The organism is Fluviibacterium sp. S390 (assembly GCF_049800695.1).
Lineage (GTDB): Bacteria > Pseudomonadota > Alphaproteobacteria > Rhodobacterales > Rhodobacteraceae > Meridianimarinicoccus.
The window spans coordinates 1-43,990 of sequence record NZ_JBNAFN010000029.1 but is presented as its reverse complement, the minus strand read 5'-3'; the positions used below and the strand labels follow the sequence as shown (position 1 = coordinate 43,990).

General features: G+C 60.7%; 44 protein-coding genes and 4 pseudogenes. 24 read left to right on the top strand and 24 right to left on the bottom strand.

The genetic code is table 11. From position 1 onward, the window contains the following. Positions 1-236 (bottom strand): transposase (locus ACP15K_RS18255; RefSeq protein WP_424990003.1); only part of this gene is annotated, 236 nt, incomplete at its 3' end. A gap of 163 nt (positions 237-399) precedes the next feature. Here ACP15K_RS18255 and ACP15K_RS18250 point away from each other — a divergent pair. Further along, positions 400-728 (top strand): annotated as a pseudogene (locus ACP15K_RS18250) (integrase core domain-containing protein); the annotation flags it as partial. Positions 729-791: 63 nt separating this feature from the next. Here ACP15K_RS18250 and xylB read toward each other — a convergent pair. Genes xylB through ACP15K_RS18205 form a run of 9 tightly spaced genes read right to left on the bottom strand, consistent with a single transcriptional unit; the run spans position 792 to position 10,128 of the window. Continuing rightward, positions 792-2,243, bottom strand: coding sequence for a xylulokinase (gene xylB, locus ACP15K_RS18245; protein WP_193140899.1), 1,452 nt, complete (start codon positions 2,241-2,243; stop codon positions 792-794). Beyond that, positions 2,244-3,716, bottom strand: coding sequence for a mannitol dehydrogenase family protein (locus ACP15K_RS18240; protein ID WP_424991205.1), 1,473 nt, complete (start codon positions 3,714-3,716; stop codon positions 2,244-2,246). Beyond that, positions 3,713-4,414: an HAD family hydrolase gene (locus ACP15K_RS18235; protein ID WP_424991204.1), complete on the bottom strand. Its 702-nt coding sequence runs from the start codon at positions 4,412-4,414 to the stop codon at positions 3,713-3,715. The genes ACP15K_RS18240 and ACP15K_RS18235 overlap by 4 nt, the downstream gene beginning before the upstream one ends. A gap of 41 nt (positions 4,415-4,455) precedes the next feature. Then, positions 4,456-5,517: an ABC transporter ATP-binding protein gene (locus tag ACP15K_RS18230; RefSeq protein WP_424991203.1), complete on the bottom strand. Its 1,062-nt coding sequence runs from the start codon at positions 5,515-5,517 to the stop codon at positions 4,456-4,458. An 11-nt stretch (positions 5,518-5,528) separates the two neighbouring features. Beyond that, positions 5,529-6,581 carry an NAD(P)-dependent alcohol dehydrogenase gene (locus tag ACP15K_RS18225; protein ID WP_193140895.1) on the bottom strand — a complete coding sequence of 351 codons (1,053 nt, stop codon included), beginning with the start codon at positions 6,579-6,581 and terminating at the stop codon, positions 5,529-5,531. Positions 6,582-6,584: 3 nt separating this feature from the next. Continuing rightward, positions 6,585-6,836 (bottom strand): DUF2160 family membrane protein, encoded by a 252-nt coding sequence (locus tag ACP15K_RS18220; RefSeq protein ID WP_193140894.1) that lies wholly within the window; start codon positions 6,834-6,836, stop codon positions 6,585-6,587. A 4-nt stretch (positions 6,837-6,840) separates the two neighbouring features. Further along, positions 6,841-7,677 (bottom strand): carbohydrate ABC transporter permease, encoded by an 837-nt coding sequence (locus ACP15K_RS18215; RefSeq protein WP_193140893.1) that lies wholly within the window; start codon positions 7,675-7,677, stop codon positions 6,841-6,843. A gap of 4 nt (positions 7,678-7,681) precedes the next feature. After that, a complete protein-coding gene (locus tag ACP15K_RS18210) occupies positions 7,682-8,671 on the bottom strand; it encodes a carbohydrate ABC transporter permease (protein WP_424991202.1) in 990 nt (329 codons plus the stop codon). Between the two features lie 17 nt (positions 8,672-8,688). Continuing rightward, on the bottom strand, positions 8,689-10,128 hold the full coding sequence (locus ACP15K_RS18205; RefSeq protein ID WP_319022441.1) for an extracellular solute-binding protein: 1,440 nt from the start codon (positions 10,126-10,128) through the stop codon (positions 8,689-8,691). 213 nt (positions 10,129-10,341) lie between these two features. Between ACP15K_RS18205 and ACP15K_RS18200 the strand changes: the two genes are divergently transcribed. From ACP15K_RS18200 to ACP15K_RS18165, 8 genes and pseudogenes are all read left to right on the top strand, one after another. Beyond that, positions 10,342-11,322: a sugar-binding transcriptional regulator gene (locus ACP15K_RS18200; RefSeq protein WP_193140891.1), complete on the top strand. Its 981-nt coding sequence runs from the start codon at positions 10,342-10,344 to the stop codon at positions 11,320-11,322. A gap of 78 nt (positions 11,323-11,400) precedes the next feature. Further along, the gene (locus tag ACP15K_RS18195) at positions 11,401-11,679 is read left to right on the top strand and encodes a hypothetical protein (RefSeq protein ID WP_424991201.1); all 279 of its coding nucleotides are present in this window, start codon (positions 11,401-11,403) and stop codon (positions 11,677-11,679) included. Continuing rightward, the gene (locus ACP15K_RS18190) at positions 11,676-12,656 is read left to right on the top strand and encodes a tagatose kinase (RefSeq protein WP_226925748.1); all 981 of its coding nucleotides are present in this window, start codon (positions 11,676-11,678) and stop codon (positions 12,654-12,656) included. Before ACP15K_RS18195 ends, ACP15K_RS18190 begins: the two co-directional genes overlap by 4 nt. Beyond that, positions 12,653-13,933, top strand: a complete 1,281-nt coding sequence (locus ACP15K_RS18185) for a D-tagatose-bisphosphate aldolase, class II, non-catalytic subunit (RefSeq protein ID WP_424991200.1) — start codon at positions 12,653-12,655, stop codon at positions 13,931-13,933. The genes ACP15K_RS18190 and ACP15K_RS18185 overlap by 4 nt, the downstream gene beginning before the upstream one ends. 3 nt (positions 13,934-13,936) lie before the next feature. Next, a complete protein-coding gene (locus tag ACP15K_RS18180; RefSeq protein WP_424991199.1) occupies positions 13,937-14,695 on the top strand; it encodes an SDR family NAD(P)-dependent oxidoreductase in 759 nt (252 codons plus the stop codon). Positions 14,696-14,706: 11 nt separating this feature from the next. After that, a complete protein-coding gene (locus ACP15K_RS18175; protein WP_193140887.1) occupies positions 14,707-15,438 on the top strand; it encodes an SDR family oxidoreductase in 732 nt (243 codons plus the stop codon). Between the two features lie 30 nt (positions 15,439-15,468). Continuing rightward, the gene (locus ACP15K_RS18170) at positions 15,469-16,197 is read left to right on the top strand and encodes an SDR family oxidoreductase (protein WP_424991198.1); all 729 of its coding nucleotides are present in this window, start codon (positions 15,469-15,471) and stop codon (positions 16,195-16,197) included. 162 nt (positions 16,198-16,359) lie between these two features. Beyond that, positions 16,360-16,485, top strand: a pseudogene (locus ACP15K_RS18165) (IS3 family transposase); the annotation flags it as partial. Between the two features lie 142 nt (positions 16,486-16,627). Here the strand turns inward: ACP15K_RS18165 and ACP15K_RS18160 are convergent. Beyond that, positions 16,628-17,383 carry a hypothetical protein gene (locus ACP15K_RS18160; RefSeq protein WP_424991197.1) on the bottom strand — a complete coding sequence of 252 codons (756 nt, stop codon included), beginning with the start codon at positions 17,381-17,383 and terminating at the stop codon, positions 16,628-16,630. On the opposite strand from ACP15K_RS18160, the gene ACP15K_RS18155 reads away from it, so the two are divergent. After that, complete coding sequence (locus ACP15K_RS18155) at positions 17,382-18,011, top strand: MarR family winged helix-turn-helix transcriptional regulator (protein ID WP_424991196.1); 630 nt, start codon at positions 17,382-17,384, stop codon at positions 18,009-18,011. The genes ACP15K_RS18160 and ACP15K_RS18155 overlap by 2 nt on opposite strands. Positions 18,012-18,106: 95 nt before the next feature. Here ACP15K_RS18155 and ACP15K_RS18150 read toward each other — a convergent pair whose 3' ends face one another. Then, the gene (locus ACP15K_RS18150; RefSeq protein WP_424991195.1) at positions 18,107-18,985 is read right to left on the bottom strand and encodes a LysR substrate-binding domain-containing protein; all 879 of its coding nucleotides are present in this window, start codon (positions 18,983-18,985) and stop codon (positions 18,107-18,109) included. Positions 18,986-19,083: 98 nt separating this feature from the next. Between ACP15K_RS18150 and ACP15K_RS18145 the strand changes: the two genes are divergently transcribed. Next, a complete protein-coding gene (locus ACP15K_RS18145; protein WP_424991194.1) occupies positions 19,084-19,788 on the top strand; it encodes an SDR family oxidoreductase in 705 nt (234 codons plus the stop codon). Further along, positions 19,778-20,029, top strand: coding sequence for a DUF6552 family protein (locus ACP15K_RS18140; RefSeq protein WP_193140882.1), 252 nt, complete (start codon positions 19,778-19,780; stop codon positions 20,027-20,029). Before ACP15K_RS18145 ends, ACP15K_RS18140 begins: the two co-directional genes overlap by 11 nt. Before the next feature lie 2 nt (positions 20,030-20,031). Here the strand turns inward: ACP15K_RS18140 and ACP15K_RS18135 are convergent, their stop codons facing one another. Next, entirely contained in the window at positions 20,032-20,271 is a 240-nt protein-coding gene (locus tag ACP15K_RS18135) for a hypothetical protein (RefSeq protein ID WP_424991193.1), read from the bottom strand. Between the two features lie 123 nt (positions 20,272-20,394). Between ACP15K_RS18135 and ACP15K_RS18130 the strand changes: the two genes are divergently transcribed. Both ACP15K_RS18130 and ACP15K_RS18125 read left to right on the top strand, forming a co-directional pair. Next, complete coding sequence (locus ACP15K_RS18130) at positions 20,395-21,204, top strand: carbon-nitrogen hydrolase family protein (protein ID WP_193140881.1); 810 nt, start codon at positions 20,395-20,397, stop codon at positions 21,202-21,204. After that, positions 21,197-22,843 (top strand): flavin monoamine oxidase family protein, encoded by a 1,647-nt coding sequence (locus tag ACP15K_RS18125; RefSeq protein WP_193140880.1) that lies wholly within the window; start codon positions 21,197-21,199, stop codon positions 22,841-22,843. The genes ACP15K_RS18130 and ACP15K_RS18125 overlap by 8 nt, the downstream gene beginning before the upstream one ends. Positions 22,844-23,208: 365 nt before the next feature. Here the strand turns inward: ACP15K_RS18125 and ACP15K_RS18120 are convergent, their stop codons facing one another. The 4 genes and pseudogenes from ACP15K_RS18120 to ACP15K_RS18105 form a co-directional block, all read right to left on the bottom strand. Then, positions 23,209-23,961, bottom strand: a complete 753-nt coding sequence (locus tag ACP15K_RS18120; RefSeq protein WP_193140879.1) for a GNAT family N-acetyltransferase — start codon at positions 23,959-23,961, stop codon at positions 23,209-23,211. Further along, positions 23,958-25,112, bottom strand: a complete 1,155-nt coding sequence (menC, locus tag ACP15K_RS18115) for an o-succinylbenzoate synthase (RefSeq protein WP_424991192.1) — start codon at positions 25,110-25,112, stop codon at positions 23,958-23,960. Before menC ends, ACP15K_RS18120 begins: the two co-directional genes overlap by 4 nt. A gap of 51 nt (positions 25,113-25,163) precedes the next feature. Continuing rightward, positions 25,164-25,888 (bottom strand): annotated as a pseudogene (locus ACP15K_RS18110) (ATP-binding cassette domain-containing protein). Continuing rightward, a complete protein-coding gene (locus ACP15K_RS18105; RefSeq protein ID WP_424991191.1) occupies positions 25,885-26,517 on the bottom strand; it encodes a hypothetical protein in 633 nt (210 codons plus the stop codon). Before ACP15K_RS18105 ends, ACP15K_RS18110 begins: the two are co-directional and overlap by 4 nt. Before the next feature lie 247 nt (positions 26,518-26,764). Here ACP15K_RS18105 and ACP15K_RS18100 point away from each other — a divergent pair, with 247 nt between their 5' ends. Further along, entirely contained in the window at positions 26,765-27,064 is a 300-nt protein-coding gene (locus tag ACP15K_RS18100) for a transposase (RefSeq protein ID WP_424991190.1), read from the top strand. Further along, entirely contained in the window at positions 27,061-27,432 is a 372-nt protein-coding gene (gene tnpB, locus ACP15K_RS18095; protein ID WP_424991189.1) for an IS66 family insertion sequence element accessory protein TnpB, read from the top strand. The genes ACP15K_RS18100 and tnpB overlap by 4 nt, the downstream gene beginning before the upstream one ends. A 21-nt stretch (positions 27,433-27,453) precedes the next feature. Here tnpB and ACP15K_RS18090 read toward each other — a convergent pair whose 3' ends face one another. The 4 genes from ACP15K_RS18090 to ACP15K_RS18075 form a co-directional block, all read right to left on the bottom strand. After that, complete coding sequence (locus ACP15K_RS18090; protein ID WP_424991188.1) at positions 27,454-29,376, bottom strand: beta-galactosidase; 1,923 nt, start codon at positions 29,374-29,376, stop codon at positions 27,454-27,456. Further along, on the bottom strand, positions 29,373-29,501 hold the full coding sequence (locus tag ACP15K_RS18085; RefSeq protein WP_264299178.1) for a hypothetical protein: 129 nt from the start codon (positions 29,499-29,501) through the stop codon (positions 29,373-29,375). The genes ACP15K_RS18090 and ACP15K_RS18085 overlap by 4 nt, the downstream gene beginning before the upstream one ends. Before the next feature lie 87 nt (positions 29,502-29,588). Continuing rightward, positions 29,589-30,650, bottom strand: coding sequence for an ABC transporter ATP-binding protein (locus ACP15K_RS18080; RefSeq protein ID WP_193140873.1), 1,062 nt, complete (start codon positions 30,648-30,650; stop codon positions 29,589-29,591). A 3-nt stretch (positions 30,651-30,653) separates the two neighbouring features. After that, positions 30,654-31,484, bottom strand: coding sequence for an IclR family transcriptional regulator (locus ACP15K_RS18075; RefSeq protein WP_193140872.1), 831 nt, complete (start codon positions 31,482-31,484; stop codon positions 30,654-30,656). 117 nt (positions 31,485-31,601) lie between these two features. Here ACP15K_RS18075 and ACP15K_RS18070 point away from each other — a divergent pair, with 117 nt between their 5' ends. The 7 genes and pseudogenes from ACP15K_RS18070 to ACP15K_RS18040 form a co-directional block, all read left to right on the top strand. Continuing rightward, positions 31,602-32,873: an ABC transporter substrate-binding protein gene (locus ACP15K_RS18070; RefSeq protein ID WP_193141213.1), complete on the top strand. Its 1,272-nt coding sequence runs from the start codon at positions 31,602-31,604 to the stop codon at positions 32,871-32,873. A gap of 94 nt (positions 32,874-32,967) precedes the next feature. Next, the gene (locus tag ACP15K_RS18065) at positions 32,968-33,903 is read left to right on the top strand and encodes a carbohydrate ABC transporter permease (protein ID WP_193140871.1); all 936 of its coding nucleotides are present in this window, start codon (positions 32,968-32,970) and stop codon (positions 33,901-33,903) included. Between the two features lies 1 nt (position 33,904). After that, positions 33,905-34,753 carry a carbohydrate ABC transporter permease gene (locus ACP15K_RS18060; protein WP_193140870.1) on the top strand — a complete coding sequence of 283 codons (849 nt, stop codon included), beginning with the start codon at positions 33,905-33,907 and terminating at the stop codon, positions 34,751-34,753. Further along, a complete protein-coding gene (locus ACP15K_RS18055; protein WP_424991187.1) occupies positions 34,750-36,834 on the top strand; it encodes an alpha-galactosidase in 2,085 nt (694 codons plus the stop codon). The genes ACP15K_RS18060 and ACP15K_RS18055 overlap by 4 nt, the downstream gene beginning before the upstream one ends. 220 nt (positions 36,835-37,054) lie before the next feature. Further along, positions 37,055-38,770 carry a DUF3300 domain-containing protein gene (locus ACP15K_RS18050; RefSeq protein ID WP_424991186.1) on the top strand — a complete coding sequence of 572 codons (1,716 nt, stop codon included), beginning with the start codon at positions 37,055-37,057 and terminating at the stop codon, positions 38,768-38,770. Between the two features lies 1 nt (position 38,771). Continuing rightward, positions 38,772-39,683: a DUF2950 domain-containing protein gene (locus ACP15K_RS18045; RefSeq protein WP_424991185.1), complete on the top strand. Its 912-nt coding sequence runs from the start codon at positions 38,772-38,774 to the stop codon at positions 39,681-39,683. 60 nt (positions 39,684-39,743) lie between these two features. Next, positions 39,744-39,896, top strand: a pseudogene (locus ACP15K_RS18040) (IS3 family transposase); the annotation flags it as partial. Positions 39,897-39,931: 35 nt separating this feature from the next. On the opposite strand, the gene ACP15K_RS18035 reads toward ACP15K_RS18040, so the two are convergent. Genes ACP15K_RS18035 through ACP15K_RS18025 form a run of 3 tightly spaced genes read right to left on the bottom strand, consistent with a single transcriptional unit; the run spans position 39,932 to position 42,302 of the window. Continuing rightward, positions 39,932-40,726, bottom strand: a complete 795-nt coding sequence (locus ACP15K_RS18035; RefSeq protein ID WP_424991184.1) for an adenylate/guanylate cyclase domain-containing protein — start codon at positions 40,724-40,726, stop codon at positions 39,932-39,934. Between the two features lie 17 nt (positions 40,727-40,743). Then, on the bottom strand, positions 40,744-41,676 hold the full coding sequence (locus ACP15K_RS18030) for a hypothetical protein (RefSeq protein WP_424991183.1): 933 nt from the start codon (positions 41,674-41,676) through the stop codon (positions 40,744-40,746). 14 nt (positions 41,677-41,690) lie between these two features. Beyond that, on the bottom strand, positions 41,691-42,302 hold the full coding sequence (locus ACP15K_RS18025; RefSeq protein WP_424991182.1) for a hypothetical protein: 612 nt from the start codon (positions 42,300-42,302) through the stop codon (positions 41,691-41,693). A 262-nt stretch (positions 42,303-42,564) separates the two neighbouring features. Here ACP15K_RS18025 and ACP15K_RS18020 point away from each other — a divergent pair. Next, positions 42,565-43,916, top strand: a protein-coding gene (locus ACP15K_RS18020) for an IS3 family transposase (RefSeq protein ID WP_424991181.1) whose coding sequence is annotated in 2 segments (ribosomal slippage) — positions 42,565-42,901 and positions 42,901-43,916 — 1,353 coding nt in all. Because the reading frame shifts where the segments join, the coding sequence is not laid out codon by codon here. The last annotated feature ends 74 nt before the right edge of the window (positions 43,917-43,990 follow it).

The following is a 43,990-nucleotide window of genomic DNA, read 5'->3' as shown; positions in this document are numbered from 1 at the left end:
CCAGCCATCATCCTCGCGAAAACACCTTTGTCACTCCACCGCTTCCAGCGGTTGTACAAGGTCTTGTGCGGACCGTATGCGGCGGGCGCATCCCGCCAACGTAAGCCATTGCGGTTGATGAAGATAATTCCGCTCAACACGCGCCGATCATCGACGCGGGGCTTGCCGTGAGACTTGGGAAAGAAAGGCGCAAGCCGCGCCATCTGCGCGTCGCTAAGCCAGAAGAGATCAGACATGTCACCGCTCGTTTTTCGAACGGTGAATCACGCTGATCGCCGGAAATCAATGGGTCCTGAGCCTACTCCACCGCTGCTTGAAAAGGTCTCAGCCTCAATGCCGGCACTGCCGCCCGTTCCGTTGACATCCAGCCCTGCAGACCCGAACACCATGAGAGTTTAAAAAGGCAGCGAGTTCATCTCTCGCGACCTCGATCTCTGGGCCAATGTGCACGACGTCACGCTGGACTTCTCACGGCCGGGAAAACCGACCGACAACGGGTTCATCGAAGCCTTCAACAGCAAGCTCCGGGCCGAATGCCTGAACGCGCGTCGCCATTGTTGCTCAACCAATGACGCATCAATGGCAACTTCATGAGCCTTGCGGATGCCCGCGACAAGCTGGAAGATTGGCGTAGGCACGACAACGAGGACAGACCCCACAGTGCGATCGGATATAACGTCCCGATCGCCATGCATTATCCCGATGGCGCCACCAGCCCGTCATCGTGAAAGAGTCGGAAAAGTCCAGCTTCCGGCGGTCCAAGCTTGGGGAGCAGTGCTGTCGCCACGGGCTTACTGAATCGCCTTGAGCCCCGGATAGGCCGCACGAAACCCCGCATATGCATCCTCGAACGCGGCGCTCCGGCTCCTGTCCGGGAGAATTTCGTCACGTATCTCGGGTGACGTGATGATACTTTCCGGCGCCTCGCCTGAAGCTGCAATCATGCCCAATCGCGCCGCCCCAAGTGCAGCTCCAAATTCACCTGAGGCCGGCAGTTGAAGCGGGACGTCAAGGACAGTGGAGATCATTCGAAGCCAATATCGTGACGCGCTACCCCCACCGATCGCGATGAGGCTTTCCAGCTTTGCGTCCGTCGCCTTCAGCGCGTCAAAACTGTCGCGCAATCCGAAGGCCACACCTTCGAGTACGGCACGGGTCAACTCCTCGCGCGTGGTGCATGTTGAAAGCCCGGTAAAGCCGCCCCGGATCTCTGCATCGTTGTGTGGCGTTCGCTCCCCTGACAGGTATGGCAGGAACCGCGTGGAAGACGGCGGCAAGAGGGAGTCCCCAAGCGCGCTTGTCAATTCCGAAGGTTTCTTGCCGACGATCCGGGCCAGCCAATTGAGACTGTCGGTTGCCGACAACATGACCCCCATCTGGTACCAACGTCCCGGCAACGCGTGGCAGAAGGTGTGTACCGCAGTTTCGGGAGCTGGCCGGTAACCGTCACGGGCGGCAAGCAAAACGCCCGAAGTGCCGAGCGAAGCGAAGCCCTGGCCTTCGTCCAATGCACCGATGCCACAGGCGGCGGCGGCATTGTCGCCCGCTCCTCCTGCGACCGTCACCGGTCCGCCGAGGCCCCATTTTTTGGCCAACCGGTCCCGAAGATCTCCGGCAGCCTCCGACCCTTCGACCAGACGCGGCATCTGATCGATGTGCATGTGACTGGCTTCGAGCAGACGTCCAGACCAGGTCCGCCCGCCAACATCCAGCCAGGACGTGCCCGCGCTATCGGACATGTCCGCAACGTAATCGCCGGTGAGGTAGTAGTTCAGATAAGCTGCGGGAAGCAGCACTTTCGCGACTTTTGAGAATACTTCTGGTTCGTTTTTACGGACCCATTCCAACTTGGGCGCGGTAAAGCCGGGAAAGACGATGTTTCCCGAAAGCGCGCGCACGCCTTCGCTGGCATCAAGGCGGGCGGCTTCTGCATGCGAGCGGCTATCGTTCCACAGGATGCAAGGCCTCAGGACATCGCCGGATGAATCCAGCAGGGTCGCGCCGTGCATATGTCCTGCCACGCCAATGCCACGCAGATCCGCGAAAGCGGGATATGTGCCGCGCATCTCGTCGATCGCGGCCTCCAGCGCCGCGATCCAGTCGGCCGGGTCCTGCTCGGACCAGCCGGGGTGTCGATGGACGGCTTCGTAGTGCCGCTCGGTCGCACCGATGGGTGTTCCATCACCGTCCACAAGCAACGCGCGCAGGCCGGAGGTTCCAAGATCAATGCCAAGAAAGGTCATTCAGGCGCCCTTCAGGTGAATTTTCAGCGCGGCTTCCATGCCGTCACGGTAGATAAGGTTCAGCCAGCGGGCAAATGACCCCGCGAAGCGCGGGTCATCGGCGAGGTCACCGTAGAGATTCCGTTGTGCCAACCAGGCTGCCGGTGATGATTTGGCTTCCTTCGCAGCGGCGTTCAACTGATCCCAGAACGGGTCGTTCGGCGATATCTCGGAACCATCGTCGCGTGTGCCTTCGCACATGCGGGCCCAGGCCGCCTCGACCAGTGCCAGACCGTCCAGCGGAGCGTCGGCGGCAAGCGCGTCGCGGACCGTAGGCAGGACCATGCCGGTGTGCCGTGAGGATCCGTCGAAAGCTATACGACGGATGGTATCGATGATCCGGGGATTGGAGAAGCGCGTTTCGACAAGGTCCACATAAGCCGCCGGCGTCATCCCCGGAACCGGCGTGACATGTGGCACGATCTCTTCCATTTCGACCTTTCGGAAAAGAGCCGCGACCTGCGGGTGCTGCATGGCCTGAGAGACGGTTTCGATTCCCAGAACCTCGGCCACGTTGGCGATTACCTGGTGTCCAGCGTTCAGGATGCGGATCTTCTGCGCCTCGTACCCATGCACATTGTCCGAAAACTGCGCGCCTGCCTTCGCCCAGTCCGGGCGCCCGGCACAAAAATCGTCCTCGATCACCCATTGCCGGAAGTTCTCATGCGTTACCGGGGCGGCGTCGTCGATCCCCATCTCGCGGACCAACGCGATTTCCTTGGACCCGGTGGCCGGAACGATGCAGTCGACCATTGAATTGGGAAACGCACAATTGCCGTCAATCCAGTGGGCCAGGTCCGGGTCGCTCAACCGTGCGAGCGATACCACTGTCTGGCGCAGGATGGCGCCGTTGCCTTGCAGATTATCGCAGCTTTGTACGGTAAAGGGACCGATCCCCTGGTCCCGGCGCAGTTTCAGCGCCGCGACAATGGCTCCGAAAGCCGTCCGTGGGGTGCCGGGGTTGGCCGCGTCGTGCCGGACGTCGTCATGCGTCTCATCGAAGCCCTTTGTAACAGGATCGATGTAATACCCGCCTTCGGTCACAGTGAGTGAGACGATGCGGATATTGGCCTCCGCCATCTGTTCGATCAACGGGCCGTTGCCGTCTTCGATCGGAACATAGCCGATCATCGACCCCACGACCTCGCCTGAGATCCCCGATGGATCCAGTTCGATCAGCGTGGTCAGACAGTCCTGCGCCGTCAGTTTGGCGCGCATTAGGTTGTCATACGGGCGCACACCCGCTCCGACAATTGCCCAGTCCTGCGCCAGACCGCTTTGCATCAGGCGGTGCAGATACCAGGATTGGTGCGCCCTGTGAAAATTGCCCAAGCCGATGTGGACAATTCCAGCCGTCAGTTTGCTCCGGTCGTAGCCGGGCTTTTCGATGGCTTTTGGCACGCTTCCAAGCGTTTCGTTCGAAAGGGCGATCATTTTGTCACGTCTTCCGTGTATGATTGGATGAACCGTTCGACTGCCGCGAGGTGTTCATAGACCTCGATTGCACCAGCCTCGCGCAGCAGGGCAGTATGCTGATCCCGTTTTCCATCAAGATGTTGCCCACCAACAAAGCCGATGGCCGGAATGCCCGCTGCACGCGCCCCACGGATGCCATGCGGAGAATCCTCCAGGACCAGACAGTCGGCGGCATTCAGGTCAAGCCGGTCCAGTGCCAGCAAGAACAGGTCTGGCGCGGGCTTTCCGTTCGCGACCTCTTCCGCGCTGCATGCCGTGTCCGTGAACCAGTGATCGAGACCCGCCAATTCAAGCGTGGCCACCATGCGCCGCAGTGACCCTCCGGTCGCAATCGCCATTGCGGTGCCTTGCTGTTGGAGGCCGGACAGCAGCGTTTCGGCGCCGGGGATTGTGAACAGTTTGCTCTCGTATGACGCAAGCAATCTGTTCTCAACCCGTTGGGCGAAATCCTCGGGGACGGGGCCTTCAAGCCGCTTTGCAACAAAGTCAGCGATGACAGGCATCGCGACTCCGAGGAACCGGTCGCCAATCTCGCGTGCGCTTGCGTCCCGAATCCCGAGCGCGCGCATTTCGATGGCGATTGCCTCGAGTGACAACGGTTCGCTGTCAACGAGGCAACCATCGAGATCAAATATGACAGCCCGTTTTCTGTGCATTGGACGTTCCCTCTTCCATGGAGTCTCAGGACGAAGGATATTCAAAGGCGTCGCTCGGTTTCCCGGTCGAACAGATGCACGTCATCCGGGTTGATGATGAAACCCAATTTCGATCCGGGGCGCGCGTTGATGCGGTCCTTGACCAGGGCGTCGATCAGGTCCTTGCCGGACCGCGCGAAAATCTGGGTCTCCGACCCGGTCGGTTCGACCACAACCACTTCCATCGGTACACCCTCATCTCCGATCTGAATGTGCTCGGGGCGAATGCCATAGGTCACGTCCTGCCCTTCGCGGGCGGCCGTCTCTGGCAGCGGCAGGGAAAGCCCGCTTTCGGATACGAAAACCCGGCGGTCGCCGTCGGACGCGATCTTGCCGTGCACGAAATTCATCGACGGCGAGCCGATGAAGCTGGCGACAAAGGTGTTGTCGGGATTGTCATAAAGATCCAGCGGCGAGCCGATCTGTTCCACACGTCCATCACGCATGACGACGATCTTGTCGGCCATGGTCATGGCTTCGATCTGGTCGTGGGTCACATAGACGATAGTGGTTCCAAGGCGCTGGTGCAGCTCTTTGATTTCGACGCGCATGGTGACGCGCAGCTTGGCATCAAGGTTCGACAGCGGTTCGTCGAACAGGAACACTTGCGGATCCCGCACGATGGCACGGCCCATGGCCACGCGCTGGCGCTGGCCCCCAGAAAGTTCCTTGGGATAGCGCTTGAGGTACTTGGTCAGATCGAGGATATCGGCCGCCTTGGTGACCTTTTCGTCGATCTCGGACTGCGGTCGCTTCGCCATCTTTAACGGGAAGCCGATATTGTCGTACACCGTCTTGTGCGGATAAAGGGCATAGCTCTGGAACACCATGGCGATGTCCCGCTCCTTGGGCGGAATGCCGTTTACCACGCGCTCGCCAATGGAGATCGTTCCATCGTTGATCTCTTCCAGGCCCGCAAGCATCCTGAGAAGCGTGGACTTGCCGCAACCCGAGGGACCGACCAGGACGACGAATTCGCCGTCTTCGATGTCGACGCTGACACCATGCATGACCTGCACGTTGCCGTAGCGTTTGAAGACGTCTTTTATTGTGACGTTGGCCATGTCGCGGTCCCCTATTGCGGAAGTACGATTTGCATCTTCACATCCGCCGGAGGGGCGGAGGCGGCGATCTCGAACGCGTTTACGCTGTCCGAAAACTCGAATGTTCTGGTGATGAGCGGTTTGACGTCGATGGCGCCCGAGCTGAGCATGCCGACGCAGCGCGGAAATACGTGGGCGTACCGGAAGATGTTCTCGACTCGCGCCTCGCGCACCATGGCTGCGCCTGCATCGTACTGGATAGGATCCGGCTGGCCGCCGATCATGACGACGCAGCCGCCAGGACACAGCGGTTCGAACACGGTCTTGGCGGCATGCGGCGATCCGGTGGCCTCGAAGACGAGGTCCACACCCCACCCGTCCGTGTCGCGTTTGACGACATCGACAACGCTTTCGGATTTGACGTTCACAGGGGTGATGGCCGCGCTGAGCGATCCCGCAATCTCGAGCTTCTTCTCAGACAGGTCGGTCACGTAGACCCGCGCGCAGCCCGCGGCCAAGGCCGCCAGTGCTGTCACCAACCCGATGGGCCCCGCTCCCATGACAACCGCATTGTCGCCAGGCTTTACCCGTGCCTTGGTGGCAGCATGGACCCCGACCGCCAGCGGCTCGACCATTGCGGCTTCGGCGAAGCTGACGTTGTCAGGCAGGAGGAAGGTGAAGGCCTCTGGGTGCACGCAGGTCGGACGCAGGATGCCGTGCACGGGCGGTGTTGCCCAGAAACGCACCGCCGGATCGATGTTGTACATGCCCAGTTGCGTCGCCCGGCTGTTGGGATCGGGAATCCCAGGTTCCATGCAGACACGGTCGCCCGTCTTCAGTGTCTGCACCTCCGCACCGACCTCGATCACGGTGCCCGAGGCCTCGTGTCCCAGGATCATCGGTTCGTTCACCACAAACGGCCCGATACGCCCGTGCGTGTAGTAGTGGACGTCCGATCCGCAAATGCCGACGGTGTGCAGCTTGATGCGGACATCGCGCGGCCCCAGCGTTTCTTCGACCCGGTCAATGGCGGGGAAGTCCCGCAGGTTGATTTCGTCTTTCTTCTCAAGAACAAGCGATTTCATGCCTCAACCTTTCCTGATGATGATGAATGCCACAACAAGCGCAATGGCGTTGGAGATCCAGATGGACAGCCCGGCTGGTTCCAGAAACCGGAACCAGAACAGCGACAGGGCGATCCAGATCACGACTGAAATGAACAGACGGTCGAACCAGTTCGTCTCGATTGGCAGGAAACCGGCGCTATTCTCGGGAATGGGGGGTGCGCTTTCCTCTTCATGGAGCGCCGAGGCGAGCGGTGCTTCGTGTTGGTCACTCATGGTCTTATCCTTTCACCGCGCCAAAGGTCAGACCCGCGACGATGTGCTTCTGCACAAGGCCGAAGACGATCAGGGCCGGGATCAGCGTGAAGACCGAGATCGTTGCCATGACCCCCCATTCGGTGCCGGTTGTCGTCACGTATTCGGACAGACCGGTGGTCAGTGTGCGCGCGTTGAAGTTGGTCAGGGTGGCGGCCAGCAGGTATTCGTTCCAGGCGAAGACCCAGGTCAGGATCAAGGTCACGGCAAGGCCGGGACGACAGAGCGGGAAGACAACCTCGGTGATGACCTTCCACGGGCTGGCACCGTCGACATAAGCCGCCTCATCCAGCTCTTTCGGAATCCCGTCTACAGTTGGACGAAGCGTCCAGATCGCGAATGGCAGGTTGAAGGTGCAGTAAACCAGGATCATGCCGATCCGCGTGTCCAGCAGGTTCCAGTCGCCGACCGCATAGACCTGGGTCATCAGCAGAAAGAGCGGCAGCAGGAACACCGCCGGAGGCGCCATGCGGTTGGTGATGGTCCAGAAGAAGATCGATTCCTTGCCGCTCATGTTGAACCGCGACAGCGCATAGCAGGCGAAGAACCCGAGCACAGTGCAGAGCACCGCATTTCCGGTCGAGATGATGACCGAGTTCAGCATGTAGCTGCGCAAAAGGCGGTCGCCCCAGACCTTGGCATAGTTGCCCCAGTAGGGATCCGACAGGATCAGTTCGGGCGTCGAGAAAAGTTGCACCGCGGGCTTCACCGATATGACGAACAGCCAGTAGATCGGGAACAGGGTCAGCAGGCTGATGAGACTCCAGAAAACAATTCCAATGATCGGGTTTTGCTTTTTCATGGCCTCAGTCCTTCTTGCTGCGGGGTGCAAGCATGGTCACGTAGAGCAACCAGCAGGCGACGATTGTGAGGTAGAGAACGATGACGGAAATGGTTGATCCGTAGCCGTAGTTCGTTTTTGGGAACACTTCCTTGAAGATGTGCACACCCACGAACCGGGTCGCAGAGCCAGGCCCGCCTCCGGTGAGCATCCAGACCTCGTCAACCGTTCTCAAGGCATCCATCAGGCGGATGAAGACGGTCGCGACGACGGCGGGTGCAATCATCGGTAGCGTGATGTGCCAGAAGATCTGGCGCTTGTTGGCGCCATCGATCTGCGCCTGTTCGAATGGATCGGGCGGCAGCGAAACCAGCGCGGCGATCAGCGTCAGTGTCACCAGCGGGGTCCAGTGCCAGATATCCATGATGACGACGGTTGCGAATGCGGCCGGGGCGGATGTCCCGATGTTCATGGTGATCCCGAACCACTCGTCCAGGAAATGCGGAATGATCCCGATCGAGGGCGTTGTCATCAGTTTCCAGACAGAGCCGACAATGATCGGCGCCATGATCAACGGCAGCGTATGGATCGTGCGAAAGATCGCTTTGCCCGGAAAATCGCGCATGAATGCCTGGGCCAGCACATAGCCAAGGATCAATTCGGACAAAACGGCGAAGATGACGAACATGACCGTGACGCCAACCGATTTCAGGAAGGCCGGGTCGAAGACGATCTGGCGAAAGTTGTCGGCGCCGTTGAACACCATCTCGGGATTGACGGCGAACGGGTTCCATTGATGAAAGGACACGTACACGACGTAGATGAATGGCAGGACACCGAAGAAGAACAGGATGACCAGTGTCGGGGCCAGAAGAATCCAGCCAAGTCTCTTGGATTGCATGACGCACCTCTGCTGTTGTCGATGCCCGATTGCGACACCGGCTAAGCCTTTAATGAGTATTTCTTGCTTGCGGCGCGGGCCGCCGCCTGAATGCGGCGGCGGCCCTTTCGGCAACCTGTAGGGAGGTCAAGTTACTTGCGGTAGCCCAGCTCGGTCAGAGTGGATTCCGCTGCGGCCGCCATCTGGTCCAGACCTTCCTGGACGCCAAGGTCTCCGAGCAGGATCTGGTAGAAGATCGGCGCGGTCGCTTCGCGGACCTGAGCGTGGAACGGATAGGCCGGCGCGCCTGCGAACAGGTAGCCCTTGTCCTTGATCAGGTCATAGTAGCCGCTCAGTTTGGCGTTCATCTCCTGAACCTTCGGGTCATCGTAGGTCGCGGTGTTGGTGACACGCGGAGCGGCAACCGCCCAGTCGGGCTGAACTTCGTTCTGGCCGATGTACTGCAGGAACAGCGCGGTGGCTTCCTTGTTCTTGGAGGAATGCGGCATGCCGAATGCACCGCCATCGTAGTAGCCGATGTAGCCTGTGCCACCTTCGACTTCTTCGAGGATGCCGTCTTTCAGCGGCGGCAGCGCAACACCGACCTTGCCGACAACCAGAGACTTGCTCTCATCGGCAGCGATCCAGCCTGCGTTCTCACCGTAAACCAGGCCCTGTGCGGCACGGCCAGCGCCGAAAGTGGTGCCCACTTCGGTCCAGGTCGACGCGGGGCTTTCCGGCGGAGCGATGTCACGCATGGACAGCCACCATGTCATCGCCTCGACGGCTTCCGGCCCGTTCATTTCGCCGCCGTTTGCAACCGATGCGGCGTAGTTGTTGTCGGCGTCGATGCCCCAGTTGTAAACGCCGAAGGTTGGTGCAACCGACTCGTAGTATTCGTACCACGATGCCACGTGACCGGTATGGGCCTGGGCGGTGGTGCCCCATAGGTCCATATCGTTCGCTTCGCCGTACTCGGTGAAGAACTGCGCGATCTCGGCATATTCTTCATGGGTTGTGGCGGGAACGAGATCACGGCCGGTCTGGCTCTTGAACGCCGCTTGGATGTCCGGATCGTTGAAGAGGTCGGTCCGGTAAAGATAGACCTTCAGGAAGGCTTCCATTGGCACGCCATAAAGGTGGCCGGCATCATCTTTGAAGTAGTCCGCGAAGGTGGTGAAGTTGCCCTCGTCGTAGGTCGGGGCGTTCAACTCCGGGTTGTCTGCCAGGAACTGTGTCAGGTCGGTCAGGAAGTCGCGGGACAGATACGAATAGATGATGTCCTGTTCGATATAGGCCATGTCGTAGATGCCGGTGCCGGCTTCCATGTCCTTGATCGCCTTGTCGAACATCTGGTCCCAGGACGTGGTTTCGACATCGACCCGAATGCCGGTCAGAGCTTCGAATTCCGGCGCGAGGACTTCGCGGATGTAAAGCGACGGCGGCGACGATTCTGTTACGCCGCGGATGGTGACACCCTGATAAGGCTCGGCGGCCGATTTCCACCAGGCTTCGTCAATTTCAGCGAATGCCGATGTGGCGGCAACGGTAAGTGTAAGCGCGGACGCGCCCATCTTGAATGCAAAGCTCACGGCTTTCCTCCCATTTTTGACAGAGCGCAGCGCACGCTATCGAACGCACTATGCGAATCGTCTCGCGCCACCTCCCAACGCTACAATGCAAGTGCATCGCCTTACATGCAAGTGTAATTATTCATATGTATGTGTTGCCAAACATATGTATCTGTGCCAGCTTTCTGTCAAAGTTGTCGGGAGTGACGCCTGCATGTCTGGGAGGACTTCAGCTTGGGACGCGAACCAATCGAGGACAGCGACGCCTTCGTAACTGAGGTCTGCTGGCACTACTATGTGAACGAAATGACCCAAGCCGATGTTGCCCGCCACATGGGTGTCACAAGGCTACGCGTGAACCAGGCAATTCAAACGGCGAAATCTCTGGGCTTTGTAAAAATTCAGATTGAATCGCCGTTCCTGCCCCGTGTTGAGTTGCAGGAGAACCTGAAAGAGGCGCTGGGTCTTCAGCGCGTCGTCATAGGACCGGCAAACGAGGCGGATTACGACTACCACAAGGCCGTCGGGGCGGCGCTGGCGGCTCTGCTCGCAGAACGTCTGGCGGCCGGCGGCTGGACATCGCTTGGTGTGTCTTGGGGCTTGACGCTTGACGCCGCTATTAGAAAGCTCACGCGTCAGTCGCATCCAGGCTTGGAAGTTTTGTCGATTCTCGGTGGTACGGCCGAAGGTTCAACACTGAACTCGTTTGGGATCGCGTCCGGATTTGCCAATGTGCTCGGCGCGAGCTTCTCGGTCCTGACTGCACCAATCTACCTGTCCGAAGGTATCGATCGCGATCTCTTCCTGTCACAATACGCATTGAAAGAGCATTTCGAGAAACTCAAATCCCTGGATGCAGTCCTTCTGACCTGTTCGAACGTTTCAGAGAAATCGTTCCTGGTTGAACACGGGCTTCCGCACGAACTTACACCAGAGACGTTGATCGAGGCAGGAGCCATCGGCGATGTGCTTGGTCAATTCTTGGATCGGGATGGCGCTTCCGTTTCCGAGGCGGTGGACAACCGCACAGTCGGAATGCCGCTTGATCAGGTTTTGGCTGTCCCGGAAAAGATCATGGCGGCCGCGGGTCCACACAAGGTCGAGATTATCAAAGCTGCCTGCAAACGCGGCCTCGTCGATACGCTGGTCACGGATGACGTCACCGCACGACTACTGCTTGAGGACAAGTCCGTCCAAAGCAGCGCTGCAGAATAGCCGGCGAAGGATCGAATGCGAAGGTTGGGAATTCACTCGTTCGTCTGGACCGGCGGTCAGACTCAGGCCGGGCCCGAAATGGCACTGGAGACATCAGCCGAACATGGCCACCCCTGCATCAAGTTCGCCAACCTCTGCCCAAAGCAGTTCAACAGGGACCCGCTCGCCAGAAAGGCAGAAGGACACAACGTGCAGATCGGCGTCACCATTGGCCTTCCGGTCAGCAAGGACCTGCCGTCCGATGACCCGGAAGGGGTCAATGCGGGCAACGGCCATCTTGCAGCGCATGCAAAGATCTTCATCGAATTGAAATCGGCAGAGCCTCGCCGCGCCACGAATGCGAGGGCATCGCAATGACGTTGGCACCGGACAGTCTTGGCCCAACGGTTTGCATCGGCGAAGTGCTTTCCGAAATCGTCGCCACGACCGTTGGAAGGGGCTTTTCCGAACCGCTACCGCTGATCGGGCCCTATCCCAGTGGCGCACCGGCGATCTTCATTGACCAGTGCGGGCGATTTGGCGGATCGGCTGCGATGATCGGTGCGGTCGGCGACGATGATTTCGGTCGCGTGATCATCGACCGGTTGCGGCGAGATAACGTCGATGTTTCCGGGATCTGCGTCGATCCAAAGCTGCCCACCGGAACAGCGTTCGTTCGCTACCGCCCCGATGGGGACCGGGACTTCGTGTTCAATATGTGGACGTCCGCCGCCGGAAACCTGGCATGGACGGACGCCGTGGACGCCATCGTATCACGTGCCGGGCACCTGCATGTCATGGGAACCCTGTTGGGCAACGCAACCGTCTGGCCAATGATCGAACGGGCTGCGGACATCATATCGAAACGGGGCGGCAGCATTTCACTCGATCCCAACATGCGCAAGGAATTGCAGGCTGATGCAGAAACCGGCGCACGTGTCGCTGCGATGGTCGCGATGTCCGACCTGCTGTTGCCGTCCGGAGAAGAACTGTTTGTCGCCGCCGGCCTGTCACCGGATGCAAGCGAGGAGAACGCGTTGGAGCAGTTATTCGGCACTGGCGTTTCGGAGATTGCAATCAAACGCGGCAAAGATGGATCAAGCTGTCATGACGCCGACGGCACCTTTACGCGTGCGCCCGCCTTCATCGTTGAAGAACTAGACCCAACCGGTGCCGGCGACTGCTTTGGCGGCGCCTATGTTGCGGCGCGGCGACTGGGCTTGAGCACCCAACAATCCCTGACCTATGCCAACGCCGCCGGTGCACGCAACGTGACGTTCCGCGGCCCGATGGAAGGCGCGGGAACGCGGGCGGAACTGGACACATTCATTCAGCAGACGGAGCGCGCAAAATGACCGCGATTGAATTGACGGACCTTGCGCGGCTGCATCGTTCAGGACACGCGCGGGGGATCACGTCTGTCTGCTCCGCCCATCCCATCGTTCTGCGCGCCGCCCTGCGTCACGGACGCGCGAAAGGCAGTACCGTCCTGATTGAAGCGACCTGCAACCAGGTCAACCATGTCGGCGGCTACACAGGCATGACCCCTGCCGACTTCGCCGAACTGGTCTATGACCTTGCCCGAGAAGAAGGTTGCCCACGTGAATTGATCGTGCTTGGCGGCGATCACCTGGGTCCCAATCCGTGGCGGCACCTTCCCGCGGGCGAGGCGATGGAGCAAGCCTGCGACATGATGGAAGCCTATGTCAGCGCCGGTTTTCGCAAACTCCACCTTGATGCCTCCATGGGATGTGCAAACGAACCGGCGGCGCTGAATGACGAAGTGACGGCGCTACGTGCCGCGCGGCTTGCGCGTCGCGGAGAGGAGGCGGCCGCGAAATCCGACCTGCCGCTGCCGCTTTACATCATCGGAACCGAGGTTCCTCCGCCCGGCGGCGCAGACCATGCGCTGGATGACATCACGCCGACAGCGCCTGACGCCGCCCGCACGACGATCGCGGTCCACCAGGAGATTTTCGAGGCACACGGTCTCTCGGAAATGCTGGGTCGCGTCATTGGCCTGGTGGTCCAGCCCGGTGTGGAATTCGGAAACCACAACGTCATTCCCTATGACGCCAACAAGGCGCGCGACCTGATCCGGGTTCTGGAATCGCATGACGGTCTCGTATTCGAGGCCCATAGTACGGACTATCAGGGCACTGGCCCTCTCTCGGAATTGGTCAGGGGCGGGTTTGCGATCCTCAAGGTCGGGCCGGAGTTGACCTTCGTTCTTCGCGAGACGCTCTATGCGTTGGACCTCATTGCCAGCGACATGCTGCCCAACTATGGCGACCGACCGCTCTACCACGCGATGGAAGAGGTGATGCTGGCCGAACCGGAGAACTGGGCCCGCCACTATCATGGCACGGACTCGGAACGACGCGTCATGCGCCATTACTCCCTTTCGGATCGCATCAGATACTACTGGACAGACCAGAAGGCGCAATCCGCTGTTGCGGATCTGCTGGCCGCACTTCGTGGTAAAACAGTACCGCTGCCCCTGATGTGGCAACATCTGCCACGCGCGGTGGGCGCCGCCGGACAGCCACTCGACCCCGAAGCGCTCCTGATCCGGCGCGTCGGCGATACCCTGGCGGAATATCATTCTGCCTGCACTATCCAGGAGGTCTGACCAATGTCGCTTTCGCAGTTTCGCCTTGAAGGAAAGATTGCCCTGATCACCGGTGGAAACCGGGGCATCGGGCTTGCGACCGCGCAACTCTTCGCCAAAGCCGGTGCACTGTGCATGTTGACGGCGCGTTCCGAAACGGACGACTCCCGTGCCCTGACCGACACTGGCGAACACGCGTTTCATGCCGCCGACATAACGGCTCCTGCCTCGCCTGACGAACTGGTCGAGGCAACTCTCGAACGTTTTGGCAGGATCGACATTCTGGTCAACAATGCCGGCGTGGCTGACGGCGGCGATTTTCACGATTTCGATGACGCTCGGCTGGCCCGGATCATGGATACGAACCTGATTGCGCCGTTCCGGGTCGCCCGCTCGGCCGTGCGGCCAATGCTGGCGCAGTCGTCCGGCGCCATCGTCAATATCGGCTCCATTTCAGGCTATGTCGCGAACAAGCCGCAACTTCAGGTGGCCTACAATTCCTCGAAAGCGGCGATCCATCAGATGACCTCCGTCATGGCTTTCGAATATGCCGCCCGCGGAATTCGGGTCAATGCACTGGCACCGGGATACATCCGCACCCGCATGGCAATCGACGGGATGGAAGATCCGGAAATGAGCAAGGTCTGGGCCGACAATACGCCAATGGGCCGCTTTGGGACCCCGGAAGAGATGGCCAATTGCGTGCTGTTTCTGGCCTCGGATGCCGCCTCCTTCGTCACGGGGGCCACGCTGGTCGCCGATGGCGGATACATCACACATTGAGGAACACACCAATGAGCACGCAATTCGAAGGAAAGACTGTTATCGTCACGGGCGCCGGAAAAGGCATCGGACGGGCCTGCGCAGTGGAAATGGCCAAACGTGGCGCATCCGTCTTTGCCATGGCCAGGACCAAGTCCGACCTGGATCGTCTGAGCGACGAGACCGGCTGCCGCTCTATCATCGTCGACCTGATGGACAATGCGGCCGCCCGCGCCGCAATGAAAGAGGCCGGAACCTGCGATTTCCTCATCAACTGCGCCGGAACCAATGTCCTGGAAACCGTGCTCGACATGACGGACGAGGGCTATGAAGCCGTGATGGGCATCAACCTGCGCGCGGCCCTGATTTGTGCCCAGGAATTCGCGCGGGCGCGCGTGGCGGCCGGGGGCGGCGGCTCAATCCTCAACGTGACGTCCATTGCTGGGCACCGCGGGTTCGACGAACACATGTGCTACGCCGCCTCGAAGGCCGGTCTTGAAGGAGCGACCCGTGTCATGGCCAAGGAACTTGGCGTCCATGGCATCCGCGTCAATGCCGTCGCGCCAACCGTGACGATGACCGAACTCGCCGCCGCGGCATGGTCCGATCCTGCCAAGAAAGACCCGATGATGGTGCGCCACCCGATTGGCCGCTTTGCAGAGGTCGAAGACGTGGCCAAATCCATTGTTATGCTTCTTTCCGACGATGCCCCCATGGTGACCGGCGCCGTCCTTCCCATCGACGGCGGTTTCCTCGCCGTCTGAGCGTCTCAAGCTGAATAAAAGGAGGCCGACATGGCCGAATCTCTCAACGGAAAAATCGCGGCCGTCACCGGCGCCGCCTCTGGTATCGGCCTTGCCGCCACCGAAGCACTGCTGGCCGAAGGCGCCACGGTCGTCATGGTGGACCGGGACGAAGATGCCCTGAAAGCCTGCATTGACCGGCTTGGCGACAAGGCCATTGCGCAGGTCACGAACTTGCTCGATGCCGAAAGCTGCAAGGCGATGGTCCCGTCGATCCTCGAAAAGGTGGATCACATCGACACTCTCTATTGCAACGCCGGGACCTATATCGGTGGCGATCTCGACGAGACCAACCCCGACACAATCGACCGGATGCTGAACCTCAACGTCAACGCCGTGATGAAGAACGTCCTCGCGATCATCCCCCACATGAAAGACCGTGGCATTGGCGACATCTGGGTCACCTGTTCGGTCGCAGGCCACTCTGCCATTCCGTGGGAACCGGTGTATTCCGGATCCAAGTGGGCGATCACCTGTTTCGTCCAGACCATGCGCCGCCAGCTTCGCGAACACGGCATTCGCGTAGGCCAGGTCTCTCCCGGCCCCGTGGTTTCGGCGTTGCTGGCCGACTGGCCTGCGGACAGGCTGCAAAATGCCAAGGACAGCGGTTCTATCATCGAACCGACCGAGGTGGCGGACGCGCTCGTCTTTGCGCTGACGCGTGGGCGCAACGTGACGATCCGGGACATGATCGTACTGCCCACGGCGTTCGACATCTGAGGCCATGAAGGCATTCGCCGGGAAGTCCGTCCTGATCACTGGTGCCGCGGGGGGCTTCGGCAGGGGCACGCCCGAGGCTTTCTTCGCGGCGGAAGCTGACCGGCCCTGCGCGAAATCCCTCACCGCATGGAGAGCCTGCGCCACCTTTGAAGGAGCAGACGAATGCGAAAGAGCCGTTTCTCCGAGGCGCAGACAATCGGGATGATCAGGGAGCAAGAGGCGGTCATGCCGACCGCGGCCACAGTCTGCAAGCTGAAATACAAGTATGGCGGGCGGGAAGTTTCCGATGGACGGCAGCCCCCCTGTGCTGCCGATGTCCACGACCTCGTCGGAACTTGGGGCCAGCAACGCAACAGTCCCCCTGAAACGACCCCGTTACCGAAGTCCCGACCCTAAAAGGGGTCACGCGACGCATGACCCCTTTTCACGGTTACTTCAGTTTGCCCGGCAAGCTCAAATCCCCAGACGCAATGTCGAAGACATCAACAACGCAAAGCAGCGGTGCGTGAATGTTGGCATTCACCCGCAAGGCAGATGTCACGCCATCATAGGCGACGCCCTCCAGTTCAACGTCATGGCCGAAGGCCACATTCACGGCAATTTCGGGACCATCGAACAGCGGCGTGAAGCCGGGACTGTCCAGAAAGATCGGCAGGCCGGGCCATGTGGCCGGCATCCTTGGCGTTTCACCGTCGGGTATGTCGCGCACAGCCAGCGCACCGGGACCACAGGCTTCGGTCGGCGTGAGAACAACCCAGTGACTGTGCCAGATCACACCGTCATTCGCCGGATCGCCATCGTTGTTTTCATCGTAAAGCGGCGTGTCGTCGAAGTCAGGGTGACTTGTTGCGGCCAAGGCCAGAATTCCTGTGCCGCCCTCAAAATCAACTGCCGATGGGTCAAGTGACGTTGGCCAGACGTAGGAGAGCACCTCTGCACCGCCGAGCGCACCCGTCGTTGCAGGCAGGTCAAAACCTGCGACTCCATTTGTGGTCATGTGGAAGGTCACGACATTGCCTTTGCGGTGCGCATGCGCGCCCAGAATATCGAATGAGGCAATCTTGGACGGGTCCGCGTCTGACAGGATGGCGCCGTCCTGCGTGACTGCATGGGCGTGTTCGCCATCCGCCCAGGCGGCACCGCTGGTCAGGGCAAGTGTGGTCGCAATGTAGAGGGAGAGTTTCATGGCCGGTTCCTTTATGGATTGTGTGTTTTTATTAGTAGCGAGTCGAAACTATTGCAATGATTATTTCGAGTCGCTACTAGAGGGTATGGAGACCGATCTCTACATTCGTGAACTGATCAACCGGCTGGCGCGCCTTGATGCGGCATCCGGCTGGGACGGCGATCTGAATCCGACACAACGTGCGGTGTTGGCCTATCTTGGGCGGGCCAACCGGTTTTCTCGAAGCCCCTCGCATGTCGCCGAATATCTGGGAACGACCCGAGGCACGATCTCGCAGTCATTCAAATCGCTGCAACAAAAGGGTTACGTGTCCGAGCTGCGCTCTAGTCGCGACAAACGGACCATTAGCTTTGCATTGACCCCCAAGGGAGAAGGAATTGCACAGACGGTTAGTAACCTGGATCACTGTCTTTCGGAGCTGAGCGACTCGAAGAAACAAGCCTTGCAGGCAACGTTGACCGAGGTTCTCAGACGGTTCGTACAGCAAAACGATGGACGTGCCTTCGGCGTTTGCAAAACCTGCATCCATTACAAAGCGTCCAGTTCCGGGGGATTTTGCACGTTGCTTTCCGAGCCGCTGTCGCCCGAAGACTCATCTCTGATCTGCCATGAACAGCAAAGCGCATGATGGCAGGTTCCTTCACCCCAATTGTTGACGGATTGTTCCTCGGCAAGCTGGCGCATCGGTGCAGAAGCTGACGTGCCGCCACGACAAGGCCACCTCTATACGTTCGCATCAGCTTTCGAGGCGAACCAGTCAAAAGTGGCCTGGACGGCCGATCCACGCTTCGCCCCGCGTTCGGCCAGTAGATAGAAATCATGCTCCCCCGGGAGGGTATCCGGACAGACCTGCACGAGACGGCCCTCGGCAATGTCGCGCGTCGCAAGGAAGCTGCTGACGAGCGCAATCCCCTGCCCCGAGAGAGCCGCGTCCATGGCAAGAGCCGTCTGGCTTAACCGCAGACCGCGTCCGCCGCGATCTTCGACATTCAAATGCCTCAGGAAGGCGGGCCAGAGACCATGGGCATCGTGCAGCTTGGGCAAGCACGACAGCGCCTCAGGATCGAGTGGCAAGCTGTGCCCGCCGACAAGGGCGGGTGACGCGACCGCGATGATCTCCTGGCGAAAAATCCGAACAACCTCCAACGCCGCACCAAAGGGTGGCTTTCCCTGACGGATCGCCAGATCGATCCCGTCGCCGTGAAAGCGCGACACCCTTTCGGTGGCAAGAACCGCAAGGTCGATCTCCGGATGCGCGGCCGAGAACTCCGGCAGGTTGGGCATCAGCCACTTCGCCGCGAATGTCGGCGTGACGCTGACCAGAACCTTGCCCGGCTCGGGGCGCAGGGTCTCGGTGGCGGCGCGCAGGTCGTCGAAGGCTGTGGCGACGAGCGTATGATACCCGCGTCCCGCAGCCGTAAACGCCAGCCCCTTGGGCAATCTTTCGAAGAGCTTCACGCCCAGATGTGCTTCGAGCTGCCGCACCTGTTGGGCGACCGCCCCCTGCGTCACGCCCATCTCTTCGGCGGCAGCGCGAAAATTGAGATGACGGCCCGCCACATCGAAAGCACGCAAGCCGTTGAGAGGCGGAAGTTGGGTCATCTGACGATAGTAATGTTACTGTCAGACAAGATCAAATCTGGCGCGAAACCGAACCGGGAAAGACCTAGATTGGCGACAGGACAGAATTGGAGCGCGCGATGTCAGTAGAAAAAGTAGCATTGATCACGGCTGGCGGCAGTGGAATGGGGGCCGATGCCGCCCGTCGGTTGGCGGCAGACGGTTTCCGGGTCGGGATATTGTCGTCTTCCGGCAAGGGTGAGGCGCTCGGTCAGGAGCTGGGCGGTTTCGGCGTGACGGGATCGAACCGGGACGCGGACGATCTGAAGGCACTGGTGCAAGGTGCCACCGACCGCTGGGGCCGTATCGACGTGCTGATCAACTCTGCCGGACATGGCCCCAAAGGCCCGGTCCTGGATATATCCGACGACGACTGGCACACGGGAATGGAAGTCTATCTGCTGAACGTGATCCGGCCCGCGCGGCTGGTCACGTCGCTGATGCAGGCGCAGGGCGGCGGCGCGATCATCAACATATCGACCTTCGCGGCCTTCGAGCCTGACCCGCTCTTCCCGACCTCTGGTGTGTTCCGCGCGGGCCTGGCCGCGTTCACGAAGCTCTACGCGGACAAATACGCGGGCAAGAACATCCGCATGAACAACGTCCTGCCGGGGTTCATCGACAGCCTGCCCGAGATAGAGGATCGCCGCGCCCGCATCCCGATGGGCCGTTACGGGCGCGCAGAGGAGGTGTCGTCGCTGATCTCGTGGCTGGCATCGGATGGAGCGGCCTACATGACCGGCCAGAATCTGCGGATCGACGGAGGTGTGACCCGTGCCATCTGATCACGTTCTCGCCGCCCCGGCGACGGGACGGCTCGCCTTCACCGTCAAATGGGTCGCCTCGATCATCCAGATCATGGGCTACACGGCCACGGCCTTCGGCTGGACGCCCTGGAACCTCTACCTGTTTCTCGTGGGCGTCCTCGGCTGGTTCGCTGTCGGCGTGCTCTGGAATGACCGCGCGATCATGCTGATCCACATCGTCGCCCTCGGGGCCATGCTTGCCGGGATGAGCAGCAGCTGACTTCAAACGGCTTGGCAAGGGTTGCTAAAACTCAAACGTTTCGGTGGCCCGCAAAAACGACCCGTAGTGGTGAAGAACTCGACCTCCCACATGTTGTGCTTGGGTTGTGCCCCAAGACCTGGTGTAATTTGTTCGACCAGCACCCTCATCCGCTCACGGCCAAGGATGGGGGCGGTGCTCACGGCAGAGGTCATCGCCTGCACGGGCGACATGCGCTGCATGACGAAATGCAAAAGCCCCATTGTTTCGTAGGCTTCGCGTCCGCAAGGCTACAGTGCTTCAGCCGTCCCTTTGGCGTCTTTCTCCCATTGGAGAATTGAAGAACCAGGCAGTTGTGTCGTATGCTAGCGAAAAGAGACCCCCCGTTGAAAATCGCACTCTGGCAAACCTCTCCGCTACATGACCCACACCAGGCGCTGGCGGCGCTGGACCAAACTGCGCGGCGGGCCCAGGCCCAGGGTGCCCAGCTGGTCCTGACGCCAGAGATGACCTTGGGCGGGTACAATGTCGGTCCCGATCGGTGCAAGACGCTGGCCGCTTCGGCGGATGCCCTGATTGACGCGCTGAAACCCATTGCCAAGAAACACCGGGTCGCGCTGGTCGTGGGCCTTGCGCTGCCGGGACCAGACAATCCGTACAATGGCGTCATCGTGATCGATGCGGCAGGGGTCGAGCGGCAACGCTATCACAAGACCCATCTCTACGGGGGCGTCGATCGACGCCAGTTCGCCGCGGGCGCGGCGCTTTCCGGGGTCTTTGATCTGAACGGCTGGTCCATTGGCCTGGCGATCTGCTACGACATCGAATTTCCCGAAGTGGCCCGCAACCTGGCCCTGCAAGGGGTTGATCTGATCCTCGTGCCAACCGCGAACATGAAGCCCTTCGACACTGTCGCCACCCGGCTGGTCCCGGCCCGCGCCGAGGAAAACGCGGTCTATCTTGCCTATGCGAACTACGTCGGCGCCGAAGGGGAATTCGACTACGGCGGCCTGTCCTGCATCTGCGCTTCGGACGGCACCGACCTTGCGCGGGCCTCCGGAGATGCGCCTGACCTGCTGTGCGCGACCCTGGATCATGTCGCGCTTGCGGCCTGCCGCAAGCTTCAAAACCACCGCGCCGACCGACGTCCGGAATTGTACGAGCGCCTCATAGCCAAAGGTCAAATCGATGAATAAAGTCTCTGTCTTCGGCCCGGATTTTCCATTCGCCTATGACGACTGGATCACGCATCCCAAGGGTTTGGGCCATCTGCCGGAAACCGCCCATGGCGCCAAGGTTGCGATCATCGGCTCGGGCGCTGCGGGGATCATCGCGGGCTACGAGCTGATGAAGCTCGGCGCCCGCCCGGTGGTGTTCGAGGCGGGCCAGTTCGGCGGTCGCCTGCGCTCGCAGCACTTCGAAGGGGCCGATGGGGTCATCGCAGAGCTGGGCGGCATGCGATTTCCGGTCTCGTCCACCGGGTTCTATACCTATGTCGACAAGCTGGGGGTCCAGAGCGAACCGTTTCCAAACCCGTTGACCCCGGCCGCAGGCTCGACCGTCATCGACCTGCTGGGCAAGACCCATTACGCCGAGACCCTGACCGACCTTCCGCCATTGTTTCACGAGGTCGCGCAGGCCTATGACAAGGCGTTGGAGGATGGCGCGAATTTCTCCGCCCTGAAACAGGCGATCCGCGACCGGGACCGCGCCCGGGTCAAGGAAATCTGGAACCCCATTGTCGAGCAATGGGACGAACGCACTTTCTATGATTTCGTCGCCTCATCCGAGGCCTTCCAGGCCTTGTCGTTCCACCACCGCGAGGTCTTCGGCCAGGTCGGGTTTGGCACCGGCGGCTGGGATTCCGATTTCCCCAATTCGATGCTGGAAATCCTTCGGGTGAACGTGACCGAATGCGACGACCACCAGCGTTACATGGTGGGCGGGGTCGGTCAGGTGCCGCACCTGCTGTGGACCCATGTTCCCGACAATCTGACCCATTGGCCCGCCGGCACCACGCTGTGCAAGCTGAACGGCGGGGCCACCCGGTCGGGCGCCGTCCGGATCAGGCGGCAGGGCGACAAGTTCGAGGTCACCGATCAGTGGAAGCGGGCAGAGTCCTTCGACGTGGTACTTGTCACCTGCCAGAGCCACCTGCTGTCCACGGTGATCGAGACCGAGGAGCGCCTGTTTGCGCATGAATTGTGGATGGCGCTGGACCGGACCCGCTACATGCAGTCGGCCAAGACCTTCGTGATGGTCGACCGGCCGTTCTGGAAGGACAAGGATCCGAAGACCGGACGCGACGTGATGTCGATGACCCTGACCGACCGGATGACCCGCGGCACGTATCTGTTCGACAACGGTCCCGACAAGCCCTCGGTCATCTGCCTGAGCTATTCCTGGATGACCGACGCGCTGAAAGTGCTTCCCCTGACGGTGGAACGGCGGGTGGAACTGGCGCTTTCATCGCTGGCGAACATATACCCCGGCGTTGACATCCGGTCCCATATCCTTGGCGATCCGATCACCGTCAGCTGGGAGGACGATCCCAACTTCCTGGGTGCTTTCAAGGGCGCCCTGCCTGGGCATTATCGCTACAATCACAGGATGTTCGGCCATTTCATGCAGGACGACCTGCCACCGCACGAACGCGGCATTTTCATGGCCGGCGACGGCGTCAGCTGGACACCGGCCTGGGTCGAAGGGGCGGTGCAAACTTCGCTTAACGCGGTGGCCGGGATCATCCGGCACCTGGGTGGCGGATTCCACCCCGAGAACCCGTCTCCCTGCGACAGCTACCCGGAATGGGGTCCGATCAAACTGTCGGAATGATCGCCTCTTGCCGCGGCTCGACCAGGTCCGGAAAGCGGGGTGCCACGCGAGGGCTCGCGCAAAGCTAGCAACAGCAGGTCGTCGCGGAAAGGGTGCGCGGGGCCGTGTAACTGGCGGCCGTCCCCGGCCCGACGATCATCTGGCCCGCACCCTTTACCACCCGTTCGCAGATCAAGGCCGACAATTGCGCTTTGGCGACAGTACGCGGTCGGGCGCCTCCAGCCGACAGAAACACATCGGTTTCTGGTCGGGGTCATTTCGGCCCCCAGCGTCACGAAAGGCGGTTTATGGAAATCGCCGGGCTCCCGACGATCTTTGTGCCCATGCGGGTGTCCAACCGACAGAACGGCCTGCTTCGGCACGGTCTATGCGTGACGGCCGGATGCCGGGTCTGACCTCCTGGTCAACAGATACTCGCAGGTTTCTGTGTCAAAGCCCGAAACGCGAAACCCGTCCGCGAAAGCAGCAGTAAGCGCTGCGCGCACACGCAGGCGTTCGGCCAAGGCCCCCTTGGGATCGTTGGACAAAAGTGCGCCGAAATCGGCAGGGATTGCGACCCGAAGGTCATCGCCGCTGGCTGGCGGGGTGAGCGGATTGCTTGCACGCTGCACGACATCTGGCGCGGTCAGGTGCCATTCGGCAAGCAAACGGTCCGAGGCGACACCAGCGTTGATGCCCTCCATCTTGCCGTAGTAGTCCAGAAGATAGGTCCCGGCCGTCGCCCCCAATCGTGCGATGTTCAGGCTCGCATTCACACGGCGCAGCGGATCATATGTCCAACGTACCATGGTGATGCCTCTCTCAAGGCACCAGTCACGCTGGTACCATTTCAGCTTTGCACCCAACCCCATGCCGCGGCTGTCCGGATGCACGGCCAAGCGGTGTGAATGCTGAATGTCGGGCTGACGTGTTGGAAAACCAAAGAGAAACCCCAGCATACGTCCGTCGGCAAACGCACCGGCAACCAATCCGCCTTCATGTTGCAGCGCGAGCATGATGTCGGAGTTGTCGGCGGGGTCGTCCTCGCCCCAGACTTCGCGTTGAAACGCCTCAGAGCTTTTCAGTTCATCAACCGAATTCAATTCGCGTATTGTCAGGTCAGCCGTGGACTGGTTCATGTCCCAAACTCCTCAACGTGGTCGGTGACGGTCTCCAGGAATTCACGATCAAGCGTCACGCCGATGCCGGGGCCGTTTTCTGGCACGGGCATTTCGCCGTTTTTGGCCTCCAGCGGCTCATTGATGATGTCACGTTCAAAATAGCGGCTGGCGCTTGAGGTATCACCGGGCTTGGTGAAGTTCGCCAGCGTTGCCAGATGGATATTGTGCGCGCGGCCAATGCCCGCCTCCAGCATGCCGCCACACCACACCGGCGCCCCAAAGGCCGCGCTGATGTCGTGGATGGCCCGCGCGGCGGCGAACCCGCCGACGCGCCCGACCTTGATGTTGATCACCCGTGCAGCCCGTGCCTCCAGCGCCTTGCGCGTGTCGCTGGCGCTGCGGATGCTCTCATCCAGACAGATTGCCGTTTTCAGCGCCGCCTGCACCTGGGCGTGATCGTGGATATCGTCAAAGGCCAGGGGCTGCTCGATGTAATCAAGGTTGAATTCATCGAGCGCTCGCAGGACCGGAAGGTCGGCCAGTCCATAGTCGGTATTGGCATCCACGGTCAGCTTGATCTCTGGGTGCCGGTTGCGGACGGCCTCGACAATCCTGACGTCATGGCCCTGCGCGATCTTCAGCTTGGTGCGCTTGTAGCCGTCGGCAAGCGCTTCTTCGATGCGATCAAGGGTTTTCTCAATCGTTGCAATCCCAAGGCTCACACCGACATCGACATGTTCGCGAACACCGCCAAGGGCAGTTTTCAGCGGAATGCCCAGACTTTTCGACCACATGTCCCAGAACGCCATTTCGACGACGGCCTTGGCCATCCGGTGTCCCCGCCATGGCACCAGGTAGGGTTCCAGTTCGTAGGGCGAAGCAAACCGCTTGCCGACGATGGAAGGCAACAGCACATCGCGCAAAAAGGCGATTGCGCCGGGAATGGTTTCCTCAAGATAGTCGGGCGTCGGGTCCATCACCGCCTCGGCCACACCCTGCAATCCTTCGCCTTTCAGCACCAGCAATGGGAATGTCTTGCAGGTCATCGTGCCGGTCGAGATCACGAATGGTGTCAGCAATGGCAGGCTCACGATCCTCAGTTCGGCAGCCTCGATCAGGATGCCGCCGCGCAAGGCACCAGCCGATGAAGCGATTGGGTTTTCGGGCATGGGTTTCACCTGTAATGAATGCGATTTCGGGACGCGCAACAGGTCAGGGCGCTAGCTGCTGACCTTGGCGATGAAGCGGTCCAACCCTTCGGTCTTGGGGGTGGTGAACATCTCGGCTGGCGGGCCCTGTTCGGTATCGCGGCCTTCGTGCAGGAACACAACCTTGGACCACACATCCCGGGCAAGTCCCATCTCGTGCGTCCTTCCGCAGCGAGCGATTGCATGACCTTCAGCACTTCACCCACCGACTCGGGGTCAAGCGCCGATGTCGGTTCGTCAAACAGGATCGCATCGGGTTCCATTGCCATCGCACGCGCGATGGCCACACGCTGTTGCTGCCCGCCCGAAAGCTGCGAGGAATACATCTGCATGCGATCCTGCAATCCGACCCGTTTCAGCAGCGCCTCGGCCTTGGCCACGCGTTTGACCTGTACCGGACCTTCCATCACATTTTTCAGAATCGTGCGATGAGTCCAGAGATTGAATTGCTGAAACACCGTGCCCGGACGGCTGCGGGTACTCTCGATATGGCGGGCATTCTGCGGTTTTCCGTTGCGCACCAGAACTTCCTCGCCATGGACCGGTACCTTGCCCGAGGTCGGCGTTTCAAGGACGTTAAGGCAGCGCAAAAAGGTCGACGTACCCGACCCCGACGCGCCCAGGATCGAGATGACGTCATGATTGCGCGCCTCAAGCGAAATACCCTTGAGGACTTCAAGCTCGCCAAAGGAAATGTATATATCTTCGGCTTTCAGAACAGTTTCCGACGGGTTCATCCTTGGGTATCCCTCATGCGCATCGTAGCCGTGCGCGGTTTGTTGCGGGCATCGATGTGGCGGCTAAGCCTGCGTTCCGCCTGCCGCCAGATCAATACAAAGATCGCGGTGATGCACAGATGGATCAGGGCCGCCCACAGATAGACTGAAAAGTCGAAGGTCTTCGAGAATACCTGCCGGGTGCGGCCCATGATATCAAAGACCGTCACAACGCTTGCCAATGCACTCGCCTCCATCAGCAGGATCACCTCGTTGCCCGAACCTGGCCAAGCGATGCGATACGCATGCGGGTAAACCACCCGGATCAGTGCGAAGATTGGCGAAAAGAATGCCGCGATCAAGGCGCCAAGCAGCGTGCGCTTGATCGTCATCAATGTACCGTCCAGCAAGCGGGGCCAGTATTGTACGATAACGTCGATCGGGTTCATCTCATGCCCTCCGAAAGCCGCAGTTGGCGCGCCGTTCCATTCGCGCCGGAACCACACCGGAACAAGGCGAAGCCCCCAGTCGATCAGGCAGGCCACAAGATAGAATGTGAAGGGCTGCTTCGTGACGCCCACTGCCACCTTTGTCATCCGCATCAGATCATCCAATGCGATGACCGACACCGGCGCCGTGTCCTTCAGCATGTTGATCCACAGATTGCCCAATCCGGGCAAGGCAAGCCGCCAAAGCAGCGGTAACTTGGGGTCTGCTCCGGCTGGGGGCAGAATGACACCTTAAGGCCGGACAGTTTGTGACCAGCGACGTTTGGTCGGCTTCCTTGATCAATCTGCAAGCTGTTGATCTGTACGCGCCGCCTGGGCCCCACGTATCGCGCCGCTGCATGATCTGAGATTCTGCACTCCCTGTTGATCGGATGGAGTAAGTTTCTCAGTGGAGACGCATTTTGCGGTTCTCACGAACCATGGTGAGAAGCGACGGAACCGGAAACGGCCGAGCAGCCAGAAGGCGGCGATCGTTGCAGAGACGCTGGAGCCGGGCGCGTCGGTGAATGCTGTTGCCACGCGCCACGGGGTGTTGGCGAACCAGCTTTCGTCATGGCGGAGGATGGCACGGGACGGCAAGCTGGTGCTGCCCGCACCCGAGGACGCCGTGGAGTTCGTGTCACTGTTGGTGGCGGCTGCAGGCGCGCCCGCGGAGCGGATCGCAGCCGTGGTGCGCGCGCTCGCATGATCCCGTCCGACCGCGTGCGGATCCTGATTGCTACGAATCTCGTCGATTTCCGGAAGGGCCAGGACGGCCTCGCGGCGGTCGTGCAGTCGGCACTGAGGGAGGACCCCTTTGCCGGCGCCGTATTTGTGTTCCGGGCCAAGCGTATCGAGCAACTGGCCAGGCAGGGCCTGGTCACGCGGACAACCGACCGGAACGACGCCCGCCGTGCGGTGGCGAAGCTGACGAAAAAGGGCTTCGATCTGATCGACACTGCGGTCGGCGAGCATGTCGAGACGCAGAAGACACTGCTGGCGGCGTTTTCGGAGGACGAGATCGCCACACTGGATGGCGCGCTTGGCAAGCTGTTGAAGGCAGCGGAAAGGGGCTGATCGCGAACCCCGACAGGACATCTAGGCCAGACGTGCGCGGGTCACAGAGACAGGGTCCAGGGTCAAGCCCGCCACCTCATGCGCCTCGGTATCATGATTGAACCAGAACCGTTCCGTCCCGGTGTCGCGACACCGCACGCCGCCAGGCAAGTCCATCGTTTCAACCCCGGCCCGCGCACAGGCCAGTCGCAAGACGCGCATCATCGCACTGGGATCAAGCCACCCGGCGGCATAGAGGATTTGACCTTGAGCCACCAGCGCGGCCTCGCCGGTCTCGGTCCGCACCAGAATTTCTGCGGTGGTCTCCAGAACGTCCCGGTAGCTGCGGATCGCGCCGCCGCCTTCCAGCCCGATCGGCAGATCCGGGCGCAGGCTTTCGACGAAAATCACCGTTGCATCCAGCCCCGGCATGGCCGGGGGCAATGGAACCGGCGTGCGCATCGTGGCATCCCGTGCGCCGCTGCGCGGGCCGATCAGGACGGTTGCACCGCTGTCGTTCAGCGCTGCTTTCAACGCCTCCGTCATGTGCATCAAACCGGGCGCAACAATGAGCTTGTAGCCATCCAGCAGGTCTGGTCTGGCTGGCAGGATATCCACTGACAAGCCCAGGCGGCGCAGCGCGCGATAGGTGTCAAACACCAATTCAAAATAGCTGAGGCCCGCGCCGTGGGGCTGGATCGCCCAGGCCCATTCTGCTTCGTAGTCAAAGATAAGTGCAACGTCAGGTTGCGACGGGCTGACGTCCGGCGCGCCGGCCAGTTCTTCCGCAACCTGCCGCGCTTCAATTATCCCTGCCGCATCAACACTATCGGATCGCAGCAATCCGGCGTGCATCTGCTCTTGCGCCATGGGCGCCTGACGCCAGCGAAAATAACACACCGCCTCGGCCCCATGTGCAAAGGCTTCCCAACTCCAGAGCCGCACCATCCCGGGCAAGGGCGCGGGATTATACGGCGCCCAGTTCACCGGTCCGGGTTGTTGTTCCATCACCCACCAGCGCCCACGCCCGACCGCACGGTAGAGTTCATGGTGAAACGCCTGAAAATCCGGATCCCCCTGGCGCGCATAGGCCTGCTGTTGTGCGACCGTCGCCGGAACCCGATCTTCCAGAAACCCCAGCGGATAGCTGTCCCAACTGGCAATATCCAGATCCGCGCCCACATCGTAGTGGTCGAAATCGGTTATCCGTCCCATGTAATTATGCGCGATCGGCGCATCCGAATGTGCGCGGATGATCTCTGACTGAAGCCGGTTGAATGCCACCACCTGATCCGAACTGAAGCGCCGGAAATCAAGCAGGTGGGACGGGTTCGGTTCTGTGACCGTCAGATTCGGCAGGTCGATCTGATCGAAATCGCCATATTCCATCGACCAGAAGATATTGCCCCAGGCCGCGTTCAGCGCTTCGATGTCGCCGTCGTTCCCCTGCCCTGGGTATCGGCTGCGCAACCAGCCGCGAAACGCATCCCGCGCCGCATCGCTGTAGGATATCGTCGTGTCGTGGCATCCGTATTCATTGTCCGTTTGCCACGCGGCGACATGGGGATTGCGCCCGTAGCGCTCTGCCAACCGCGTCACGATGCGCGCGCATTCGCCTTTGTAGCCCTCATGGCTGAAGCAATAATGACGGCGCGAGCCGAACTTGCGCGGCCGCCCGTCGGCATCCACCGCCAACATGTCGGGATGGCGGTCAATCATCCACCGTGGCGGCGTCGCCGTCGGCGTCCCAAGCACCACTTTCAGCCCCGCCGCACCCAGAACCGCGATCGCATCGTCCAGCCAGTCAAAGTCATACGTGCCCGCAACAGGCTCAAGTCGCGACCATGCGAACTCGCCAATCCGCACCCATGTCAGACCGGCCTCAACCATCCTGCGCGCGTCCTCTTGCCAGATCTCGCGCGGCCAGTGCTCGGGATAATAACACGTGCCAAGAGTTCGCTTCATGCGTCTTGCTCCAAAACCGTCAGGTCAAATCGCGACGCATTCAGGTCGCCGCCCGTCAGCCGCGCTCCGATCGCTCCGGCGTCCAATACGCTCTGCCCCAGCGCATCGATCTCCGGCAGGGGCACGACGACCTCCCCCCCACCGCGATCAAGGCGGTGAAGTGATAGACCGCATCGAAGTCGCGCCCGGACCGAAGGTGAGCGTCCGAGATGTCAGCGAATGCGCGCTTCGGTTGCGGCATCGAAGAGATAGCACCGCGCCGGATCGAAGCTCAGGTTCACCCGCGCACCCGGCGAAGACCTGTGATCGCCACGTTCTTCGACAATCAGCCGTTCGCCGGTGTCAGCCTGGATATAGTCGAACGACACTCCGCCCAACGCTTCGGTCAGTTCGATCGACATGGTGTCGCCCTCGCTGACCACGACATGTTCGGGACGAATGCCAAAGATCACTTCGGTTCCCGGCGGCGGCATCTTGACCGGCACGGGTACCGCAGACTTCAGCGCGGGGACATCGACGGTGCCTTGCGCATTCACCTTGCCCTTCAGAAAGTTCATCGCAGGGGAGCCGATGAAGCCGGCAACAAACCTGTTGTCCGGATCGCGATACAGATCGAGCGGCGCGCCGACCTGTTCGATCTTGCCCAGGCGCAACACGACGATCTTGTCGGCCATCGTCATGGCTTCAACCTGATCGTGGGTGACATAGATCATCGTCGCGCCAATGTCCTTGTGCAGCCGCGCGATCTCGACCCGCATCTCGACGCGCAATTCGGCATCAAGGTTGGACAGCGGCTCGTCGAACAGGAACACCTCCGGCCCGCGCACGATGGCACGGCCGATGGCGACGCGTTGGCGCTGGCCGCCCGAAAGCGCGGCGGGCTTGCGCTTGAGATATTCGTCAAGCTTCAGGATCCGGCTGGCCTCGGACACCTTGGCCTTGATCTCGTCTTTGGGGTGACCGTTCATCTTCAGGCCAAACCCCATGTTTTCCTCGACCGTCATGTGCGGATAAAGCGCGTAGGTCTGGAACACCATCGCCACACCGCGCTCGGCCGGGTCCATCCGTGTCACGTCGCGCTTGCCGATGTGGATCGTGCCCTCGGTGGTTTCTTCCAGACCGGCCACCATGCGCATCAGCGTGGACTTGCCGCAGCCCGACGGGCCGACGAAGACGCAGAATTCGCCGTCCTCGATCTTCAGGTCGACGCCGTGGATCACTTGCACCGTGCCACCGTAGCGCTTGACGACATTGTTGAGTGTCACTCCGGTCATGACTCAAATCCCTGATGTTGTGTTGTTTTGATTGGCTTCGGGAAAGCTCCAGTCGGCGGCATCCCGGGCGATCTTTCCGGCGGTTTTCTGGATCTCCGGCAGTTGGCTTTTGAGTTTCGCAAGATCGGTTCGCCGGTCCGGCGCGTGAATGCCCAGCCCCCCCAGAAGACTGCCGCCTGGCGTCACGATCGGCACCGCAACAGCAAGGATGCCGCGGATATGTTCTTCGTCTTCGATGGCATAGCCGCGCTCTCGGGTTTGGTCGAGTTCCCTGCGCAACGCGGCCTCTTTGGTGATGGTTGCGTCCGTCATCCGGTGAAAGCTCTGTTGCGTCAGGGCCCGGTCAAGCTCGTCTTCCGGCAGGCAGGCCAGCATCGCCTTGCCGACAGCCGTGCAATAGCTCGGGTAGACCCGATTGACGTCCTGGAACACGCCGGCAAGGTCGTCCGGCGAGCCACGGTCAAGGCAGACACAGTGGCCACCATCGAGCCGCGAGAGATACACAGCTTCGCCGATCTGATTGGCCAGCGCGCTCAGATGCGGCTGCGCCACCGGCGCGATCATCGAATGACGCCACGCGGCATGGGCCAGGCGGACCAGGCGAATGCCAAGGAAGTAGACGTTGCGATCGGGATCGAAGCTCAACATGCCGTGTTCGGTAAGTGTCTGCACGAATCTGTACAGCGTCGGCTTGGGGAACCGGCTGGCCGCTTGCAGTTCCTTGAACCGCACCGGGCGACCGAAATCATAGATCAGATCGAGCACTTCGATGGCCTTGCCAACGGTCGCGACGCCGGCAGGCTCTTCACCGTGAAAACTCGCTTTTTCGGCCATAAGGCGCTCCCCAATAGACCGTTGACACGTTAGCGCCATCGAATACATTTAATCAATAATCAAAATCGTGTCTCAAATAATGAGCCGGAAGCGCCTGGGAGGACGCAAATGAAACCTATGAAAACGATGAAGACATGGACGATTGCTGGTCTGGCAGTCTCGAACCTGATGGCGGGCGCGGCCTTTGCTGACTCGCATTCGGCACCGCTGTCGGGCGATCTGAAGATCTTTCTCGACACGTCGAACCCCGCGCCGCGGGCGACGATGGAAAAGATGATTGCCGAGTTCGGCGCGATGCATCCTGACCTCACCATCGAAACCACGGTCATCGACCGTGAGGCCTATAAAACCCAGATCCGCAACTTCCTGACCGCGGATTCTCCGGACGTTGCGACCTGGTATGCGGCCAATCGGATGGGGCCCTACGTCCGGGCCAATCTGCTCGAAGATGTTTCGGATCTCTGGGAGGACCCCGAAATCGCCGAAAACCTCGCCTCGACCAAGGGTGCGATGACCATCGACGGCAAGCAGTGGGGCGTGCCCTATACCTACTACCAGTGGGGCATGTACTACCGGAAGGACATCTACGACGAACTGGGTCTGACAGAGCCCACCACATTCGACGAGATGAAGGCCAACTGTCAGGCCATCCTGGACGCCGGCAAGAAATGCTACACCATCGGCACCAAGTTCCTTTGGACTGCGGGCGGCTGGTTCGACTATCTCAACCTGCGCACCAATGGCTTTGATCACCACATGAAGCTGGCGGCGGGCGAGATCAAATGGACCGACGACAGCGTTCGCCAGACCTTTGCCAACTGGAAAGAGCTCATCGACATGGGCGCGTTCGTCGACAACCACCAGACCTATAGCTGGCAGGAAGCGCTGCCCTTCATCGTCTCTGGCGATGCGGCGGAGATCCTGATCGGCAACTTCGCGGTCGCGCCGCTGCGCGAATCCGGGCTCGACGACAGCAAGCTCGATTTCTACCAGTTCCCGCCGATGGACCCGTCGATCCCGCTGGCCGAAGACGCGCCGACCGACACCTTCCACATCCCGGCAGGCGCGCAGAACAAGGACGCGGCACGCGCCTTCCTGAAGTACGTCGTTTCGGCTGACGTCCAGACCGAGATCAACAATGGTTCGAACCTGCAGCAACTGCCGATCAACGCCAAGGCTGCGGTCGATGACGACAAGTTCCTGAAAGAGGGCTTCGAGATGCTGTCGACCAACAGTCCCGGCGGCGTCGCGCAGTTCTTTGATCGCGACTTCCCGGCGGAAATGGCCGCCGAAGCCATGCAGGGCCTGCAAGAGTTCATGGTGTTCCCCGACAACCTCGACGACATCCTGAACCGTCTCGATAAGGTTTCCACGCGGGTCTACAAGTGACCTGACCGGCCCGCCCGGGGACAGCCCCGGGCGGGCCATCAGAAAAGTGGCAAGGGCGTGCCCTCGCGGCCTGCCTGACCAGGAAAGGCGTGTCATGTCGACCACTTCGCCAGATCTCCCCGTCGATCAGTACGAGCCGCCCCGGCGGTCTTTCTACAAACGCAACGAGATCGCCATCACCCCATGGCTGTTTCTTGCTCCGGCAATCCTGTTTTTCCTGTTCTATGTCATTTTCCCGATCTACCAGAGCTTTTCTATCTCGCTCTATGATTGGGACGGCTTGAGCGAGCCGACCTATGTCGGCCTGGAAAACTACCGCGAACTGATGGACGACAGCGCCTTCGAGGTGTCACTGTGGAACAACTTGAAGTGGCTGGTGCTCTATCTTCTGGCCATTCCGGTGGGCCTTGCCATCGCGCTGTTCCTCAACCAGACGGTCACGGGCATCAGACTCTACAAGTCGCTGTTCTTCTTTCCCTTCGTGATCTCGCAGGTTGTTGTTGGCTTGGTCTTCACCTGGTTCTACGACCCGACATTCGGGCTTTTGAACACCTTCCTAGGCTGGTTCGGCATCGGAACAATCAACGTGCTGGGCGATCCGACGCTGGCCACCTACGGCATCATCATCGCCGGCCTCTGGCCGCAAACCGCCTATTGCATGATCCTTTACCTCACCGGTCTGAACGCCGTTGACCCCGAACAGATCGAAGCCGGGCGCCTGGACGGCGCAAAGGGGTTCAGGATGTTGTGGTACATCATTGTCCCGCAACTCAAACCCGCCACCTTCATCGCTTTCGTGGTGACGATCATTGGCGCGCTTCGGTCCTTTGACCTGATCTCGATCATGACCAACGGGGGCCCCTTCGGGCAGACCCGCGTCCTGTCTTTCTACATGTTCGAAAAGGCGCTCAGCGAATACGGGTTCCGCATGGGATATGGTGCTGCGATTGCCGTCGTGCTGTTCATGATCATGCTCTGCTTCATCGCGTACTTCCTCTACTCGATGTACAAAGAAGAGAAGGGCCACTGAGATGTTCCCGACCCCGATCGAAAAGTCTCCCCGCTCGTGGCAACTGACCTATCAGGCCCTGCTGCCAATCGCCCTGATCTTCTGGCTGGCCCCGCTGATCGCCGTCGCGGTCTTCTCAATCAAACCCGACGTTGACTTCACCCAAGGCAACTATTGGGGCGTGCCGTCGTCTTTCGAGGGCGCTGCCAACTATGGCAAGGTGTTCTTCGAAAGCGACATGCCGCGCTACATGCTGAATTCGGTGTTCATTACCGTGCCCACGGTGATCGGCGCGGTGGCGCTGTCCTGCATGGCGGGATTTGCACTGGGAATCTACCGGTTCAAGGGCAACCTGTTGATATTTTTCATGTTCGTCGCGGGCAATTTCGTGCCGTTCCAGATCCTCATGGTGCCCGTGCGCGACCTTACGCTGGATCTCGGGCTTTATAACACCAAGACCGGGCTGGTCCTGTTCCACGTCGCCTTTCAGGCCGGGTTCTGCACGCTGTTCATGCGCAATTTCATTCGGCAGCTGCCCTTCCCGCTGATCGAAGCTGCCCGCGTCGAAGGCGTCGCGGAATGGAAGATCTTCTGGTACGTGGTCCTGCCACTGATGAAACCGGCGATTGCCGCGCTCAGCGTGCTGATCTTCACCTTCATCTGGAACGATTACTTCTGGGCCATCGTGCTGACGCAAGGGCCGGGCGCACAGCCTGTGACCGCGGGCATTACCAGCTTCAATTCTCAGTTCCGCGCCGCCTATCACCTGATGAGCGCCGGTTCCATCGTGGCGGCCCTGCCGCCGGTGGCGATGTTCTTCCTGATGCAGAAGCACTTTATCGCGGGGCTGACCCTGGGTGCTGTGAAATGATCCGATGCTGGCGTCTCGACGACGGTCGGCAGTCCCTTGTTATCGGTTCCCGCAAGGACCACCTCGCCGAGGTGGTCTATTGGGGGCCGCGACTGCCGGACGGTGAAGACCTCGAAACCCTCTACCTCGCCAACCAGATCGACGTCACCGGCGGCATGCTTGATGCCAATCCGGAGCTGTCGATCTGCCCCGAGGCGACGCGCACCTTTCCCGGCCAGCCGGGGCTGATCCTGCGCGATGGTTCGGGCACGCCGCTGTTGCCGAAGTTCTGCTTTGCTGCGGACACGGCCGGCGACAATTCCATCGCGCTTGCTTTTCGCGACGCGGCCAACGGGTTGACCTATACCGCCAGCTTCGCGATCAATCCCATGACCCATGTGATAGAAGCCAGGGCGGTGCTGGAGACCGACACGCCGACGCATCTGCACTGGCTCTCGGCGCCCGTGTTTCCGGCACCGCAACTGGCCGACGAGATGATCGACTTCTCGGGCCGCTGGTGCGGCGAGTTCCAGATGAATCGCATCCCCTGGTCGCCCGGCATGCGCTACCGCGAGAACCGCACCGGGCGCACCGGGCACGAGCACTTTCCCGGTCTTCTCCTCCCCTGCCGGGGGGCGACCAATGCGGCTGGCGACGCCTATGCCTTCCATTACGGATGGTCCGGCGGCCACCGCATGGTCGCCGAGGAACTGCCCGACGGACGGCGCCAGGTCCAGTTCGGCCACGCCGCCCGCGTCGAAAGCGACGCGCGAACCCGGTTCGAGACCGCGACGCTGTATGCGGTGTATTCCGACGACGGCATCAATGGCTGCTCCGTCGCCTTCCAGCGCCACCTGCGCGACGTAGTGGTGAAATTCCCTGACCCCGGCCGCCCGCGCCCGGTGCATTACAATTGCTGGGAGGCGGTCTATTTCGACCACAACCTGGAGAAACTCAAAGGCATCGCCGAGATCGCGGCCGACCTTGGCGCCGAGCGCTTCGTGCTTGATGACGGCTGGTTCGGCAACCGCGACGACGACACCCGCGCGTTGTCGGATTGGGAGGTCGATCCGCGCAAGTATCCCGATGGTTTGACGCCATTGATCGAACATTGCCAAAGCCTCGGCATGACGTTCGGCATCTGGTTCGAACCGGAAATGATCAATCCCGACAGCGACATTCACCGCAAGCACCCTGACTGGGCTTCGGGCGGCGAGGATCAGATCCTTGGCCGCCATCAGAAGGCCCTGAACATGGCGCTGCCGGACGTGCGCGATTTCCTGTTCGACCGCATCAGCAAGATCCTGGGCGAGCACGACATCGACTATGTCAAATGGGACCACAACCGCGTCCTGCCGCTGCCCGATGCCGCCCAGACTCGCGGCTCATATGCGCTGATCGATCGGTTGCGCGAAGCCCATCCGAACGTAGAAATCGAAAGCTGCGCTTCCGGGGGCGGGCGCATCGATTTCGGTATTCTCGGCCGCACGCATCGCGTCTGGCTTTCTGACAGCAACGACGCCATCGAACGTCTGCGGATGCAGCACAACTCGGCAATCTTCCTGCCGATGGCGGTCACCGGCTCTCACGTGGGCCCGCGGGTCTGCCACACTTCGGGCCGCACGCTGGACATCCGGTTCCGCGCCTGGGTGGCGGCGCAGCGGCACATGGGGTTCGAGATGGACCCGCACGAGCTGACCGAGGAGGAGGCAGGCGTCCTGAAAGACGTGACCGCGTGGTGGAAAGCCAACCGTGACTGGATGTTTCATGCCGATATCCTGCGGCTTGACAGCCCGGACCCGGCGGTGCTCGCCGAGCAGCACCTGGCCCGGGGCGGTGATCGCTTCGTGGTCTTCGCAGGCAAGGCCGAAACGTCGCAACAGATCACCCCTCGGCCGCTGCAACTGACCCGGCTGACCGGGGGCGCGACGTACCGGGTCGAGCTGATCAACCGGGCCGACGCTCCGGGCCTGTCCCGCGGCGATCCGATCCTGAAACACCAGGAGATCGAGGTCAGCGGCAGCTATCTGATGAGCCACGGGTTGACGCTGCCGTGGAGCTTCCCGGAAACGATGTGGGTGATCGAGGGAACCCTCATGTAGATGACGCGCGCATCCAAGACCTTGCGGGGTCTCATGTTCTTGTTCTGCCAATAAAGATTGACGTGCAAGCAAAGAAACCCTTTGGGTGTAGCGACTTCACGGTCTACAAAATGATTGACCTTCGCAAGAAACGGGCTGTTCGATTTTGACGGCAAACAATAGGCTGAGGGCGAACGTGCGCAAATTCCGGTCACCGGATTTGATTGGGGAGCCAGAGACCATGACGGCGACTTTGCCTCGAGTATCATTCTGGACCCGTGCTGCGGGAACGGTTCGCGGAACAGCAGTTCGCGGGGCCGTATCAGCCGTTCTCGCGAGCGCTTTCGCCCTGCCTGCCTCGGCGCAGGTGCTTGCTGGTGACGGCTCTGTCCCCTGCGGGAAAGCCTACGTCGTTGAAAGCGGCGATACGCTCAGCATGATTTCCGAGCGGGCCTACGGGGATCCGCAACTTTACGGCTTCATTGCCGATGCGAACTGGGATGCCCTCGGCGGCAACCTGGAAAATGTCTCCGTGGGCATGTCGCTCGCCATCCCCTGCGTAGACGCAAGCGGCGGTGTCATGACCGACGAACAGCAGGCCGAGCAAGCGGAATCGCTCGGAGATGTGGTCGCCGTAGAGGGCGCGCTTACACCCGACGAGATGGATGTCCTTTTCGGACCGGTTGCGCTCCTCCCGGACCAGGTCCTGACGCCCTTACTCGTTGGCGTGACCTTTCCACTCGACGTGGTGAAGGCGGCGCGTTTCGTGGAAGAAAATTCAACGCTATCGGACGAGGAACGTGCCGCGCAGGCGGTGGATCAGCCGTGGGACAGCAGCGTTCGGGAACTTACCGCGGGTTTCCCCGACCTCGTGACGCGGATGAGCGAACACGTCGACTGGACGGAACAGGCCGGAGAGGCCGTGGTCGCGCAGACCGACGACGTCCTGGGGTCGATCCAGCGTCTTCGGCAGACAGCGATCGACAACGGCTATCTCGTCACCAACGACGCGCAGGTTGTGGAAAAGCAGGGAGACACAATCGTGATCAACCCGGCCACCCCGGGCGTGGTCTATGTGCCGGTCTACGACAGCCAGGTTGTCTATTCCACACCGGTGGTCGGAACCCCGGAATATCACTACGGATATGGCAACTACCAAGATGACGGTTGGGGCGACGTTATCATCGGCGGTGGCATCCTGTTGGGCACGGCAATCATCCTTGACGAGATATTCGACGACGATTGGGATGGCTGGGATCATGATGACAAAATCGACTGGGATCGCGGCGACATCACGATCGACAGGGGCGACATCAACATCGATCGCGGCGACATCAATATTGGGAACGGCGAGATCAACATCGGCGACGGAAACCGACCCGGCATCGGCGATGGCGATCGTCCACAGATCGGTGACGGAGACCGCCCACAGATCGGCGATGGAGACCGCCCACAGATCGGGGATGGAGATCGTCCGCAGATCGGGGATGGTGATCGTCCGCAGATCGGGGATGGTGATCGCATCAGCATAGGTGACAGCGACCGTCCGCAGGTTGACCGTGGCGACCTTGGAACCATTCGGGAAGGCATCGCCGATGGCGATCGTCCGCGCGCCGACACGTTGCCGGCGGACCGGGCCTCGATTTCGAATGCCGCCACCCGCGAGGCTGCGCGCGCCAAGATCGAGACCCGGAAGTCGACGGGGGCAAAACCGGCGAAATTGGGCAACTCGCAGCTGTCCAAGTCCCGCCCATCCGCCGCGCAGTCGAGTGCCACGAAACGCGCGGCTTCCCTAAACCGGCCTTCGACGAAACGCGCGCCGGCCGCGCGGGCACCGAGCCGTACGAATACTTTCAAGCGGCCTTCCGGCGGCAATCGCGCCGCTGCAACTGCCAGCCGTGGCCGCGCCAGCATGGGCGGACACGGTGGCGGTAGGCGCGGGGGCGGGAGACGCTGAAATGATGAGATTGTTCATGTCCGGGGCCTTGACCGCCCTTGTCGCTGCCACTGGAACCGCCGGGGCCGAGCCCGCGCGCTATTCCACGCCCGAGGATGCCGTCGCCGCGCTGATCTCGGCCCTGGAAACCAAGAACGAAGCTGCGGTGATCGCGGTCTTCGGGCCCGAGAACGCCGATATCGTTTCCTCCGGCAACGCGGAAGAGGACCGGCAGATATGGGGTGACTTTCTGCACGACGCGCAGCGCGTCCTGCGGATCGAACGTGAAGGTGACGATCGGGCCATACTCTTCGCGGGGCGCGATTTCTGGCCGTTCCCGGCGCCGTTGATGTTGAGCGAAGGGTCCTGGAGCTTCGACGCGGAAGCCGCACGCGAGGAAGTTCTGATGCGCCGCATCGGCCGACATGAGCTCGAAGTCATCGAAATCCTGCGACGTGTGCCGGATATCCAGCGCCGCTATCGCGAGGCTGATCACGACGGCGACGGCGTGATGGAGTTCGCGGCCTCGATCCTGTCCAGCCCGGAGGCGCGGGATGGCCTTTACTGGCCCGAAACGCCAGGTACGGCACCGAGCCCGTTCAACGACTCGATCGCCCGCGCGAACTTCTCCGGCTACAACCTCGACGGCGAGGATCGCGACCCGGAACCTTACGAGGGCTACTACTTCCGCATCCTGCAAGGGCAGGGCGACAATGCACCGGGTGGCGCCTACAGCTACATGGTGGCTGGCAACATGGTCGCCAGCCACGCGCTCGTAGCCTACCCGGCGGTCTACGGCGACACCGGCGTCATGAGCTTTCTGGTGGGCGAGGCGGGGATCGTCTACGAGGCCGATCTCGGCGATGACACACTCGCACTTGCGACGGAAATACTCCTGTTTGACCCGACGGAGGAGTGGACTCCGGTCGAATAGCCCGTCTGTTGCGCCGCCTTTTCTTCGGCCCTTGCGCAATTCCGTGTCACCGGTTCCGGCCCGAACCTGCCGGACCGCAACGCCGGTGCAACCGGGCCAAACCAGAAATGGGCAGGCGACATCAGCAACAAACGGACCCGCGCGGGGTGGTTATATCTGGCAGTCATCCTGGACCTGCCTTCCCGCCGCGAGATCGGCTGGGCCGTCAAAGATGGAACCTGGAGCGGCTTTGGAATGTGGCAGGTCCGCTATCCCAGTGCGAGCGCGTTCACCGGCTGGTCGATCCCCTTGAGGGTCAGGGTACAGCGGTGCTGTTCATCCATGGCGCGGTGGGCGGCCTGAAGTGCGGATTCACTGACCAGCGCCTTGCCCGCCTCGGCCTTGTCCGCCAATCGCGCGGCCAAATTGACGCCGTAGCCAAAGGCACTGATCTCCTGCAGGTCGCATGTGGTCGAGGCGATCGTGCCCATATAGACCATATCGGTGTGGACCGAGATGCCGATTGGCACTTCGTCGTCACTTGAGATCGATTTGGGGTGGTGCGCGACAAGCTCTTCGGCCGCGGCAATCGCCTTGGCGGCATGGTTCTCGCCGGCAATGCCCGGAGGCCAGACGCCGATGACCGCATCGCCGTGATATTCCAGCACCGAGCCGTCCGTTTTGGCCATTGCCCTGAGCGCGGCATCGCGCAGACCCGCCACGACGTCGTGAAAGGCTTTGGGGCCGAGTTTTTCCGAAAGTGGCACGGAGTTTCGGATATCGACGAACATCATCGACAGCGTCACATTGGTGCCACCGGGATAGGTGCGCAGGAACGTGTCACAGGCATTGCAAAAGCGCGGGTTGCGGTTTGATACCTTGATATCCAGGCGGCGTAAGAACCAGCCGCCGATCCCATTGAAGGGCGCAAGACAGAGCTTGCAGCGGGGTGGGCTGGGCAGAATGCCGAACCGGCGTTGTTTCTTGATCAGAAGCGGGTGACCGGTGTTCAGGATCATGTCCCAGACTTCGTCGTTGCCATTCTGTTTCTCGAAATCCGGCATCATAGAAATCCTTGCTGTTAAGCCTTGTAGTAGGAGAGCGGCATCGGTGAGAGGCCCAACGGATCCTGTCCTTCTCCGGTGCAGGGGATCATCGTTTCGGAATTGGCGACGCCGGTGATGCACGACACGCTTGGCCCCGGCCTGATTGGTCGAGCCGGTCCCATTCCGCGATACTGCACGTCGACTTTGGCCTTACCTTCGAACGGGTTGGAGCACGGGATGCTGAACGTATTGGTGGCAGGGTCGTAGATCTGCACTGACGGGACCGAGATGACGATGCCGGCCTTGAGCAGTGTCTTGTCAAGCCAGTCGGGCGCTTCCCTAAGGCTTAGGACGTGATCATAGTCGGGACCGAAGGTGTCGGGCCCAAGCGGGCCGTTGGCAAGACGGGCAGTTTGCAGCGTGGTCATATGCGCCTCGTCCCCTTCACCAAAGAGGTAGTAGGTGGCGTGCTGCGGTGTCTGGTAGTGGTGGGCAAAGGGGCGAAAGAGCACAATGCGTTCGACCTCGACCTTGAACTGCAGGCAATCCTCCATCGGGTTCACGCCATCCAAAGCCCAGGGAAACCAATGCGGGTCATCCAGGTCCTTCGGGATCTCCGTTGGCCATCCGCGAAAAATACTGGCGGTAAACTGCGTTGTTTCCTGGGCAGCCATTGAAGGGATTGTGAAGAGATCGTCGAGATCATTGCACATGACGATGAAGTCGGTCGGATAGGCTTTGCGTGCGCGGCGGTAGGATTGCAGGGTCGCCTCGGGCAGCTTCAGTTTGAGAATGATCTGATACTTGTGCACCTCGTGGGTGTATTGGGTCATGTGGACGCCAAAGACGGTGTCTTGCCCGATCAGCGCAAAGGCGTGCTGGTGTGGCGGATTGATGATCCTGGTGCCAAATTGGGGCTCCAGCGCCGGTTCGGTAGGCATGTGGTGATGCATGGCATGTTCGCTCATTTTTCTCCCTCGGGTTAGGGCTTGCCGGTTGGCATAGCGGTGAGGCCGTGGCGGCTGATGACCTTGTCGGCGGCGCCCCGGGCAATTTCGGCGAGCGAGGTCATCAGACGTGGAACGAAGTTGCCGTCGTCCGTGGCGGTGATCCACGGGTTCTGATTGGTGGAGATAAGAAACTTGATCCCCTTGCCCGGTTCCGGGACCAGTCCGCAGCGCTTGGCGTAATGGTCCACGAAGGCCTGTCCGTAGTTTTCCGGATCGAAGGTTGAGGCGGTCACGATCATCTCGACCGAAGGTAGTTTGTCATCGAGGGTCTGAACGCTCATCTTCTGGAACATGAACTCGTTCATTTCGTTCAACAGGTCGATCGAGGTGTTCAGGCCGTCCGCGGTCTTGAAGTTGAAGCTGTAGGCGACGATGCACTGGTCGGATCCCATCTCGCGGAAGAGCTCCAGCAGGGTCGGACTTGTCGACAGCGCCGCAACAAGATCCCTATCGGAAAAATGCGGTACGAAACGATTGCGGATGGTATCCAACTGGTCGCGGATTTCGCTGGCTGTTGCACCGACCCTCTCGGCGGGCAAGCGCTGGAACGGGGTGACGGTGAAAACATCCTTGGGGCCGGCCATGGTGACCAGCGCGGCATAGAAGCGCTTGCTGGCATAGATGCATTGCCCCAGAAGTTGCCCATAGCCGTCCCAATCGGTCGGGATAAGGCTGTGCGACAGATAGACAGCCGTGGCCGAGGCGCCCGGCTTGGAGCCCTCGATACCATAGAAGCCGACCGAGGCGGCGACATCACCGTGTGTCTGACGTCAGCGCCAATGGGACAGTTTAGGGTAATTTGATAAGAGAGGGTTTCTGGCACATCGTAACCACCAAGGAGTGGAGATGAGACAGAAACCCGGTACCAAGCAAAGCCACGGCGAGAAGGTCGTTAAAGACATCCGCCGCGCGACGCGCAAACAGTATTCAGCCGAGGAGAAGATCAGGATCGTGCTGGACGGCCTGAAGGGCGAGGACAGCATTGCTGAGCTGTGCCGCCGCGAAGGCATCGCTCAGAGCCTGTACTACAGTTGGTCCAAGGAATTCCTCGAGGCTGGGAAGAAGCGCCTGGCGGGCGATACGGCCCGCGCGGCGACATCGAACGAAGTCAAGGATCTGCGTCGAGAATCCCGCGACCTGAAGGAAGTCGTAGCCGAACAGGCGCTGGAACTGCGGCTGCTCAAAAAAAGCATGATCGCGGATGGGGGCGACGACGAATGAGATACCCTGCATCCGAGAAACTGGAGATCATCCGCCTCGTCGAAGGCTCGCACCTGCCGACCGGGCGCACGTTGGACAAGCTCGGCATTCCCAGAACGACCTTCTATCGCTGGTATGATCGGTATCTGTCGGGCGGCCCCGAGGCGCTTGAGGATCGCAGTCCCAGGCCATCACGTGTCTGGAACCGCATCCCTGAGCCGGTGCGCGAGAAGGTCAAGGACTTGGCCCTGAAGGAAAGCGATCTGTCGCCACGTGAGCTGGCCGTGCGCTTCACCGACGTGGAAAAGTATTTTGTGTCAGAGGCTTCGGTCTATCGCATCCTCAAGTCCTACGACCTGATCACCAGCCCGGCCTATGTGGTTCTGTCCGCCGCTGACGAGTTCCACGACAAGACCACACGGCCGAACCAGCTCTGGCAGACCGACTTCACCTATCTGAAGGTCATCAGCTGGGGCTGGTTCTACCTATCGACGATCCTCGACGACTACAGCCGTTACATCATCGCATGGAAACTCTGCACAACGATGAAAACCGAGGATGTGACCGACACGCTCGACCTCGCGCTGCAGGCTTCAGGGTGTGATCAAGCAACAGTGCTGCATAAGCCGCGCCTACTCTCGGATAACGGGTCGAGTTACATCTCTGGTGAACTGGCCGATTGGCTGGAAGATCAGAAGATGGGCCATGTTCGAGGTGCGCCATATCACCCACAGACCCAGGGCAAGATCGAGCGGTGGCACCAAACGCTAAAGAACCGCATTCTGCTGGAAAACTACTACCTGCCAGGCGACCTCCGACAGCGGATCGACGCCTTCGTCGATCACTATAACCACCGGCGCTACCACGAGAGCTTGCAGAACCTCACACCCGCCGACGTCTACTTCGGGCGTGGCCAGACCATCCTGCAACAACGAGAAAGGATCAAACGAAAGACCATCGAAACGCGACGGTTGCTTCACCGCAAATCCGCCGCATAATCAACCCAGACAGATGAGCCTGACCCTCTCTTAGATCACGCAGCCATCTGTCCCAAAATCCCTGACGACGGACA

Excerpts from the sequence above, each read along its gene's own strand:
- xylB (WP_193140899.1), bottom strand. The coding sequence starts at position 2,243 with ATGACCTTTCTTGGCATTGATCTTGGAACCTCCGGCCTGCGCGCGTTG.
- ACP15K_RS18240 (WP_424991205.1), bottom strand. The coding sequence starts at position 3,716 with ATGATCGCCCTTTCGAACGAAACGCTTGGAAGCGTGCCAAAAGCCATC.
- ACP15K_RS18235 (WP_424991204.1), bottom strand. The coding sequence starts at position 4,414 with ATGCACAGAAAACGGGCTGTCATATTTGATCTCGATGGTTGCCTCGTT.
- ACP15K_RS18230 (WP_424991203.1), bottom strand. The coding sequence starts at position 5,517 with ATGGCCAACGTCACAATAAAAGACGTCTTCAAACGCTACGGCAACGTG.
- ACP15K_RS18225 (WP_193140895.1), bottom strand. The coding sequence starts at position 6,581 with ATGAAATCGCTTGTTCTTGAGAAGAAAGACGAAATCAACCTGCGGGAC.
- ACP15K_RS18220 (WP_193140894.1), bottom strand. The coding sequence starts at position 6,836 with ATGAGTGACCAACACGAAGCACCGCTCGCCTCGGCGCTCCATGAAGAG.
- ACP15K_RS18215 (WP_193140893.1), bottom strand. The coding sequence starts at position 7,677 with ATGAAAAAGCAAAACCCGATCATTGGAATTGTTTTCTGGAGTCTCATC.
- ACP15K_RS18195 (WP_424991201.1), top strand. The coding sequence starts at position 11,401 with ATGGCACTGGAGACATCAGCCGAACATGGCCACCCCTGCATCAAGTTC.
- ACP15K_RS18190 (WP_226925748.1), top strand. The coding sequence starts at position 11,676 with ATGACGTTGGCACCGGACAGTCTTGGCCCAACGGTTTGCATCGGCGAA.
- ACP15K_RS18185 (WP_424991200.1), top strand. The coding sequence starts at position 12,653 with ATGACCGCGATTGAATTGACGGACCTTGCGCGGCTGCATCGTTCAGGA.
- ACP15K_RS18180 (WP_424991199.1), top strand. The coding sequence starts at position 13,937 with ATGTCGCTTTCGCAGTTTCGCCTTGAAGGAAAGATTGCCCTGATCACC.
- ACP15K_RS18175 (WP_193140887.1), top strand. The coding sequence starts at position 14,707 with ATGAGCACGCAATTCGAAGGAAAGACTGTTATCGTCACGGGCGCCGGA.
- ACP15K_RS18170 (WP_424991198.1), top strand. The coding sequence starts at position 15,469 with ATGGCCGAATCTCTCAACGGAAAAATCGCGGCCGTCACCGGCGCCGCC.
- ACP15K_RS18155 (WP_424991196.1), top strand. The coding sequence starts at position 17,382 with ATGGCCGGTTCCTTTATGGATTGTGTGTTTTTATTAGTAGCGAGTCGA.
- ACP15K_RS18160 (WP_424991197.1), bottom strand. The coding sequence starts at position 17,383 with ATGAAACTCTCCCTCTACATTGCGACCACACTTGCCCTGACCAGCGGT.
- ACP15K_RS18150 (WP_424991195.1), bottom strand. The coding sequence starts at position 18,985 with ATGACCCAACTTCCGCCTCTCAACGGCTTGCGTGCTTTCGATGTGGCG.
- ACP15K_RS18145 (WP_424991194.1), top strand. The coding sequence starts at position 19,084 with ATGTCAGTAGAAAAAGTAGCATTGATCACGGCTGGCGGCAGTGGAATG.
- ACP15K_RS18135 (WP_424991193.1), bottom strand. The coding sequence starts at position 20,271 with ATGGGGCTTTTGCATTTCGTCATGCAGCGCATGTCGCCCGTGCAGGCG.
- ACP15K_RS18125 (WP_193140880.1), top strand. The coding sequence starts at position 21,197 with ATGAATAAAGTCTCTGTCTTCGGCCCGGATTTTCCATTCGCCTATGAC.
- ACP15K_RS18120 (WP_193140879.1), bottom strand. The coding sequence starts at position 23,961 with ATGAACCAGTCCACGGCTGACCTGACAATACGCGAATTGAATTCGGTT.
- menC (WP_424991192.1), bottom strand. The coding sequence starts at position 25,112 with ATGCCCGAAAACCCAATCGCTTCATCGGCTGGTGCCTTGCGCGGCGGC.
- ACP15K_RS18105 (WP_424991191.1), bottom strand. The coding sequence starts at position 26,517 with ATGCTGAAGGACACGGCGCCGGTGTCGGTCATCGCATTGGATGATCTG.
- tnpB (WP_424991189.1), top strand. The coding sequence starts at position 27,061 with ATGATCCCGTCCGACCGCGTGCGGATCCTGATTGCTACGAATCTCGTC.
- ACP15K_RS18090 (WP_424991188.1), bottom strand. The coding sequence starts at position 29,376 with ATGAAGCGAACTCTTGGCACGTGTTATTATCCCGAGCACTGGCCGCGC.
- ACP15K_RS18080 (WP_193140873.1), bottom strand. The coding sequence starts at position 30,650 with ATGACCGGAGTGACACTCAACAATGTCGTCAAGCGCTACGGTGGCACG.
- ACP15K_RS18075 (WP_193140872.1), bottom strand. The coding sequence starts at position 31,484 with ATGGCCGAAAAAGCGAGTTTTCACGGTGAAGAGCCTGCCGGCGTCGCG.
- ACP15K_RS18070 (WP_193141213.1), top strand. The coding sequence starts at position 31,602 with ATGAAAACGATGAAGACATGGACGATTGCTGGTCTGGCAGTCTCGAAC.
- ACP15K_RS18065 (WP_193140871.1), top strand. The coding sequence starts at position 32,968 with ATGTCGACCACTTCGCCAGATCTCCCCGTCGATCAGTACGAGCCGCCC.
- ACP15K_RS18060 (WP_193140870.1), top strand. The coding sequence starts at position 33,905 with ATGTTCCCGACCCCGATCGAAAAGTCTCCCCGCTCGTGGCAACTGACC.
- ACP15K_RS18055 (WP_424991187.1), top strand. The coding sequence starts at position 34,750 with ATGATCCGATGCTGGCGTCTCGACGACGGTCGGCAGTCCCTTGTTATC.
- ACP15K_RS18050 (WP_424991186.1), top strand. The coding sequence starts at position 37,055 with ATGACGGCGACTTTGCCTCGAGTATCATTCTGGACCCGTGCTGCGGGA.
- ACP15K_RS18045 (WP_424991185.1), top strand. The coding sequence starts at position 38,772 with ATGATGAGATTGTTCATGTCCGGGGCCTTGACCGCCCTTGTCGCTGCC.
- ACP15K_RS18035 (WP_424991184.1), bottom strand. The coding sequence starts at position 40,726 with ATGCCGGATTTCGAGAAACAGAATGGCAACGACGAAGTCTGGGACATG.
- ACP15K_RS18030 (WP_424991183.1), bottom strand. The coding sequence starts at position 41,676 with ATGAGCGAACATGCCATGCATCACCACATGCCTACCGAACCGGCGCTG.
- ACP15K_RS18025 (WP_424991182.1), bottom strand. The coding sequence starts at position 42,302 with ATGGCCGGCCCCAAGGATGTTTTCACCGTCACCCCGTTCCAGCGCTTG.